The organism is Ensifer sp. ZNC0028 (assembly GCF_000799055.1).
In the GTDB taxonomy this organism is placed as follows: Bacteria; Pseudomonadota; Alphaproteobacteria; order Rhizobiales; family Rhizobiaceae; genus Ensifer.
Genome location: NZ_JTLA01000095.1, coordinates 1 through 56218, shown reverse-complemented (window position 1 = coordinate 56218; position 56218 = coordinate 1). Strand labels below are relative to the sequence as shown.

Here is a 56218-nt window from a genome sequence, read left to right as displayed (position 1 = left end):
CGAAAGACAAGGCAGTTCCAGCAAAAGTGCTTAAGCGGTTTTGCGTTCGGGATTGCCGAGTACAATCGGAACAGTTCCGGCTGGAACTGTCGCTGCCGGATGCGGCAGAGAACGAATTATGAGCGCAGACGCCTTGTTGGCAGCGGCGCTCCAAGCGGAAACGGATAGATCCATGAGCTTCACCGTCGCCATCGTCGGGCGTCCCAATGTCGGCAAGTCCACCTTGTTCAACCGTCTGGTCGGCAAGAAGCTGGCGCTCGTCGACGACACGCCGGGTGTCACCCGCGACCGTCGCCCGGGCGATGCCAAGCTGATCGATCTGCGCTTCCGCATCATCGATACGGCCGGTCTCGAGCAATCCGGACCCGACACGCTGCAGGGGCGCATGTGGGCGCAGACCGAGGCCGCGATCGACGAAGCCGATCTTTCGCTGTTCCTGGTGGACGCCAAGGGCGGCCTGACGCCGGCCGACGAGACGCTTGCCGAAATGCTCCGCCGCCGCGGCAAGCCGGTGGTGCTGGTCGCCAACAAATCGGAAGCGCGCGGCTCGGACGGCGGCTTCTACGATGCCTTCACGCTCGGCCTTGGCGAGCCTTGCCCGATTTCGGCCGAGCACGGCCAGGGCATGCTCGATCTGCGCGACGCGATCGTCGCTGCGATCGGCGAAGACCGGGCCTACCCGCCGGAAGACGACGTGGCCGAAACCGATATCGATCTGCGCCCGACGTTCAAGGACGAAGATGGTGAAGAGGAAGAGGCGGAGACTGCCTATGACGAGACCAAGCCGCTGCGCGTGGCGATCGTCGGCCGTCCGAATGCCGGCAAGTCGACGCTGATCAACCGCTTCCTCGGCGAAGACCGCCTGTTGACCGGCCCGGAAGCCGGCATCACCCGCGATTCCATCTCGGTCGAATGGGACTGGCGCGGTCGCACCATCAAGATGTTCGACACCGCTGGCATGCGCCGCAAGGCCAAGGTGCAGGAGAAGCTCGAAAAGCTCTCGGTCGCCGACGCGCTGCGCGCCATTCGCTTTGCCGAAACGGTGGTCATTGTCTTCGACGCCACCATTCCCTTCGAGAAGCAGGACCTGCAGATCGTCGACCTCGTCCTGCGCGAAGGCCGGGCGGCGGTGCTCGCTTTCAACAAATGGGACCTGGTCGAGGACTGGCAGACGGTGCTTGCCGATCTTCGCGAAAAGACTGAGCGGCTGCTGCCGCAGGCGCGCGGCATCCGCGCCGTGCCGATCTCCGGCCACACCGGCTACGGTCTCGACCGGCTGATGCAGGCGATCATCGAGACCGACAAGACCTGGAACCGCCGCATCTCGACCGCGCGACTCAACCGTTGGCTGGAATCGCAGACGATCCAGCATCCGCCACCGGCCGTCTCCGGCCGCCGCCTGAAATTGAAGTATATGACCCAGGTGAAGGCCCGTCCGCCGGGCTTCATGATCTCCTGCACCCGCCCCGACGCGCTGCCGGAATCCTATGTCCGCTACCTGATCAATGGCCTGCGCAACGATTTCGACCTGCCGGGCGTGCCGATCCGCATGCATTTCCGCTCGGGCGACAACCCGTACGAATCCAAGGCGAAGAAGCGCCGCTGAGAGAAATCGACCATGCCGCTCAGGCGGCAGGAAGACTGCCTGCAAACCTTGAATAAGGCTAAGGTTCTCTAGCGGGAGGGTAACCTCATTCTCCCTCATCCTCGCCCTTGTGGCGGTGATCCAGCGACCGGACGTCCATCGGGTCAGAAAAGCCTTTCAGCCCAAGGACTTGGGCTGGCTAGATTCCTGTGACAGGCACAGGAATGACGGAGATTTTGGCGGGCGCAAAGCTCTTTTCGGAAAACGCGGCGTCACTTAAGCCGCAGGCAGCTTTTCCCTGGGGACCAGCGCACCGTGATGGCGGATGACGCCGGCAGCGACGCTTGCCGCAAAGGCGGCGGCTTGGGCTGGTTTGTCACCTGCCACCAGGCGGGAGACGAAAGCGCCGTTGAAGCTGTCCCCGGCGCTGGTGGTATCGACGACGCGTTCGACCGGGGTTGCCGGCACATGCTCAACCGCGGCATCGCCAAAGGCGAGCGTCACACCCTTTTCGCCATCCTTGACCACCACGTTGGCGGCGCCGAGGCTCTTGTAGCGCGCGATCGTCGCCTCGATCGAAGCATCGCCGAAATGGGTAATCTCGTCGTCGAAGCTCGGCATCACCAGGGTGGCGGCGCGGGCACCGTCGGTGAGCGTCCGGCGCATGCGCTCGGCATCGTCCCAGAGACGCGGGCGAATGTTCGGGTCGAAGACCACCGTTTTGCCCGAGGCCTTGGCGCGGCGCAGTTCCGACAGCAGCGTTTCCACCGCATCGGGTGCAAGGATCGCCAGCGTGATGCCGGAGAAGAGGATGAGGTCGGAGCTTTCGATCGCGCGTCTGAGGTGCTCGGCATCGTCGGCAAGCAGCTTGGCTGCCGAGTGCGAGCGCCAGTAGGAGAAGCTGCGCTCGCCGTCCTTCAGATGGATCATGTAGAGGCCAGCCGAGCGGTTCTCGATGCGGCGCACGGCCGACGTGTCGATCTGCTTTTCGGCCATGAAGGCCAGCATCTCGTCGGAGACCGTGTCGGTGCCGACGGCGGAGCAATAGCCGACTGTCCAATCCGAGGGCATGAAGAGCCGTGCATAATAGGCGGCGTTGAAGGTATCGCCGGCGTAACCTTTGCGCAGCAGCCCGCCTTCTGCCTGCATGAGTTCGACCATGCATTCCCCGATCGCAAGCATCTTTCCGGCCAACGATTTTCCTCCTCACAAGATTTCGCCTGAGACGGGATAAGGGTCTCGACCGTTCTCGGCAAGAGATAGTTTCTGGTCGATTTGGCGGCGACCGGCGCGTGGCGGCGAACAGCGTTTACTCCGACGCCGGGCAACGCTACACCTTTGCGCGACAGACCGTCTTCAGGGGGCTTACATGGCGTCTCGGCAGGTATCGGGTGACGATTGGTGGCGCGGTGCGGTGATCTATCAGGTCTATCCGCGCTCGTTCCAGGATACCGACGACGACGGCATCGGCGATCTCAAGGGCGTCGCCCACAGGCTGCCGCATATAGCCTCGCTCGGCGTCGATGCGATCTGGCTGTCGCCGTTCTTCACCTCGCCGCAAGCCGACATGGGCTATGACGTCTCGGACTACTGCGACGTCGATCCGATGTTCGGAACACTCGCCGATTTCGACGAGATGCTTGGCGCGGCCCATCGCCTTGGCCTGAAAGTGATCATCGACCAGGTGATCTCGCACACGGCCGATCGCCATCCCTGGTTTATCGAAAGCCGCTCCAGCCGAACCAACGCGAAAGCGGACTGGTATGTTTGGGCCGATCCGAAGCCGGACGGCACGGCGCCCAACAACTGGCTGTCGATCTTCGGCGGGCCGGCCTGGGAGTGGGACGGCGTGCGCAAGCAATACTACATGCACAACTTCCTGGGCTCGCAGCCGGACCTCAACTTTCACAATCCCGAAGTTCAGGACGCGGTGCTCGATGCTGCCCGCTTCTGGCTCGATCGCGGGGTCGACGGCTTCCGTCTCGACACGGTCAACTTCTACTTCCACGACAAGCACCTGCGGGACAACCCGCCGCTCGTGCCGGATCCGGATGCCACCAGCAACGATGCGCCCGACGTGAACCCCTACGGCATGCAGGACCATCTCCACGACAAGAGCCAACCGGAAAACATCGCCTTCCTCGCGCGGTTCCGGGCGTTGCTCGATCGCTACGAAGGCCGCATGACCGTCGGCGAGGTGGGCGACGGCGCCCGCTCGCTGAAGACCGTGGCCGCCTATACCAGCGGCGGCGACAAGCTCAACATGTGCTACACCTTTGACCTCCTGGGCCCGGACTTCACCGCGGCCCATATCCGCCGCTGCGTCGAGAATTTCCAGAAGGCGGTGACCGACGGCTGGGTCTGCTGGGCCTTCTCCAACCACGACGTGACGCGCCATGTCAGCCGCTTTGCCCGCAACGAAGCGGAGAGGGAGAGGGTGGCGCGGCTGGCGATCACGCTGCTTTCCGCCTTGCGCGGCTCGATCTGCCTTTACCAGGGCGAGGAACTGGGACTGCCGGAGGCGGAGCTTGCCTTCGAGGACTTGCGCGATCCCTATGGCATCCGCTTCTGGCCCTCCTACAAGGGCCGCGACGGATGCCGCACACCGATGGTTTGGGAAGAGAACGCTGTGAATGCCGGTTTCACCGGCGGCAAGCCGTGGCTGCCGGTGCCCGAGGACCATCGGCGCCTGTCGGTCGACGCCCAGCAAGCCGGTGACACGGTGCTCGACCATTATAGGGCGACGCTCGCCTTCCGCCGATCGCAGCCAGCGCTCAGCGATGGCACGATGCGGTTCCTCGACACCAACAGCGACCTGCTCGCCTTTGTACGCGAGAAGGCCGGCGAACGGCTGCTCTTCGTCTTCAACCTCACCCGGGAACCCCTGGAGTTTCCGGCGCCCGCTGCGGTCGAGCCCCTGGAATTGCCCGGATATCCGGCGCGGCTGGAAGCCGGTAGCATCAGGGTTGCCGGATTGTCGGCCTTCGCAGGGAAATACTGATGCGCGTATTGTTGATGGATGACGAGGCCATCGGCCGCTGGGTCGAGATGCGCGCGGCGCTCTGGCCGGATACGCCGGAAGCGGAGCACCGCGCCGAGGTTGAATCCGCCCTTGCCGAGAGCGACCGCTACGCGTCGTTTCTGTGCGAGGACGAAGCGGGCGTCGCTGCCGGCTTTGCCGAGGCGTCAATCCGTCAGGACTATGTCAACGGCTGCGAGACATCGCCTGTGGCCTTTCTTGAGGGCATCTATGTGCTGCCCGCCTATAGGCGACGCGGCGTGGCGCGGGCGTTGGTCATTGCCGTCGAACGCTGGGCGACGAGCCAGGGATGCCAGGAACTCGCCTCGGATACGGCGGCCGACAATCTGAGGAGCCAGAGCCTGCATATGGCGCTTGGCTTTGAAGAGACTGAAAGGGTCGTCTATTTCCGCAAGGAACTATCGCCCGCTGTGGCGGACAATTGAGGCCCCGCGGGCAAGGGTGAGACTCAGCCGATCAGCATGAATTTGTCGACGTCGACCAGGCCGCGGTCGGAGATCTTCAGGTGCGGGATGACTGGCAGCGGCAAGAATGCGAGCTGTAGGAAGGGCTCTTCCAGCGTCGCGCCGAGCGCGAAGGCGGCCTGCCTCAGGTGGTGTAGCGTGTCGCGGACGGCCTCATAGGGTTCAAGGCTCATGAGGCCCGCGACCGGAAGTGCTATCTCGCCCGTCACCTTGCCGTCTTCGACGACGACGAAGCCGCCCTTGATCTCGCCGAGCCGGTTGGCGGCGATCGCCATGTCCTCGTCATTGACGCCAACGACGCAGATGTTGTGGCTGTCGTGGCCGACGGTCGAGGCGATGGCGCCCTTCTTCAGCCCGAAGCCTTGCACAAATCCGTTGGCATGGTTGCCGTTGACGCCGTGGCGCTCGATCACCGCGACCTTGATGATGTCGCGGTCGAGATCGACACCGGTCTGGTTGCCGACGGCCGGTAGCCGGTAACGGCGATGCTCGGTGATGATCTTGCCGGGCAGCACGCCGATGACCGAGCTGTCGCCATCGGTGACGGGGATGCCGAAGGCACTGGCATGGACCTGGCCGGCCTTCACACTGTCGAGCCCGACAGCTGCTACCGGCTTACGGGTGGCAAACAGCGCATCGGTCACGCGGCGACCGCCGGAAAACACCGTCTCGGCCTTGCAGTTTTCCAGGCTGTCGATGACCACGAGATCGGCTCGCCAGCCGGGGGCGACGAGGCCACGGTCGCGCAGGCCGAAGGCACGGGCGGCCGAAATCGAGGCGGCGCGGTAGATCGCCAGCGGCTCGACGCCGGCCGAGATCGCCGTGCGGATCATGTGGTCGAGATGGCCCTGTTCGGCGATATCGAGCGGATTGCGATCATCGGTGCAGAGCGCCAGATGCGACGACAGACGCTCGGTGATGATGGGCATCAGCGCATGCAGGTCCTTGGAGACCGAGCCCTCGCGCACGAGAATGTGCATGCCCTTGCGGATCTTCTCCATCGCTTCTTCAGCGCTGGTGCATTCATGGTCGGTGCGGATGCCGGCTGCGAGATAGCCGTTCAGGTCCTTGCCCGACAGCAGCGGCGCGTGGCCGTCGATATGCGCGCCCTGGAAGGCCTCGAGCTTGGCAAGGCAGACCGGATCCTTGTGAACCACGCCGGGGAAGTTCATGAACTCGGCAAGGCCGATGACTTTCGGATGGTGGCGGAAGGGCAGGAGCCTTTCGATCGGCAGGTCGGCGCCCGACGTTTCCAGATGTGTCGCCGGCACGCAGGAGGAAAGCTGGACGCGGATGTCCATGATCGTTTCGAGCGCCGAATCCAGGAAATACTCGATGCCCTCGGTGCCGAGCACGTTGGCGATCTCGTGCGGGTCGCAGACGACGGTGGTGATGCCGAGCGGCAGGACGCAACGGTCGAACTCGTGCGGCGTGACCAGCGAGGATTCGATGTGCAGATGGGTGTCGATGAAGCCGGGCACGACGATGCGGCCGGTGATGTCGATTTCCTCGCGCCCCTCGTAGTTGCCGAAGGTGCCGACGATGCGGTCGCCCGAGATCGCGATGTCGGAGGCGACGAGTTCGCCGGTGACGAGATCGAAGAACTGCCCGCCCTTCAGGACGATGTCTGCGGGCTCGCGTCCGACGCCCTGATCGATATAGCGTTCCAGCGCTTCGGACATGAGGCAACTCCATTTCTTATACGCGCCCCGAATGCTCTCGGCGGGACGGCGCCTGGTTTCATTGTTGCAGATAAGAGTAACCCTTCCCCCGTTGCCGGGGAAAGGGTTCTGATGGTCTCGGTGAGGCCCGCTTAGATATTGCTGTTGAGAACCGCGCGCAGCTTGCCGAAGAGCTCGTCGATCTCGGCCTTGGAGATGATCAGCGGCGGCGACAGCGCGATGATGTCGCCGGTGGTGCGGATCAACAGACCGCTCTCATAGGCCTTGAGGAAGGCGGAGAAGGCGCGCTTGGTCGGCTCGCCGGCGATCGGCTGCAACTCGATCGCGCCGATCAGGCCGAGATTGCGGATGTCGATGACATGCGGGCAGTCCCTCAGCGAGTGCAGGCCTTCCTCCCAATAGGGCGCGAGTTCGGCAGCGCGGGTGAGCAGGCCTTCTTCCTTGTAGGTGTCGAGCGTGCCAAGGGCGGCTGCCGACGCGATGGGGTTGCCGGAATAGGTGTAGCCGTGGAAGAACTCGATCATGTGCTCCGGGCCGTTCATGAACGCGTCATGGATCTCGGAGGTGACAAAGACCGCGCCCATCGGGATGACGCCGTTGGTCAGGCCCTTGGCGGTGGTGATGATGTCGGGCTTGACGTCGAAATACTGCGCGGCAAACGGCGTTCCAAGGCGGCCGAAACCGGTGATGACTTCGTCGAAAATCAGCAGGATGCCGTGCTTGGTGCAGATCTCGCGCAGTTTCTGCAGGTAGCCCTTCGGCGGGATCAGCACGCCGGTCGAGCCGGCCACAGGCTCGACGATCACGGCGGCGATGGTGGAGGCGTCATGCAGCGTGACGATGCGCTCGAGCTCGGTGGCGATATCGCCGCCATGCTCCGGCTCGCCGCGGGTAAAGCCATTCTGGGCCGGCAGATGCGTATGCGGCATGTGGTCGACGCCGGTCAGAAGCGTGCCGAACATCTTGCGGTTGGAGACGATGCCGCCAACCGAGATTCCGCCGAAATTGACGCCGTGATAGCCGCGCTCGCGACCGATCAGGCGGAAGCGCGAGCCGTCACCCTTGGCGCGGTGATAGGCGAGTGCCACCTTCAGCGCCGTATCCACCGATTCCGAGCCGGAGTTGGTGTAGAGAACGTGGTTCATGCCCTCGGGCGCTATGTCGACCAGGCGGTTTGCCAGTTCGAAGGCCTTCGGGTGGCCGAGCTGGAAGGCCGGCGCATAGTCGAGTTCGCCCGCCTGCGCACGGATCGCCTCGGTGATCTTCGGGCGACAATGGCCGGCGTTCACGCACCACAGACCCGCCGTGCCGTCCAATACCGTGCGGCCGTCATGGGTCGTGTAGTGCATGTCCTTGGCGCCGACGAACATCCGCGGCTCCTTCTTGAACTGCCGGTTCGCAGTGAACGGCATCCAGAAGGCGCGCAGGTCGTTCGGCGTGTTAAGGCGGTTCGACATTCCAGTTCTCCTCGGTCTCTCTTGTCGTCCGGGCGGTGTTGCCGCCCATATTTTTACCCTTTGGTCAAACTATCAGGGCACCGGGGCGCGTCAAGCCTCGCGCCGGTCCGGCCGACGGGTCTTGGACGGGGCTTGGCAACAGCGAAATTTCGCCGCGCCGCCGGATCTTTTCTCAAGCTTAACTTGTTTGCGGCAACGCTCTGCTGCCATGGCTTGTCGGCTCCGTGGCACCTTTTGGATGACCGGCGAGTTCGGAGTTGGAAACGTGTCGAGGTTCGGGATAGCACACGCGGCGATTGCCGTGCTCTTCCTGCCGGGCCTGGCAAGGGGCGCCGAACTGATTGCTGACGGCGACTTTGACAAGGGACAGGACACGTTCTGGGCAAGCGACGGGCTAACGCTTGCGCGCGAAAGGGGCCGGCTTTGCGTTGAGGTTGCGCGGGGTGGCGAAGCCTGGAGCCAGCTCATCGGCACCAACGGCTTGACGCTCGAGCCCGGTCGGATCTACCGCCTGTCGATGAAGGTGCTCGCCGACCCTGCGCGCAGCGTCCAGGCGAGGGTGCAGCGCGCTGCCGATCCCTGGACCACGGTGGACGAATTCACGATGGAAGGCACGCCGGAGGGCAGCCTTTTTTCGGCGGAATTCGCAGGCCAGGAACCGGACGAAGCGCAGCTCGTGTTTCCGCTTGGCGGCGGCGAGAGCGGCCGCGTCTGCCTCGACGACATCTCGCTGGTGGCGACCGGGGCCCGTTCGCCGGCGGCGCGACGGGCGACCGAAGGACCGGCCATTCGTGTCAACCAGCTCGGCTATCTGACGGATGGCCCGAAGCGGGCGACCTTCGTCGCCGATGCGAAGCACCCCATCGATTTTCAGTTGCTGGATTCTGCGGACAGGATGGTCGGCAAGGGCAAGACGCAGCCCCATGGTTTTGATCCGACGGCCGCCGTCGAGACGCAGGTTGCGGACTTCTCGGCGTTCAAGACGCCGGGGGACGGCTATCGTCTCGTGTCCGGCGACTGGGCGAGCGACCGCTTCTCGATCGGCGAGGATCTCTATACGCGGCTGCGGGTCGATGCGCTGTCCTGGTTCTACCCGCAAAGAAGCGGGATCGAGATCAAGGGCGCGATCGCCGGCAAGGCCTATGCGCGGCCGGCCGGTCATGTCGGCGTCGCGCCCAACCAGGGCGACAAGGCGGTTCCGTGTCTTGGCGGCGCGCAGGCCGACGCGCTCTATGGCGGCTGGTCCTGTTCCTACCAACTGGACGTTACCGGCGGCTGGTATGACGCCGGCGACCACGGCAAATATGCGGTGACCGGCGCGCTGGCTGCCGCCCAACTGCTTGCCACCTATGAACGCGGCCTGACCTTTGCGCCGAAATCGGCGGTGACCCGCGACGGGCTCTCGCGCATTCCGGAAAACGGCAATGGTCTTCCGGACATTCTGGACGAGGCGCGTTGGGAGCTGGAATTCCTGCTGCGGATGATGGTCCCGGATGGGGAGCCGCTCGCCGGCATGGTGCACCACAAGATCCATGATACGGCCTGGACCGCCGCACCGATGCTGCCGGCCGACGACCCGCAGCCGCGCGCGCTTTACCGTCCCTCGACGGCGGCGACGCTCGATGTCGCGGCGGTGGCTGCCCAGGGCGCGCGGCTTTTTGCCGAGCACAACCCGACATTTTCCGCCCGGCTGCTTTCGGCTGCGCGCAAAGCGTGGGTGGCGGCCAATGCCAATCCCGCACTCCTTGCGCCAAAGTCCGACGGGTTCGGCGGCGGTGGCGACTACGACGACGACAGCATTTCCGACGAGCTCTTCTGGGCGGCGACCGAACTTTATCTGACGACCGGCAACGGCGAATATCTCAAGACCCTGCGGGCCTCGCCGCTCTGGGAGGCGGATGTGTTTTCGCCCGGCGGCGCCTTCAACTGGCGCGACGTCGCCGGCTTCGCGCGGATACAACTCGCCCTTTATGGCAAAGCCTTGCCGGCGGCGGACCGCGAAGCGATCGGCAGTTCGGTGGTGTCGGCGGCGCAGCGCCTCTTGTCCGAGCAGCAGGCCGAGAGCTTCGGCATTGTCTACCGACCGGAAAACAGGCGCTACGACTGGGGATCGAACCAGCTGATGCTGCAGAACATCGTCGTGCTGTCGGCCGCCTATGATCTCTCCGGCGACAGGGTCTTTCTCGATGGCGCGCGCGAGGGCATGGACTACATCCTCGGGCGCAACGCGATGGGGCTTTCCTACATAACCGGCTATGGCAGCCGCTCGCCGCAGAACCAGCACAGCCGCTGGTACGCCCGCCAGCGCGATCCGAAGCTGCCAAACCCGCCGGTCGGCTCGCTTGCCGGCGGCCCGAACTCGACCTTTGTCGACGACATCGCCAGGGAGCGGCTGCGCGGCTGCGCGCCGCAGACCTGTTATGTCGACGATATCGAAGCCTATGGGTCCAACGAAATCGCCATCAACTGGAATGCGCCGCTCGTTTATGTCGCGTCGTTCCTGGCCGACGCGCGATAGGAGACTGAAAGCGTGACCGGGATTGCCTTTGTCGGAACCGGCTTCGTCGCCGACTATTACATGACGACGCTTGCCAACCATCCGGAGCTGCGGCTCGCCGGCGTCTGGGACCGCGATGCCGAGCGTCTCGACGCGTTTGCGCGCTACTGGAAGGTTTCGCCCTATGGCTCGCTCGACGCCGTGCTTTCCGATCCGGCGGTGTCGATCGTCGTCAATCTGACCACTCCGGAGAGCCACTATACCGTAAATTGCAGAGCGCTTTCGGCCGGAAAGCACGTCTATTGCGAGAAGCCGCTGGCGATGACGGTGGAGGAGGCGAGCGAACTCGTCGACCTGGCAAAGGCCAAGGGGCTGCTGCTTGCCGGTGCGCCGGCCAATGGCCTCAGCGACGCGCAGGCGCTCTGCGCCCGTCTGCTTGCGGACGGCGCCATCGGCACGCCGCGGCTTGTCTATGCCGAGATGGAAGATGGCCCGGTGTTCAAGGCCAACTGGCGCGCCTGGCGCAGCCGCTCGGGCGCCCGCTGGCCCGGCGTCCATGAATTCGAGGTCGGATGCACGCTCGAGCATGCCGGCTATGCTGCAAGCTGGCTGGTCTCGCTGTTCGGCCCGGTCGCCGAAGTCAGCGCCGTCTCGGCGCTCACCTTTCCCGACAAGGGGCCGGGAACCGAGACGTTGGCGCTCGGGCCCGATTTTTCCGTGGGTTGCCTGACGTTCCGTTCCGGTGTGACGGCGCGGGTCACCTGTGGCCTGGCGGCGCCGCGCGACCGCTCGCTGACGATCATCGGCGACAAGGGCATGATCTCCGTTCGCGATCTCTGGGACAATCGTTCGCCGATCCATCTGGAGACCTTCGGGGCGAAGCGGCCGCTTCTTCATCGCGGACTCGACTGGCTGGAATGGAAACTTGGTCGAAAGCTGCCGCTTCGGCTCTATCCTGGAACGAAGATCCGCTATCCGACGGGGCCGGCCACAAGGGCGCTTCCGGCCTTTCCGTCGCAGATCGATTTCGTGCGCGGCATAGCGGTGCAGGCGCAGGCGATCGAGCGCGGCGAGACACCGTTCTTCTCCGGCGCAACGGCACGACATCTGACGGAGGTGGTGTTGGCGCTCAACGGCGGCTGGCGGGACTACCGCCCGCTCGATCTCTAAGCGGCGCAGCGCCGGCACTGCTTCCGTTCCGTTTCGGCGCAGGCTTATTCGGCGTCAGGCGTCTTTGCGCGGATCGTCTCGATGATTTCCAGGGCCTTTATGCTGGCCGATAGCGGCATCGACGGATGTTCGCCGCGACCCTCGAGAATGGCTGCGCTTGCCGCCTCGATCTCGAACTGCAGGCCGCTTCCGGGGAAGTGATGGTCGTGGCTGGTGAGGCCGGGCAGGGGGAGATGCCGGGCCAGCCGGTAGGCCGCTTTTCCGTTGAAAGCCAGCAGCTTGCGCGCCAGTCCGCCGGTGGAAACGAAGAGGCGGCTTGCCTTCAGAAACGGGGCGTCGATCACCAGCGTGCCGCGCCCGCCCTCGATGACGAAGCGATTGTGGCCGTTTCGATCGAAGCCGCAGCCGAGCGCGGCGTCAAAGCCGTCATAGGCCAGCTTGACCTTGGCCGAAGTGTCGACGCCGGTCGGCGCGCGCTTCCACGCGCCGTCGACGGACGTGGGGTCGCCGAACAGATTGAGGCAAAGGGCAATCGGATAAATCCCGAGGTCGAGCAGCGACCCACCGCCGAGCGCCGGATCGAAGAACCGGCTGCCGGCGTCGAACGGTTTCTCATAGGCGAGTTCCGCCCGGACATGGCGGATCGTGCCGAGCGTTCCGACAGCGAGCAAGTCGCGAACCCTGGATATCGCCGGAAGAAAACAGGTCCAGAGCGCCTCCATGGCAAAGGTGCCGCCGGCGGCGGTTGCGAGCGCGCGCGCGTCGGCCGACGACGTCGTCAGCGGCTTTTCGACCAGCACCGCCTTGCCGGCGGCGAGCGCCAGGGTGGCCTGTTGAAGGTGCTCAGCATTGGGTGAGGCGATATAGATCGCGTCGATATCGGGAGCGGCGGCCAGTGCCTCGATACCCTGATAGCTGCGCAGGCCGCCGAAACGCGCAGCGAAGCTCTCGGCCTTCTGCGCGCTGCGGGATGAGACGGCGACAAGGCTCGCATGGGGTGCGAAGCGGAAGTCTGCGGCAAAACTGTTTGCGATCGTGCCGGTTCCGGCGATGCCCCAGCGGATCTTGTCACGCATATCCCGATGTCCGCTTTCCGGCTTTTCCTGTCGCGGCGCATCGTGCCCCGGAAGTCTCAAGGCTCGGTAAATGCCGGCGAGCGCCGGCACCTTTCACGTGCAAATCGGGAAGACTATCCGTCAAAGAATAAGCCCCGCGCGATTTCTCGTGTGGGGCTGTTCGAACGGGTCCGCAGATGCGGACCGAGTATCAGGCCGATTTGCGGACCGGAGTCTTTTCTGCAGTGGCGATCTGGTCGTCACCGTAGATTTGATTGAGCGTGCCTAGAATCCGCATGACCGCGTCGGATGAGCTAGAATAGTAAATCGTCTGCGCATCGCGACGGGTGCTGACGAGATTCTGAGCACGGAGCTTAGAAAGATGCTGGGAGAGAGCCGATTGGCTCAGCCCAACCTTGTTGGCCAATGCGCCGACCGCCATCTCTTCCTTGACGAGGGAATCGAGGATGAGTAGGCGCTTAGGGTTTGCCATGGCCGAGAGGAAACCGGCTGCTACCTCGGCTTCATCGTGTTTTTCAGGCGAAAGTGGCTGCATTGCGTGCTCCATGCGAAAATTACATCACACGTAGTTATGGTTGACGAAGCACGATAATTAGTCGTGATGCATAAAAGGGCAACCACCCACTGCAAGAAATGGGGGTACTTCTCCCGCGATTAACCGTTAAGTTCACGCAAAATTGCCCGTAAATTGGAACTTTCTTCGATAGGTGTCGGGAACTCAAGGCGTTTTAGCTGATCGCCATCTGCAAGATCGAGCCCTGCGGCGTCGATACCCACCACTTTCCAGTTGCCTTCCGGTGCTTTGCAAAGCGTCACCGCATAGCGCTGAACTGCGTCAGAATGATCCGTATTCATATGATCGATCGCGTTCGCTTCCATCGCGGCGAGCGAAGCGACGGCGGGCGTGTCGATGAGCAGGTCCCCGGCGGTCAGAACATAGGCGCGGCCGAAGCCGCCGTTGAGGCTGGCACGCAGCGGCGACAGCCGGAAGAAGCCGAAATCGGGAAAATCGACATAAAGCTTCGACTTGGGGTGGCGGCGAACGAATCGCTCGCGGATTCGGACATGCGCCTCGCTGTCGCGCGCCACCTGTTCGGCCGTGCATTGTACGGTCAGACGAGGATGGGCGAGCGGATCGCCCTTGCCGGGCTCGCCCGTCAACAGTGAAGCCCTGGCGTCGGCCAGCAGCGCCTGGGTGTGGGTCGACAGTTTCGAGATCAGGATGACAGGCACCCCGTCGACATCCATGCCGACGAGCACGCGGCTGACGAAGGGGAAGCCGCCGCTGTCCGGCTCGATCGCCGCAAGCGATGCGCTGCGCGCGCCGCGCAGAAGCGTGCGGGCCAGCGTGCGGGCTTCGTCGTCGGTGTCGCGCAAAACGTTCGGCTTGTCGCTCATGGTCTTTCCCTTTTCCTGCCATGCGGTCGTCGCCGGGACGAAAAAGCCCGGAACGACGCTCCGGGCTTTATTGGCTTGTTGAGGGGCGCCGTCAACTTTTGTTGCGGTGGCGCGTCAGCCCTTGCACGATATCCTGGGCGTCGATGGTGCCGACGACGGAACCGTTGTCGACGACCCCGATGCTGCCCGGCTGGCGGGACATGGCGTCGAGAATGTCGACGAGCGGTGTCGTCGGCTTGGCTGTCGCTGTCACGCCGGCAACCGTCACTCCGCGCTGGACGCCGGTCTGCATCACGTCTTTCGCCGTCAGCATCGTGATCGGGTTCATGTGCTGGACGAAATCGGCGACGTACTGGTTCGCCGGATTCTTGACGATATCCTGCGGCGTGCCGCACTGAATGATGCGCCCGCCCTCCATGATGGCGATGCGGTTGCCGATGCGAAAGGCCTCGTCGAGATCGTGACTGACGAAGATGATCGTTTTCTTCAGCCGCCGCTGGAACTCCAGCAACTCGTCCTGCAGGCGGGTGCGGATCAGGGGGTCGAGGGCCGAGAACGGCTCGTCCATCAGAAGGATCGGTGCGCCGGTCGCAAAGGCGCGGGCAAGGCCGACCCGCTGCTGCATGCCGCCTGAGAGCTCATTGACCTTTCGGCCTGCCCATTTCGAGAGGTTGACGAGTTCGAGCTGCTCGCCGACGCGCGCTTTGCGCTCGGCATCCGGCATGCCGGCAAGCTCAAGCCCGAAGCCGACATTGTCGGCGACGGTGCGCCACGGCAGGAGTGCGAACTGCTGGAACACCATCGAGACCGTGTGCATGCGGAAGTCGCGCAGCGACTTCGCATTGGTTCGATAAGGGTTGAGCGGCCCGTTCGCAGTCTTGACCTCGACGTCGCCGCGAACGACGGGTGCGAGGCCGTTGACGGCGCGAAGCAGCGTCGACTTGCCCGACCCCGAAAGGCCCATCAGCACAAGGATCTCGCCCTCGGTGATTTCGAGCGAGGCGCCGGCGACGCCGAGCACGAGGCCGGTCGCAGCGCCGATCTCGTCGCGGGTCTTGCCCTGGTCGACCATCTGCAGCGCCGTCTGCGGGTTGTTGCCGAAGATGATGTCGACGTTCTTGAATACGACGGCGTTGGTCATGCGCCTTCTCCTTCGTCGGACGAGCGGAAAAGGCGGTCGAGAATGATCGCCAGGATGACGATGCAAAGGCCGGCTTCAAAGCCCTTGGCGATGTTGACCGTGTTCAAGGCTCTCACGACCGGAACGCCGAGGCCGCTGGCGCCGACGAGCGCGGCGATGACCACCATCGATAGCGACAGCATGATGGTCTGGGTCAGGCCAGCCATGATCTGCGGCATGGCAAAGGGCAGCTCCACTTTGCGCAGCACTTGGCCGGGCGTCGCGCCAAAGGCCTGTGCGGCTTCCACCAGCGACGGCGGCGTCGATATGATGCCGAGGCGTGTCAGCCGGATCGGTGCGGGGATGGCGAAGATGACCGTGGCGATCAGGCCCGGAACCATGCCGAGACCAAACAGGATCAGCGCTGGGATGAGGTAGACGAAGGTCGGGATCGTCTGCATCAGGTCGAGGATCGGTCGCATGACGGCATAGACCCAGGGGCGACGGGCGGCGGCGATGCCGAGCGGCACCCCGACGGCCATGCTCACGGCGGTGGCGGCGAGCACAAGCGCCAGCGTTTCCGTCGTTTCCTTCCAGTAGCCCTGGTTGATGATCAGGAGCAGGCCAAGGCCGGTGAACAGCGTTATGCCGATCGAGCGGCGGAACCACCAGGCGAGCCCGGTGATGACGGCCACGACGATCAGCGGGTGGGGGGCGTAAAGGACCCAAAGCAGCGTATCGGCGACGGCCTGAAGGAAGCGGGCGAGCTGGTCGAAGAAGAAATCGAAATTCGTCGTCAGCCAGTCGACGAACGCCTTGGCCCAGCCCCCGATGGGGATGCGGTTCTCGGTCAGATATTCCACGAAGGTAAATCCGTCTCGTCAGGTCAAAAAGGGGCGCATGACGCGGTGAAAAAAGGCGGGGATTTCCCCCGCCTTGATGCCGATCAGAGGCCGAGTGCGGCCTTGACTGCGGCCAGGCCGTCGCCGCCATCCTTGGCGGTCACGCCGGCAAGCCACGGATCGACGGCGGTCGGGTTGGCCTTCAGCCATTCCTCGGCCGCCTTGTCCGGCTCCTGGCCGTCATTCAGGATCTTGCCCATGATCTCGTTTTCCATCTGGAGCGAGAACTTGAGGTTCGTCAAAAGCTTGCCGACGTTCGGGCATTCGGTGGTGTAGCCGGCGCGCACGTTGGTGAAGACTTCCGCGCCGCCGAAGTTGGCGCCGAAGATGTCGTCGCCACCCGAGAGGTAGGTGAGCTTGAAGTTGGCGTTCATCGGATGCGGTTCCCAGCCGAGGAAGACGACCGGCGCTCCGTCCTTTTCGGCACGGGCGACCTGCGCCAGCATGCCCTGTTCGGAGGATTCGACAACCTCGAAGCCCTTGAGGCCGAAGGTGTCCTTGTCGACCATGTCGATGATCAGGCGGTTGCCGTCATTGCCTGGCTCGATGCCATAGATCTTGCTGTCGAGTTCGGTCTTCTTGGCGGCGATGTCCTTGAAGTCCTTGATGCCGAGCTCGGCGCCCTTGGCGTTGGTCGCGAGCGTATATTTGGCACCGACCAGGTTCGGCCCGAAGGATTCGACCGACTTGTCGTCGAGGAAGGGACGTACATCGTTTTCCTGGGTCGGCATCCAGTTGCCGAGGAAGACGTCGATGTCCTTGTTCTTGAGCGAGGTGTAGGTGACCGGAACCGAGAGAACCTTGATGTCCGTCTGGTAGCCGAGGCCCTTGAGAACGGTGGAAACAGTGGCTGTGGTCGCGGTGATATCCGTCCATCCGACGTCGGAGAAACGGACGGTGCCACAGCTTTCCGGCTCGGCAGCTGCAGCCTGCTGAGCGGTGATGGCGACGACCGAAACGGCGCCTGCCAGCATCAGTTTGAGAGAGAGTCGTTTTTTCATCGTTGTCGTTCCCCTGCCTCGATTATTGTTTTAGCCAAACACCATTGGATAGCGAATTCAAGCGCTTTGATGTCGAAGGAAGTGTATTGCGTCAATATGCTGGCGGGGTGCACGATGCGACGCGCGATGTCGCAATGTCCACGAAATGGTCTAGTCCGCCGAAAAACTGTGGGTGCTGCAAACGGGCTCTGGCCTTCCCGGCCAAGCCTCGTCATTACCCGGAAAACGGAAAAACCGGACGCGGTGACAATGGCCAAACTCTATTTCAGCTATGCGACGATGAATGCGGGCAAGAGCACGATGCTGCTGCAGGCCTCCTACAACTACCAGGAGCGCGGCATGCGCGTGGTGATGCTGATCGCCGCCCATGACGACCGGGGAGGGGTCGGCCGCATTTCTTCGCGCATCGGTCTCGGCGCGGACGCCATTCCCTTTCACGGCGACGATGATCTCTTCGGGCTGATCAACCGGCTGCACCGGGATGGTGAAGGCGAGATCGCCTGTGTCTTCGTCGACGAGGCGCAGTTCCTCAACGAAGGGCAGGTCTGGCAGCTTGCCCGCGTCGCCGACCGCATTGGCATTCCGGTCATGGCCTATGGCCTGCGCACGGACTTCCAGGGCAAGCTCTTTCCGGGCTCGATGGCGCTGCTGGCGATTGCCGACGAACTGCGCGAGGTGCGCACCATCTGCCATTGCGGCCGCAAGGCGACGATGGTCGTGCGCCTGGACGGGCAGGGCAAGGTCGTGCGCGAAGGCGCCCAGGTCGAAGTTGGCGGCAACGAGAAATATGTCTCCTATTGCCGGCGGCATTGGGACGACCTGATGCGCTGCGAGTGAGTGCGGCGTCGTGGCGGCTTGAAACCGCCACATGCGCGATGCCATTGTTCGCCCCTATCGCACGCCAGGGGTCTTCGATGTTGCGTCTTTTCACCAGCCTTTCCATCACGCTCTGTCTTGGCACGTTCTCTCTCGGCGCAACGGTCGCCCATGCCGGTGGCGACGCCACGGCCGGCGCCGCCGTCTTTCGCAAATGCGCCGCCTGTCACACCGCAAGCGAACCGACAAACCGCGTCGGCCCGAGCCTGATGGGCGTCGTCGGACGCCCGGCCGCATCCGTTACCGATTACAATTACTCCGACGCGATGAAGGCCTTCGGCGCCGAGGGTCATGTCTGGGACGAGGCGACGCTCAGCGAGTATCTGCTGAGCCCCAAGGCAATGGTCGGTGCCACCAAGATGGCTTTTGTGGGTTTGAAAAAGCCGCAGGACATTGCCGACGTGATTGCCTACCTGAAGGCGCCGCCGGCTGCCAAATAGGGACGACGCAGGTTCCGCACGGAAAACCGTTTCCCGCTTTTCCTCGGCTTGCGTGCGGCAATGCCGTCGATATCTCAAGCACTTCGCTGTGGTGGCTGATCAAAAAGCTGCCGGGAAAGGCTTGTTCTCTTTCGGTAAACACCCTTTATATAACTGCAATCGAAGGCTGAATAATTCAGCCGGGCTGGCGGATATCGCCACGGGGGACCGAGGGGCAGGACATGGCGACTCTTCAGAATTTTGACGCGGAGATCGAAAAGACGAAGGGCGTTGTCGAACAGATGCGCGGCAAGCTCGAACAATCCGGCGTCGTGCTCGAGCAATTCGCCAAGGCCGAAACCAAGCTCGGCGACGTCAATTTCGACATTGAGAACGCCCGGATCCAGGACGTGATCAACCAGCAGAAGGTGATGGAAGCCAACATCGCCGACCTGATCATCGGCCTTGAGGATGCGACCAATGTCTTCGGCTCCGAATTCGAGAGTATGAAGAACTATACGGGCTACGAGAAATTCATCGGCATCTTCTCCAAGCAGAAGATGCAGCGCATGCGCACCGACCGCGTGCGCAACATGTCGCTTGCCGGCAACCTGCAGGAACTGTTGGCGAAGTCCGACATGATCGTCGGCATCCTCAAGGAACAGAAGTCGATCCTCGACCAGCGTTACAAGACTTCTGAGCAGAGCCTCATCCAGGTGATCGAGCGCCGCAAGGGCACGATGGCGAACCTTGAAGCGGTGCAGAAGCGCATCGAGGAGCTGAACCCGCTGCTGCTCGACATCGAAAACCGCATCGCCGCCTCGACCGAGCAGAAGGTGCGCACCGAGCTCGAGGGCGAGCGCTCGGCGCTGGCGACCGAATATAACGAGAAGCAGGCCAAGGAGCAGGAACTGCTCGCCGAGAGCCAGACGCTCGAGCGCTACACCTCGATGTTCCAGACCTTCGTCGATTCGCTCAACAACCAGATCGCTGCGCAGAACACGCTGATCAACAAGCTGACGATCGATACCGAGCAGCGCATCGTGCTCTACAAGGCGCTGGAAGACTCGCTGAAGACGGCGGCCCAGCAGGACGTCGCCCACAAGATCAACACGCTCGGCAGCCAGGTCGACACGGCGGCCGAGGAAACGATGGCCGGCATCGGTGCCGCGGCCCAGCGCCACATCGGCGATCTCCTGGAAATGCATGAAAAGAACATGCTTTCGACGCAGGATATCCAGCGCCGCAAGAAGCTCGCCGACGATGCTTTCGCCCGCCGCTTCCAGGCTGTCATGGACAAGCACAACACTGCCAACTACGTGAAGCAGTGATCGGACGGCGCATGATCCGAACCGAGTTTGCCTTTCGGCGCGCGCCACGGGGATTTGCATGAAGGTCGCGGCTTCATCCGCTGTCGCACAGTATTTTGCGTCGATCCATGCGGCGCTCGCCGGGCTTGAGCTCTTTCTCGGCGATCGCAACTCGCCGCTCTATCGCAACACTGTCGTCGGCGAAGTGATCGTTCCCTATCTTGGCCGGCTGAAGGCCTCGATCGACTGCTGGGAGAACCGGATCGGCTTCGTCGACCAGTTCCGGATTTCGCGCGCCGAAAGCGGCTTTCCCGTCTTTCAGAACGTGCTCGAACTGGAGAACGATCGCCAGACGGCGACGAAGCGCCTGGCCGATATCCCCTCGGCCGATGCGCTGCGCGACGAGATGGTCGATTTCATCCTGAGGCAGAAGGCCTTCCCCGAAGCGTTGCAGACGCGCATGGCCGAGCGGCTCTATCTGGAGCAGATCGGCAAGGGCGAGATTTTTTCGCCGTTCATTCTGCCCGAGACCATCCGTGTTGCCGTCAATTCCAAGACGATGCGGCCCTATTATGTGGTGAGTTGGGGCGCCTTCGACGGGGCGAACACCCTGCCGATGGTCTATATGGCGACGATCGAGGATTCCTCGGAGAAGATCGTCGACATGCTGGTGACTGCCGATGGCAAGCTCAACCCGCAGGTGGAGATCCCGCTGCCGGTCGGAGGCCTGCTCAATCCGGATCTCGCCAGCCGTTTCGACGATTTTGCCTCGAAGAACAGCAGCTACTCACTGACGCCGGTGACGATCGCCACCAATCTCGACAAGGATTTCGAGGAACTACACCCGAAGCAGTTGCGCCGCATCGTGCTCGGGCCGTTCTATTCGGCCGGGATCACCGAGAACAATGCGCGCATCAACGACATCCTTTCCAAGGTACGCAAGACCGAGAATGCCTGGCTTTTGACCTGGACGGTTCAGGAGGTCTTCTCGAAATCGGAGCGACCGGCCAAGCGCGGCTTCTGGTCGTCGACCCCGGCGCAGGAGGAATTCCACATCGATACCGCCAATCTGGAAGCGACGCGCATGGGGGTCTCCTCCTACGAGAAACACGCGCTGGTGCCGCATGACGCCTATCAGGCGCTCTATGCCGCCGGTGAGGCGGAACAGGTGTTCGGCGACTACAAGGTCCACGTCATTTCCGGCAACCAGGTCGTGAGCGAGGTTTGACGATGACACTCAATACGGGGCTGACGACGCTGCACGAGGACGACATCGCCAAGCATCAGGCGGTGGCGCAAGGGTTGGTGACCAAGCTGATCATCCTGGAGCGGGAAGATACCGCCGCCGGCACCTCGCTTGCCGGCACCGGCCGTCGCTTCGTGTCGACGGTTTCGACCGGCGGCCAGCGGCGCACGCGCGAGGTAGAGCTGACGAAGACGATCCAGGCGGTGCGCCAGGGCGACCCGATGTTTTCGCCGGCCCAACACGCCGTGCTCTATCGCACGCGCCGCGGCATCCAGGTGGCGCTGGCCGTCGCCGACGTCTTTGCCCGCCAGACGAGCCTCGAACAGCTGCAGGCGAAGAACGTGACGTCGCCGCTCGCGGGTGAAGAAGCTAACCAGTTCAAGGCGCTGCTGTCGGCCTCGGCTTACGTCGCGGCCTTCACGCTTGCCGCCTATCTCGGCGCGACCTTGGCAGGCGAGGGCGAGCCGGTCGACGACGCCATCGAGCCCGACTTCCTGTTCGACACGCCGCAGGACGCGCTGAAGAGCCTGATCTCGGCGCTCGATCGCGGCCTTGCCGGGGCGCCGGACGATCTGGCGCTGACCGCCCGGGCGCGCGCCTTCTCGCGGGTGGCGATCGAGGGGCTGATCGCCCGCAAGGCGCGCTTTACCGGGCTGCAGAGCTTCGAGAACGTGCATATCCGCCTCGACCAGGACGATTTTACGCTCAACGGTTTCGATGTGGCACCCGGCCAGAAGCGCAAGCCGCTGGTCATGACCTTCAAGAAGCCCGAGGAGATCATCGGCAACCACATCGCCAAGTATCAGGCGCTGAAGCTTGCGAAGATGCTGATGGCCTACGACTTCGACCGGCAGATGAACCCGTTCGTCGAGCTTGGCGGCTTTCTCTTCACCTTCATCGGCGACGGCATGCCGGGCACCGGCAAGACCATCCTGATCCAGATGCTTGCCGGCATGCTCAACGATTACTGCGAGATCGCCGGTTACGCCTTCCATTACGAGAATTTCGGCGTCGACCAGATCTCCTCCTATCAGGGCAAGTCCGGCCAGAACTGCAAGGAATTCGTCAACAACGTCATCAATCCGCGGGCGATCGGCTTCGGCACGATCGACGATGTCGACCAGGTGGCGGCGAAGCGCTCCGACGATCGCGCCTCTGCCGGTCAGCACGAGGTGACGGCGGTGCTGATGGAGAGCTTTGCCGGCGCCTCGACGGTGGTGCGCGGCAATTGCACCTTCGGCATGTTCTCCAATTACCCGGAGAATGTCGACGATGCGCTGCGCCAGCGCGCCGGCGCCCGCTGGCTGGTCGACGGGCCGCAGACCGAGGACGACTATATCGACATCTTCGCGCTGCTGGTCGGCAAGAACCACAAGATCCCGCTCGGAGAGCACCAGCTGTTCGAGGGGCAGGAGATCAAGCGCGCCGTCGCCCAGTCCTATGCCGAGCATGCGCGACCGAAGGAGGATGGTCTCGTCGCCGTCTGGGAGCGCTACGAGAAGGAAAAGGGCGCGATCGGCTCGCTTGCCGATGTCGGCGCCTATCTGCACATGATCAAGGAGGCCGAGCCGCGCTTCACCGGCCGGGCGATCAAGAACATCACCGACGCGATCAAGCTCAGAGCCATGGACGTGGAACTGCCAGATGACTGGTTCAAGGACGCCGGCTCCTTCATGCACAAGGGCTATGATGAAAAGAAAGCGATGATCGAGGCGCTGCGTGGCCCGATCACCATCGACATGGTGCTGCAGGAGATCAACCGCTACGCCGACAGCGAGTTCCGCTACACCGACAAGTCGGACGATGCCGCCGTCACCGACATCATCCGCCGCGAGCGTCAGCGCGAAAAGGCGATCCGCGAGATCGAGGCGATGAAACGCGACGGCCGGTGGCAGGGGTGATGCTAGGAAAAACTGACAGATGAACCGCCTGCTTGAAGCTGAACTGATCTATGGACGGTTGCTCGATATTTCCGAGCCGCATCTGATCGCGCGCTACAACAAGGCGCTCGAAGGCTTCGGCCTGCGTCCAACGGCGCTGCCGCAGTTCAGCATCGACATGACCGGGTTTTCGCCCGAGATCGCCGAGGAGCTGGGGGATCGTGACTATCTCGATCCGAACCGGGTCAACCGTCGTTTCATCATCATGACGCCGGAACAGGCGGAGCTGCCGTGCGTGCACACGAGCTTCTCCAATACCGCCGCGCTGATGCACGAGTTCTTCAACGCCAACAGCCGTGCGATCAACGCCATCACCATCAAGGATGCGCTCTATGGCGAGATCGAGGATTCGGTCTCGGTCGTAAACGACATTGACGATCTCTTGTCGATCAACGAGGTGCGCTTCCGGGTGCTGTCGGCCGAGGACATGCTCGGCAAGGCGGCCGAACTGCGCGGGCTCGTCGACCGCTTGAAGAAGGTGCCGACGGCCTGGGCCGACGACGAGATGCTGACGCGCATGGTCGAGCTTGCCAAGCAGACCGGCGACATCCGACAGAACGCGCTGGTGCCGGATCAGCTCGTCTTCCGCCATGAGGCGTTCTGGGCCAACCATTTCGGCGGCGTCTACATCTTCCTTGACCACAAGACGACGACGGTCATCTGCGACCCTTCCGTGCCGGGCTTCCGCCGTTCGCGCCCTTGGCAGGTGAGCTACATCGCCATCAACGATCACGCCCGGATCTACGACTTCCTCGCCTCAACCAAGCGGCTGCAACTGCCGCAGGCGTCCTGGGTCGAGGAGTCAGGGCTTTATCAGCACCGCGCCGACATGGTGGTGCGTGGGCTGATCAACGAGAGCGATCCGACGGCCGATCTTGCCAGTGCCGACCGGATCTGGCTGCAGACCTGGATGCACCGGTATGCCGCCGCGGTCGCGAAAGACGGCGCCTATCCGTTCCTGCAGGAGATGATCCGCACGGTCGCTGCGACCGGCACGATCAAGATGCAGGACGTGGCGCCGGCAAACCGCTTCATGCTGGTGCGCGCCGCACCGGCCCATCCGGACCAGTGGCTGGTCAACCGGCTGATATCCCAGCTCGTGCCTCGCGATTTCGTATCGCGTTTCGTTTTCGACAAGCAGGGCTTCTACGACGCCTACGAGCGTTATAGCGAAAGCTTCAAGGCCTATGTTGTGGCGACGCTGACCGGCACATATCTGAAAGACAAGGCGGCTTTCCGCCACAAGCTTTACGGCCTCAGAGAGGAATAGGACATGTTCGACCCGATCGTTGCGTTTTTCCAGCGTGTCTTTACCGCGATCGGCCGCGGCATCGGGCTCGCCGTCGCCTGGCTGCTCTGGCCATTTATCGCGGTCGGCAACTGGTATCGTCAGCGCAGCTGGATCATCAAGGGACCGATCGGCATCGTCCTGCTCGGCCTGATCCTGTTCTACGGTTACTTCATCTGGCAGACCCAGGCCTGGACGAACTTCAACGAAGACTATGTCGATCGCTACAAGCTGGCCGAACGCAAGGTGCCCGCCGGCTCGCCGATGAGCGGCCCCGGTACCACTTCGACAGGCCAGTCGGCGACCGGCGGCGCCAGCAATCTTGCGGGCGTGGCCAAGCAGCCGGTGGAATCGACGCCCGAGGCGCTGGCCGCCGTGCAGCTGCCGGCAGGCACCGTCTGCCAGACCTCGGCGATCGTTGATGTCACGGCTGACTTGATCGACTTCAACGTCAACGAGAATGCCTGGATCTCGTCGATGCTGCTCTACAAGCTCGGCTTCTTCGGTCTCGATTGGGATGACACGCCCTGGCTCGACAACAAGGCGTCGTTCCAGCGCGGGGTCAACCAGGCGATCCGCCGCACCTCGGTGGAGCTCGTCGATTCGCTCGGTCGCATGCGTGGCACCTCGGGCATCAACAACGCCCTGCAGAGCGCGCGCGGCAACATGCAGTTCGATGAAGAGACCTGGTATTTCGGCATCAATCCGTTCGGCCCGAAGACGCCGACGCCGAGCTTCTACCGGGCGGCGATGAAGGATCTGAGATCGTTCAACACGACGCTCAGCAAGTGCGAGGCGATCTTTGACGGCCGCTCGGATAACCTCGTCGAATTCCTCGACCGTGTCGCCAACGACCTCGGCAACACCTCGGCGATCCTGCGCGAGCGCTCCGAAAACCACAATGGCGGCTGGTTCGACACGCGCGCCGACGATCGCTTCTGGTTCGCCTATGGCCAGCTCTACGGTTACTACGGCATCCTTTCGGCTGCCGGTGCCGACTTCGACAATGTGGTTGCCCAGCGCGGCCTGCTGCCGATCTGGACGGAAACGATTAAGCAACTGCGCGCGGCGCTGCGCATCCAGCCCTGGATCATTTCCAACGGTGAGGAAGCCGGGTGGATCATGCCGACGCATCTGGCGACCATGGGCTTCTATACGTTGCGGGTGCGCTCCAACATCGTGGAAATGCGCGACATTCTCGCCCGATAAGGCAGACGACGAGGTGGCCGGCCGCCAAAGGGCGGCCGCCGCCGATCTTGAGTTAGCGGGATGTGGCGGAAGCCGCAGACACGTCTTCTCCTCCCGCTTACTGCATGTGTCCTTTGATCGTGTTCGATCAAAGGACACATGCAGCAAATCAAAGTGCTACAGCGACCTTTGAGCGTCTGATGAGACGCGCGGCGCTGTAGGCATTGCGAACCGCGCTTTGGAAGGCGTGGACGAAAACGAGACCCTGGGGAGGGGACATGTCATGACGGAGGTCAAGTCCGATATCGAGATTGCGCGCGCGGCGAAGAAGAAGCCGATCCTGGAGATCGGCGCGACGCTCGGCATACCGGCGGAAGATCTGCTGCCCTACGGCCACGACAAGGCGAAGATCGGCGCGGATTTCATCGCAAGGCAGCGCGAAAAGAAGAACGGCCATCTGATCCTGGTGACGGCGATCAACCCGACGCCGGCGGGCGAAGGCAAGACGACGACGACTGTCGGCCTCGGCGACGGGCTCAACCGCATCGGCAAGAAGGCGATCGTCTGCATCCGCGAGGCCTCGCTCGGACCCTGCTTCGGCGTCAAGGGCGGTGCTGCCGGCGGCGGCTATGCGCAGGTGGTGCCGATGGAGGATATGAACCTCCACTTCACCGGCGACTTCCACGCGATCACCTCGGCGCACAATCTGCTGGCGGCGCTGATCGACAACCACATCTACTGGGGCAACGAGCAGAACATCGACATCCGCCGCATCGCCTGGCGACGGGTGATGGACATGAACGACCGGGCGCTGCGCAGCATCGTCGGCTCGCTCGGCGGGGTTGCCAACGGCTATCCGCGCGAAACCGGTTTCGACATCACCGTCGCCTCCGAGGTCATGGCGATCCTGTGCCTGTCGCGGGATTTGAAGGATCTGGAGCAGCGGCTCGGCAACATCATCATCGCATACCGCCGCGACAAGAGCCCGGTGTTTGCGCGCGACATCAAGGCCGATGGCGCAATGACCGTGCTGCTCAAGGACGCGATGCAGCCGAACCTGGTACAAACGCTCGAAAACAATCCTGCCTTCGTGCATGGCGGTCCCTTCGCCAACATCGCTCATGGCTGCAACTCGGTGGTCGCGACGACGACGGCGCTGAAGCTAGCCGATTTCGTCGTGACCGAAGCGGGGTTCGGCGCCGATCTCGGGGCGGAAAAATTCTTCGACATCAAGTGCCGGAAGGCCGGGCTGAAGCCCGATGCCGCGGTGCTGGTTGCGACCGTTCGCGCGATCAAGATGAACGGCGGCGTCAAGAAGGACGACCTCGGCCGGGAAAACCTGGAGGCGCTGCGCAAGGGCTGCGCCAATCTCGGCCGGCATGTGCAGAACGTCAAGAAATTCGGCGTTCCCGTCATCGTCGCGATCAACCACTTCACCTCCGATACCGAGGCCGAAGTGCAGGCGATCAAGGACTATGTGGCGACGCTCGGTGCCGAAGCCGTGCTTTGCCGCCATTGGGCCGAAGGCTCGGCCGGCATCGAGGAACTCGCGGTGAAGGTGGCGGCACTTGCCGAGGGCGGACACTCGCAGTTCTCGCCGCTTTATCCCGACGACATGTCGCTCTTTCACAAGATCGAGACGATCGCCAAGGACATCTACCATGCGAGCGAAGTGATCGCCGACAAGTCGGTGCGCGACCAACTGCGCAGTTGGGAGGATCAGGGCTACGGCCATCTGCCGATCTGCATGGCAAAGACGCAGTATTCCTTCTCGACCGATCCGAACCTGCGCGGTGCGCCGACAGGCCATGCGGTGCCGATCCGCGAAGTGCGGCTGGCCGCCGGCGCCGGCTTCATCGTGGTGATCACCGGCGAGATCATGACGATGCCCGGCCTGCCGAAGGTGCCCTCGTCGGAAAAGATCTTCCTCAACGAGCAGGGCTACATCGAGGGGCTGTTCTAGAGCATGTCGCGTAAAAGTGCGCAGCGGTTTTGCGATTACGACATGCAACAAATCAATAACTTAAAACGCTTCCTGCCTGCCTGAAAAACAACGCCGCGCATCCGGGTGTATGCGCGGCGTTGCTGTGTCCGGGTTTTATCGCGGCGGAAGCTAGGCGGTGAGGCTGAGGAAGTCCGCCTTGCCGACCCGGACGCCGTTGTGGCGCAGGATGTCGTAGGCGGTCGTCAGGTGGAAGTAGAAGTTCGGCAGCACGAATTTCTGCAGGTATTCCTCACCCGTGAGCGTCACTTTCAGCGTCGGGAAATTGAGCACGACCTCGCGGCTGTCGCTGTCTTCGAGATCATCAGGGCTGACCGTTTCGAGGAAGGCAACGGTCTTGGCGATGCGCTGGCGCAGCTCGTCCAGGGTCTTTTCCTCGTCGGCAAAGCGGGGCACTTCGATCGACGTCAGTCGGCCGACGAGACCCTTGCTCGTGTCGCTGACACGCTGCACCTGACCGGCAAGTGTCAGCATATCGGGCGCCAGCCGGGCGTTGACGAGATCATCCGTGGAGATGCCTTTTTCCCGGGCGAAAGCCTCTGCCTTGTCGAGCAGCCTGGTAAGGACACCAAGGCCGCGAACGAGTGCGGGAATGGAGAGCTGGTACATCGTCAATGCCATGACAGATTTCCTTGAGAAGGGGCGCAAAACGGGTGGATTTTCCTCGCGCCGTATTTGGGAGCAGGGGCGGGCTCCTGCAAGGCGCGCGGCCCGGTATCTTTTGGGCTATGGGATGCTTGCGGGAGACGTTAGGACGCAGGCGCCTGTCTCTCGCCAGGACACGGTGGTCTCGTGCATTGATCGGCGCAGGAACGCATCAAGGACGCCACGATGACGCCAGAGGAACTTCAGGCCTATCTTCATAACCACATCCCGCTGTCGGCGGCGATGCAGGTACGGGTGGATACGGTGAGTGACGATCATGTGCTGCTCTCCGCACCGCTTGCGCCCAACATCAACCACCGCGAAACGGTGTTCGGCGGCAGCGCCTCGGCGCTCGCGATCCTGTCGGCCTGGTCGCTTCTGCATGTGCGCTTGCGCCAAAGCGGGGTGGCGGCGCGGTTGGTGATCCAGAGCAACCGGATGGATTATCTGAAGCCGGTGGTCGGTGCCTTCTCCGCACGCTCGTCGCTGGCGGACGCCGGGCAATGGCCGGGCTTTCTGCGATTGCTCGAACGTCGAGGCAAGGCGCGGGCCGTGGTCGTTGCCGACCTCCTCGATGGCGACACCTTGGCCGGTCGCTTCGAGGGCGAGTTTGTCGCCCTTGGCTACGGAAACGCCTGACCGCGTCAGCGCAAGGAGACTCATTCCTAGCGGCAGTAGCGGTAGTCGTTGCGGCGTTCGATGACGTCGAGATGCAGGTGCGTCTCGTGGGCGGCGTCGCTGCCGGGGTCGAGCACGGTCTTGAAGTAGAGGCAGGCGGACGCGGTGACCGCGCGCTGGAACGCGCCGTCCATGGTGCCGTCCTCGTCGCGCGGCTGGATGGCGATCGTCGTGCCGTTGCTCAATGTGAAGGAGGCGATGTCGACGGCGTTGCCGTGCGCATGCTCGGAGATCTTGCCCGTCGTCGCATTGTTGCGCAGACGGCAGATATAGGTCGATGCCTGGTTCAGGGCCTTGATTTTGATGGTTTTGTCGAAGGCGACTTCTGCGGCCGGCTGGGCGGTCTCCTTGGTCCAGCGCGCCAGCGCCAGCGCGGTTTCGCAGCGCATCAGCCCCTTGGGTGCGAGCGTGACGTCGGGCAGAATGCTGGTGACCTCCAGCGGCTTGTCGATGCCGCAGCCCTTGCCGTCGTCGATGCGCTTGGCTTCGTCGAAGGTCGCGCCGATTGCTTTCAGATCGGCGACGCATTTTGCATAGTCGGCGGCATTCTCCGCCTCTACCGGCGGATAGACGATCGGCGCGGGTTTTTCTTCTTTCTTCTCGTCGGCGGGCTGGCCCTTTCCGTCCGTGCCTGGCTTTTGATCCCCGGCCGCTCCACCACTCCCGTCCTTGGGCTTTGGCTGTGGCACGGGCTGTTCGTCGCCAGCCGGCACCTCTGGCTTATCGGCCTTGCCACCGACCGTGGGCGTCGCCGGTTTCTCTTCGGGTGTTGGAGCAGCCTCTTTTTCTCCCGCCTCGCTTGGCGGCTTTTTTAGCGGGATCGGTCCGGATTTCGGCAGGCTGGCGCCGGTGAGGATCAGGAGTGACAGCAGGATCAAGGGAAAAGAGCGACGCATCCGGTTCCTTTCTCGTGCCCCCGCAGCGGGGCCTGGAAGGAAGGGAACGCACGGAACAGGATCTGGTTTCATCCGGCCTTCGGCGAAAGCGTTGCAGTTTGGCAACGCCTCGAATTGGCACGACCCCATAAATTGTGGGGACTGCCTTTGTATGTTGACAAGAACACTCATGTTTTTTATGCGGCATAAATGAGGCGACGACATGTCGCGCCGCTCTAGAATCTACCGCCCAGCCAGCCCCTTGAGTTCGCCGCTCAACAGCAAGCCCGGCCTCCGAAAATCAAAGGATTGGTCCATGCTCACCCGGCATCGTCGCCTGGCTCTCTTGGCTTGCACGACAACATTTGCACTTTCCGCGGCAACCCTCGCATTCGCGCAGAGCGCGACAACCCAGGCCAAGCCGGAAGAGAAAAAGGCCGAGGAGACCAAGGCCGGCGAAACCTACCTCTCTCCGATCGTGGCGAAGGGCTCGCGCACGAGCGATCCTTATGCCAAGGCCGGCCCGGTTAGCGTCGTCACCTCGGACCAGATCGATCTGCAGTCGGGCCAGGAAACCGACGACCTTCTGCGCGGCGTTCCGGGAACGTCGACGGCGAACAATCCACAGAACCCGGGTGTTGCTGTCAACATTCGTGGCTTTGAAGGGTCCGGCCGCGTCAACATGATGATCGACGGCGTTCGTCAGAACTTCCGGTTCACCGGTCACGAAGCCCAGGGCTTTGCCTATTTCGATCCGGCGTTCCTGTCCGAAATTGACGTGACGCGCGGCGCCGTCACCGGGGTCGGCGGTGGCGCGCTCGCCGGTTCCGTCAATTTCAAGACCTATGACGTCGAGGACCTGATCCAGGACGGCAAGAACTATGGCGGTATCGCATCGGCAACCTATGGCACGAACGGCGCCGGATGGTCGGAGTCGCTGATCGGCGCCTATCGTTTCAACGATGTCTTCTCGGTGCTTGGCGGTATCAGCAAGGCCGATCCCGGCAACTACGACAACGGCAACGGCGTCGAGGTTCCCTTCACCGAGGAGGATCTTCTCTCGGGCCTCTTGAAGTTTGAAGTGACGCCGGACAAGGACCACACGTTCAAGCTTACCGGCGTCACCTACGACAACGACTTCTTCGCGAACTCCTATTTCCAGAACGTGAAGAACCAGACGGTTTCGGCCAGCTACGCCTACACGCCGGACAACGAACTCATCGACTTCCGTGCCAATGCCTATTGGAACCGGCTGAAGATGAAGTACGACACCGACATTCGCGGCGGCGGCACGGCGGCCGGTCGTCGCATCACTGACACCGGCAAGGGCTTTGACATCTCGAACACCTCGCTGTTCGATCTTGGCGACGTTGCCGTGAAGGCGAACTACGGCGTCGAGTACTTCCGCGACGATTACGATGTCATCAACAGCACGGCCCGGCCGGGCGCAGGCGTCAACGGTAGCGGCACCAATGCCACCACCGGCGTCTTCAGCAACACGACTTTCACCTATGGCATGTTGGATCTGACGGCTGGCCTCAGGTGGGATCACTTCAGCCTCGATGGCTCCGGCGCCGTCGTTGCCGGCAACCCGATCGGCCTTCCGGCCGGGCCCTACACGGTCGACAAGTCCGATGGCCGCCTCAACCCGAGCGTCACGGTCGCGCTCAATCCGACGGACTGGTTCCAGCCCTACGTGACCTACGCGGAAACCTCGCGTTCGCCGACGGTCAACGAGACCTTTGCCGGCGGCACCCATCCGGGTCCTTCGGGCCAGTCGTTCTTCCCCAATCCGTTCCTCGAGCCGGAAACGTCCAAGGGCTGGGAAATCGGTGCGAACTTCGCCTTCGACGGCCTGCTCGACTCGAGCGACAGCCTGCGGGTGAAGGCCAACTACTTCCATAACCGCATCGACAACTACATCACCGCCGTCCTGCTCAACGGTGGTCGCCAGATCTTCTTCGCCAACACCCCGGGCACGTCGACCGTCCAGGGCTTCGAACTACAGGCGGCCTACGATGCCGGCTACGTCTTCGGTGACCTTGCCTATACCTACACCGACAGCAAGCTGCCGAGCCAGGTCAACGGCTTCGGCGTCCAGAGCTACCTGCCTGAAAACATCATCAGCGCAACGCTCGGCGCCCGTTTCCTCGAGGACCAGCGCCTTTCGGTCGGTACGCGTCTCTATGCCGTTTCGAACGCCTATGTCGGCGAAATCAATCGCACGCCGCCGAACGTGCCTGGCTACGGTCTGGTGGACCTTTTCGCCAACTACAAGTTCGAAAACGGCTTCGAAGTCACGGCGCAGGTCACGAACCTGTTCGACAAGACCTACACGCCGTCGTCGAGCACGATCGCCGGCAGCACGATCGATACCGGCCGCGGCCGCACGTTCCTGGTGACGGCTAAGGCGAAGTTCTGATAGGGTCAGATCAATTCCAGTCGGGCGGCTCTTCGGAGCCGCCTCTTTTTTTTGGCGCAACCGTGACGATGGGCGCCGCTTTCCCGCTTGCGCACGGCGGCAACCCAAGCTAACACTTTCGCCCATGGAAAACGCACGCAACATTTCGATCTGGTGGTGGGCTCGCTGAAGCGGCCTTGACCAGTCATGCGTGATTGAGAGATGAAGCCGCCCGGAGATTTCGAGGCGGCTTTTTTGTATCCAGGCCGCTCAAGGACCGGGCTTTTACGGAGCGAGGCGAATGGCAACGGTAATTCTCGAGGACGGCTCGGAGAGCTATACTACCAAGGGCGGCATCACGGTGACGCGCCGCCGGCGGGAGGCGTCCTATGGCCAGGCGATCGCGAGCTATGTGGACAAGCTCGACGAGCGCCGCGGCGCAGTGTTCTCCTCCAACTACGAATATCCCGGCCGTTACACCCGGTGGGACACGGCCGTCGTCGATCCGCCGCTCGGCATTTCCTCCTTCGGTCGTTCGCTCTGGATCGAGGCCTATAACGGCCGCGGCGAAGTGCTGCTTGCGATCATCGCCGAGCACCTGAAGACCGTCGCCGACATCACGCTCGGTGCTTCGACCAGCCGCCGCCTGGATCTGACGATCAACGCACCGGATCGCGTCTTCACCGAAGAAGAGCGCTCGAAGATGCCGACGGTGTTCAGCGTCTTGCGCGCCGTCACCAACCTCTTCCATTCGGCCGAGGATGCGAGCCTCGGGCTCTACGGCGCTTTCGGCTACGACCTTGCCTTCCAGTTCGATGCGATCGACCTGAAGCTCAAGCGTCCCGACGACCAGCGCGACATGGTGCTGTTCCTGCCGGACGAGATCCTCGTCGTCGACCATTATGCGGCGAAGGCCTGGATCGACCGCTACGATTTCGCCAAGGACGGCAAGACCACCGAGGGCAGGGCGGAAGAGATCGCCAGCGAGCCCTTCAAGACCGTCGACACCATCCCGCCGCATGGCGACCATCATCCGGGCGAATATGCCGAACTCGTCGTCAAGGCGAAGGAGAGCTTCCGCCGCGGCGACCTGTTCGAAGTCGTGCCCGGCCAGAAATTCTACGAGCGCTGCGAAAGCAAGCCGTCGGAGATTTCCAACCGGCTGAAGGCGATCAATCCGTCGCCCTATTCCTTCTTCATCAATCTCGGAAATCAGGAGTATCTCGTCGGCGCGTCGCCGGAAATGTTCGTGCGCGTTTCGGGCCGCCGCATCGAGACCTGCCCGATCTCCGGCACGATCAAGCGCGGCGACGATCCGATTGCCGACAGCGAGCAGATCCTGAAGCTGCTCAATTCGAAGAAGGACGAGTCCGAACTCACCATGTGCTCGGACGTCGACCGCAACGACAAGAGCCGCGTCTGCGTGCCTGGCTCGGTCAAAGTCATCGGCCGCCGCCAGATCGAGATGTATTCGCGCCTGATCCACACCGTTGATCATATTGAAGGGCGCCTGCGCGACGACATGGACGCCTTCGACGGCTTCCTCAGCCACGCCTGGGCCGTCACCGTCACCGGTGCGCCAAAACTCTGGGCCATGCGCTTCATCGAAAGCCATGAGAAGAGCCCGCGCGCATGGTATGGTGGCGCCATCGGCATGGTCGGCTTCAACGGCGACATGAACACCGGCCTGACGCTGCGCACGATCCGCATCAAGGATGGTATCGCCGAGGTCAGGGCAGGGGCGACGCTGCTGTACGATTCAAACCCGGAAGAAGAAGAAGCCGAAACCGAACTGAAGGCCTCCGCCATGATCGCTGCCATTCGCGATGCGAGATCCGCCAATGCCGGCAAGGCCGGTCGCGACGTTGCCGCGGTCGGCGCCGGCGTCAACATCCTGCTGGTCGATCATGAGGACAGCTTCGTTCATACGCTCGCAAACTATTTCCGCCAGACGGGGGCGACCGTCACAACGGTGCGCACGCCGGTGGCCGAAGAGATCTTCGATCGGGTGAAGCCGGACCTGGTCGTGCTTTCGCCCGGACCGGGCAACCCCAAGGATTTCGACTGCAAGGCGACGATCAAGAAGGCGCGGGCGCGCGACCTGCCGATCTTCGGTGTCTGCCTCGGCCTGCAGGCGCTGGCCGAAGCATATGGCGGCGATCTGCGCCAACTGGCGATCCCGATGCACGGCAAGCCGTCGCGCATCCGGGTGCTGGAGCCGGGCATCGTCTTTTCCGGTCTCGGCAAGGAGGTGACGGTCGGCCGCTACCATTCGATCTTTGCCGATCCGGCAAGCCTGCCTTCCGACTTCATGATCACCGCCGAAAGCGAAGACGGCACGATCATGGGCATTGAGCACACCAAGGAACCGGTGGCGGCGGTGCAATTCCACCCGGAATCGATCATGACGCTCGGCGGCGACGCCGGCATGCGGATGATCGAGAACGTCGTGGCGCATCTCGCCAAGCGCGCCAAGGTCAAGGCCGCCTGATATTCCAGACCACGGAAGCGGTGCGTCGGCGCTGCTTCCGGTCGCGCGGCCGTTTGCTGGAGGTCCCATGACGGGAAAGGACGGCATGGCAGACGATACGCCCTTGAGCGGAGGCGGCCGCACGGCCGTCAGCCGCAGGGGCTCCATCGTGCTTCGGGAAACCGGGACGTGGGCGCCTTCCGTGCACGCGCTGCTGCGGCATTTCGAGGCCACCGGCTTTGACGGTGCGCCGCGCGTCGTCGGCTCCGGCTTCGACGACCATGGCCGCGAAATGCTGACCTATGTCGAGGGCGACATCCTCAATCCCGCACCCTGGTCGGACGCGGCGATCTTCGCGCTCGGGCGGCTGACGCGGAAGATGCATGACGCCGCCGCATCCTTTCAGGTTCCGGCGCAGGCGAACTGGCGCCCCTGGTTCGGGCGCACGGTCGGCACGGCCGATATCGCCGGCCATTGCGATGCGGCCCCGTGGAACATCGTTTCGCGCGACGGTCTTCCGGCCGCGTTCATCGACTGGGAGGCGGCCGGGCCCGTCGATCGCCTGACCGAGCTTGCGATGGTCGCCTGGAACAATGCCCAGCTTTATGACGACGGCGTTGCCGAGATGAACGGCCTGGCCGATGCTGCCTCAAGGATGCGGCAGGTGCGTCTCTTTGCCGACGGCTACGGCCTTGATGCGGGCGAGCGCCGCCGCCTTGCGGATCGGATCATCGTCTTTGCCGCCGAGAGCGCGGCCAACGAGGCCTTCGAACTCGATATCCGCCCGGAAAGCGAACACGTGCCGCGCGTCTGGGGCATCGCCTGGCAGGCCCGCAGCGTTGCGTGGATTTTGCGCAACCGCGCGATGCTCGACGCTGCCCTTTCCTGACCTACGGCGCCGTCTGTGTGGCCGGCATGCGCTCACATTGATTGGCGAACAGGCGTTCGCTCAGGAAATCGACGAAGACGCGGACCTTCGGCGAGAGATGCCGGTTTGACGGCCAGAGCAGGTGGAACTGCCCGGGGGTGTCGAGGTAGGCGTCGAGCACGGTGCGCAGCCGGCCGTCGCTGAGCGGCTGGCGCGCGAGGAAATCGGGCAGGCAGCCGATGCCGAGACCGCTGAGGACGGCACCGCTCAACGCCTCCATGTTGTTGCAGTTGAGGATGGTCCTGATCTGCGGTTCGGGTCCGCCCGGCGGCATGGCGATCGGCCATTCCTGCAGCTTGCGGCTGTTGGGAAAACGGAAGTGGATCGCGTCGTGGCCATCAAGATCGCGCGGGCATTCGGGCGTGCCGTGTCGGTCGAGATAGGCAGGCGACGCGCAAAGCAGAAGCTGGAAAGGCCTGAGCGCCCGGGTCATCAGCCGCGAATCGGGCAGCACGCCGCTGCGGATGGCGACATCCACTTCCTCGTCGATCAGATCGACGATGCGGTCGTTGAAGTCGAGATCGAGTTCGACCTCGGGGTAGCGCCGCACGAAGTCCGGCAGCACCGGCAGCAATAGATGGTAGCTGACGATCGGCACGCTGACGCGCAGCCGTCCGCGCGGCACGGCCACTGCTTCGGCCAACGATGCCTCGGCGTCGTCGAGATCGTCGAGGATGCGGCGGCAGCGCTCATGAAAGAGCCGGCCTTCCTCGGTCAACCTTATGCTTCTGGTCGAGCGCTGCAGCAGGCGGACGCCGAGCTCTCGTTCGAGATTGGTGACGGCCTTGCCGACCGCTGAAGCGGACAGGCCAAGCACGCGCCCGGCGGCGACGAAGCTGCCGAGATCGGCGGTGCGGACGAAGGCGGTCAAGCCGCTCAGGCGATCCATTGCTTCTCCATTCGAGCGCTTTATTCCGGTATAAATGGCATAACGGTGTGATTTTCATCCGATTATGTCGAAACTATCCTGCATTCGTCAATCGATACCCGGCAACTGCCGACATCAAGACGGAGGTCCGGCGGGCCTGCGCGGGTATCCCCTTTGCTCGAACGGATGGAACGGGGAATGAGAACCGAAATTCGAGAATCACGCGGGCGCCGTCTCGTGCTCCTTGCGGTCTGTTGCGCCGCCGCGGCAATGCCGCTCACCTTTACCGGACCGGCGGTGGCGCTGCCGTCGATCAGTCGCAGCCTCGGCGCCGATCCGGTTGCCCTCAACTGGGTCACCAACGCCTTCATGCTGACCTTCGGCAGCTCGCTGATGGCGGCAGGCGCACTTGCCGACAGCTTCGGCCGCAAGCGTGTTTTCCTCAGCGGTCTTGCGGCCTTCCTACTGTTTTCGGTCGGGCTCGCCTTTGCTCGCAATATCCTTTGGTTCGATATCCTGCGCGCCCTTCAGGGCATAGGGGCAGCCGCCGCTTTTTCCGGCGGCATGGCGTCCCTTGCGCAGGAGTTCGACGAGAGCGAGCGGCTGCGCGCCTTCAGCCTGGTCGGCGCCAGCTTCGGTGTCGGCCTTGCCTTCGGGCCGATCGCGTCGGGCCTGATGGTCGAGGCCTTCGGCTGGCCGGCGATCTTCGGTCTTGTGGCCGTTCTCGCCAGCCTGTCCCTGGCGCTCGGCGGGGTCTTCCTGCGGGAGACGCGCGATCCGGATGCCTCCGGGCTCGACTGGAAGGGAGCGGCAAGCTTCACCGCGGCGCTCACAACGCTCACGTCAGGCATCCTGCAGGGTCCGGAAAGCGGCTGGAGCCATCCGCTGGTGATCGCGATGCTTGCGGCATCGGCGCTCTTCTTTCTGGCCTTCTGGCGGGTCGAGCGTTCTGTCGCGCGGCCGATGCTGGATCTGACGCTTTTTCGCTATCCGCGTTTCATCGGCGTGCAGTTGCTGGCGGCAGCCCCTGCCTATGGCTTCGTGGTGCTGCTCATCCTGCTTCCGGTCCGCTTCATCGGTATTGAAGGCATGAGCGCCGTTGAGGGCGGACGGATGATGATCGCCATGTCCGCGCCGCTTTTGATCCTGCCGATCGTAGCCGGGTTTCTGACGCGCTGGTTCACGCCGGCGGTCATTTGCGGCGTGGGCTTGCTGCTCTCGGCGGCCGGGCTCTTCTGGCTCAGCCTGTTTCCGGCGGGGGCCGGGCCGGACACACTGCTTGCACCGCTGCTGCTGATCGGCCTTGGCATCAGCCTGCCCTGGGGGCTGATGGACGGACTTGCCGTCAGCGTCGTGCCGAAGGAGCGCGCCGGCATGGCAACGGGGATCTTCAGCACGACGCGCGTGGCCGGGGAGGGCATTGCCCTTGCGATCGTGACCGCCATCCTTTCCGCGCTCACGGCCTGGAATCTGGGGCCGGAGGCCGGCGCCAATGCCGCTCCGATGGCGCAGCGCATCGTCACCGGCAACCTCGCGGCGGCGACGCTCCTTGCACCGGAGACATCGCATGCCGCGCTGCTGCAGGCCTATGGCGATGCGTTCAGCGTCCTGCTTTTGGTTTTGACCGGCATCACCGTCGCAACCGCGGCCGTCGTATTCTTCTTCATCGGCCGGGGCGACAGGGCTCTCGGCGACGCGGAGATCGAAGCCGGCGCGCTGCCTTTCGACGCGATTGCCTGCGGAGAAACCGGAACCGGCCGATCCAATCTTTGACAAGCGCCGCTTAATCCAGCATATGCTTGTCCATCGACCGCCTGCGCGAAAATTCGCGCGGGCGGTTTTGCGTTTGAATGGGCTTGCGTTTGCAACTCGTTTGCATCTGCACGAGGAATGACAATGACATCTGGAACCGAAAACCGCACCGTGCTCCGCCTTGCTTTCTGGGGCATACCGCTCTCGCTCGCTGTGCTCGGCCTGAAGCTGCTTGCCTGGTGGCTGACAGGCTCGATCGCGCTTCTCTCCGACGGGCTGGAGTCGACCGTCAACGTGATCGCGGCGGTCATCGCCTATCTGATGATCGGCTATGCCTCCAAGCCGGCCGACGCCGGTCATCCCTTCGGTCACCACAAGGCGGAGTATTTCTCGGCCGTCATCGAAGGCGTCCTGATCGTCGTTGCGGCATTGCTCATTGTCTGGGAGGCGGTGCCGGCAATGATGGCGCCGGTGTTGATGGAAGCCCCGGCCCTGGGCCTTGCGATCAACTTCGTGGCCGGCGTTATCAACGCCATCTGGGCCTATGTGCTGATCACCGCCGGCCGCAAGCACCGCTCGCCGGCGCTGAGCGCCGACGGCCACCACATCCTGTCGGATGTCGTCACCTCGATCGGCGTTCTCATCGGTCTCGTTCTCGCGATTGCCACCGGCTATGCGATCCTCGATCCCTTGCTTGCCGTCATCGTCGCCTGCAACATCCTCTATCAGGGGTGGATGGTGATCTCGCGCTCGATCGACGGTCTGATGGACCGGGCTGTGCCGGCCGAGGAGGAGGAGGCGATCAAGCAGGCGATCGCCGCCAACGCCGCAGGTTCGCTGGGCGTGCATGATCTCAAGACCCGCCAGGCCGGGCCGGCTATCTTCGTGGACTTCCACATGGTTGTGCCGGAGCTGATGCCGGTCGGCGAGGCGCATGATATCTGCGACCGCATCGAAGACGCGATCCGTGCCGTGCATCCCGGCGCCAAGATCGCGATCCATGTGGAGCCCGAAGGCGAGAAGGCCCACGGCGTGCGCGTGAAGACGACAGTCGGGCGCCACTGATTCACGGTCGATGGCGCTTCAACCGTGACGAGGTTTCCTTCTTGAGGCAGTTCTGATTTAACGGCCGCAAACGGAGCGGGCCGGCGAGGGCAGAGGCCAGCGTCGACCGCATCCACGCGCGGATGTTCTCATGGAGCAACAGGCAAATGAGCAAGACTGACGTATCCGGCCTTTCGCAACTGGGCGCAAAGGTCGACCTGCCGCAGAGCCCGGAAGACGCTGTTCTGGAGCGGGTGCCGAGCGGCAACAAGGGCAAGGATTATCTGGTCCGCTTCACCGCGCCGGAATTCACCTCGCTCTGCCCGATGACCGGCCAGCCGGATTTCGCCCATATCGTCATCGACTATGTGCCCGACGAATGGCTGGTGGAATCGAAGTCGCTGAAGCTGTTCCTGCATTCCTTCCGCAACCACGGCGCCTTCCACGAGGACTGCACCATCGAGATCGCCCAACGGCTGGTGTCGTTGCTTCAGCCACGCTGGCTTCGCATCGGTGCCTATTGGTATCCGCGCGGCGGCATCCCGATCGACGTCTTCTGGCAGACCGGCAAGCCGCCCGAGGGCCTGTGGCTGCCCGACCAGGGCGTGCCGACCTATCGCGGTCGCGGCTAAGGACCAAGTTCGGCGCTACGCCGTGAATGACTGGCGCTTGAGCCATGCGTCGACGATGCGCGCGACGACCTCGCCGGTTGGGTCGCGCGTGTCCACTTCGAGGTCGTAGGCGCAATAGTCATGCGTCTTCAGGTGAAAGCGGGCTTCGCCGATGGTGCGATCGCCGCGCTCGCGCTCGCGTCGTTCGAGGTCTTCGATAGGTGCATGCACGCCGACCCAGAAGACATCGAGATGCGCAGTTCGCGTCCTCAGATCCTCGGCCCAGCTCTTCTCCTCGACGATGTGCTCGACGATCAGATCGTTTCCGGCCTCGGCAAAGGCCGCGATCGACCGATGAAACCCGTCGAAGAACCGATTGCGCTCGCCGCGCATGCCATGATGCATGCCGCGTTTGAGGACGCGAAATCCGGCGTCTGCAAGCTGATCAGACGCGTAATAGCAGAAGGGCTCCGGGAGGGTTTCCCGGAGCGCCTTTGCCAGCGTTGACTTTCCGGCACTCGATGTGCCGTTCAAAAAGATAATTCGTCCGTGCTGCACGCGTGTTTGATCTCAGCTGAAGATGAGGGCTGCGCCGACCAGAGCCGTCACACCGCCGAGGATCCGCGCCAGCAGCCCGCCGCCGGAGAGGCGCTGAAGGGTGACGCCGAGGCCGATGCCGGCTACGTGAAGTGCTGCGGTGGCGAGGATGAAACCGACTGAGAAGGCGAGCGCCCCGGCGCTGCCAAGCTCGGCGCCATGGGCATGGCCGTGGAAGAGCGCGAAGACGCCGACGATCGCAGCGGACGCAGCCGTGTCGAGCCGCACCGCCATGGCAACGAGCAGGCCGAGTGCGACCACCGAGGCGAGGATCGCCGGCTCGACGAAGGGCAGGCCGACACCGGCTACCGCGAGCGCGAAGCCCACCGCCATCATCGAGACAAAGGCCGTCGGCACGACCCACAGCGCCCGGCCGCCGATCTGCGCCGCCCAGAGGCCGACGGCGATCATGACGAGGATATGGTCGATCCCGAACAGCGGATGCGAGAAGCCGGCGGCAAACGAGCCGTGCTCTGCCGGGTTGAGATGGGCGAAGGCGGGTGCGGCGGAGGCGATCAGCGCCGCAGCGGCGATCAGGATGCGTCTGTTCATGCGTGTCCCCATGGATCGGCGGGACCTGGGAGGTCGGCCCCACTCTTGAGTGTTTGACGCTGACGATCTTATTGGGCGTTGCGGGCCTGTCTATACGGCATTTGGCGGTAGGTGTTTTTACCATAAGCGTAGTCGACCTTGCCGCTTTGTCGCCGCTTCGGTTTGTTGCATTGTCTTCGGGGTCGAGTCGCATTATCTGACTTTGACTGAAGACTTCATGAGACGCCGGAGAAAAACGGATGATGAACGACGACGAGGACGACAAGAAGACCGAATTGCCGCTCGGCAAGGAAACGGAGGCGAACCTTTTCAAGTCGCGTTCGATTTTCATCTACGGCTCTATCAATCAGGAACTGGCGCAGAAGGTCTGCTCGCAGCTCGTGGCTCTTGCCGCCGCCAGCGACGAAGACATCCGCATCTTCGTCAATTCCCCGGGCGGCCATGTCGAGTCGGGTGACAGCATCCACGACATGATCAAGTTCGTGAAGCCGAAGGTCTGGACCATCGGTACCGGCTGGGTCGCCTCCGCCGGCGCACTGATCTTTGTCGGCGCGCCGAAGGAGCGCCGCATTTGCCTGCCGAACACCCGCTTCCTGCTTCACCAACCGTCGGGCGGCACCCGCGGCATGGCTTCGGACATCGAGATCCAGGCACGCGAAATCATCAAGATGAACGATCGCCTGAACAAGATCTTCGCTGACGCAACCGGCCAGCCGGTGGAGAAGATCGCCAAGGACACGGACCGCGACTACTGGCTTTCTGCCGAGGAAGCGAAGTCCTACGGTCTCGTTTCGCGGATCATCTCGTCTGCTGCGGACATCTGAGTTCGCACGCAAGCCAAGGTTTTGGAGGGCATCGGCAGTTCGCCGGTGCCCTTTTCTTTTGCGGTGATCCTCGTCATCGCGCGGCTTGCTCCGCTCCGGCAAGCCGTGTATAGGCTTTGGTCATGACCAAGGCTGACGCATATCGGATCGCCTCGATCCCCGCCGGACACGACACCAATCGTGCGCCGTCGCGCGCCTTCGCCTCGCTTCTTCTTCTCGGCCTTACTCGCGGTTGCCGGGTTCGCTGAGGAGCGCCCGGCGGCCGAAAAGCCACGCCGGCGGATGCTCCTCGACCCCATCAAGTGTTTTAGAATAAAGGCGCGTTCGGCGCGGCATTAGCCATCGCAATCCGATCCCCGATCGGCTATGGCAAGGCGGCCAGGACGTCCAGTGATGAAGAGAAGCTGCAATGATCCAGAAATCCCATCCCGTTAAGATTGGCATGCCGGAAGCGGCGGTGAAGTACCAGGCCTATCCGCAGATTGCGCTCACCGACCGCACCTGGCCGTCGAAGACGATCACCAAGGCGCCGATCTGGTGCTCGGTCGACCTGCGCGACGGCAACCAGTCGCTGGTCGATCCGATGGGCCACGACCGCAAGGCCCGCATGTTCCAGCTGCTGCTCGACATGGGCTTCAAGGAAATCGAGATCGGCTTCCCCTCGGCTTCGCAGACCGACTTCGATTTTGCCCGCTGGTGCATCGAGGAAGGCAATGTCGCCAAGGACGTGTCGCTGCAGGTGCTGGTTCAGTGCCGGCCGGAGCTGATCACCCGCACCTTCGAGGCCCTGGAAGGCGCGCACCAGCCGATCGTGCATTTCTACAATTCCACCAGTGAGTTGCAGCGCCGCGTGGTGTTTGCCAAGGATGTGCGTGGCATCAAGCAGATCGCGACCGACGCCGCCAAGATGATCACCGACATGGCGGCCAAGGCCGGCGGCGGCTACCGTTTCGAATATTCGCCGGAAAGCTTTACCGGTACCGAACTCGAAGTGGCGCTGGAGATCTGCAACGCGGTCACCGAGATCGTCAAGCCGACGCCGGACAACAAGCTGATCCTGAACCTGCCCTCGACCGTCGAGATGGCGACGCCCAACATCTATGCCGACCAGATCGAATGGATGTGCCGCAACCTCGACAACCGCGAGAGCCTGATCATTTCGCTGCACCCGCACAACGACCGCGGCACCGGCATTGCCGCCACCGAGTTGGGCCTGATGGCAGGTGCTGACCGCGTCGAAGGCACGCTGTTCGGCAATGGCGAGCGCACCGGCAACGTCGACGTCGTGACGCTGGCGCTGAACATGTTCACGCAGGGTGTCGATCCGCAGCTCGACTGCTCGGACATCGAGCGGATCAAGGAAGTCTACGAATACTCCAACCAGATGGTGATCCCCGAGCGCCATCCCTACGTCGGCGAACTGGTCTACACGGCCTTCTCCGGCTCGCACCAGGACGCGATCAACAAGGGCATGAAGGCGATCAAGACCGCCAACAAGCCGCTCTGGGAAGTGCCGTATCTGCCGATCGACCCGCGCGATGTCGGCCGCTCCTATGAGGCGATCATCCGCATCAATTCGCAGTCGGGCAAGGGCGGCATCGCCTACATCCTCCAGGAAGACTACGGCATCAACCTGCCGCGCAACCTCCAGGTGGAGTTCCGCGAGGATATCCAGCGCATCACCGACGAAGAGGGCAAGGAGCTTCCCTCGAAGAAGATCTACGAGCGCTTCATCGAGCGTTATGTCGAGCAGCCGGGCGCGCGCATCAAGTTCGTCGACCACCACACCTATCCGGTGGGCGAGCACAAGGGCGTGCGCGTGGTGGCTGCTGAGATCACCGACAATGGCGAGGTCAAGCGCATCGAAGGCAAGGGCACCGGCCCGATCGACGGCTTCATCAACGCGCTGTCGATCTATCTCGGCATCGACCTCTCGGTCGCCGACTATTCCGAGCACTCGCTGCAGCACGGCTCGAACGCAGCCGCGATCGCCTATGTCGAGATGGAGCATCCCGGCGGCAAGCTGTTCGGCGCCGGCATCAACACCAACATCGTGGCCGCTTCCCTTGAAGCCATTGTTTCGGCGGCCAACCGTGTGCTCGAGATGCAGCGCGGCTGATACGCTCACCGTGACGAAATTCGGCCGCGTCGGGGAAACCCGGCGCGGCCTTTTCGTTTCACGGACAGGGTCGTTATAGGGGAAGGGGACTGCCGCCGATCTCAGATCGTCGCGGCGGCGGCTTCGGCGATGTCCTGCATGCCGACATGGGAAGACGGGCCGACGAGCACGAACGAGGCGCCGCCTCGCTGCCAGGAGACCATGCCGAGATCGTCACGGATGCTTTCGTCGAACTGGTCCGCCTGCGGGCCGGTGGTGCTCTTGAGGAAACAGATCGCGAAGATCTCGCCTTCGGCGCTGCGGTAGACGAGCTGTGCCACGGGCTTGCCGTTGGCGACGAGCAGCCGGGCACCCTCGAAGGTCAGGCCCTTGCCGGAAAGCTGCGGGATCTTGAAGGGAACGCCGACGCTAGAGGCAAGCCAGGTCTCGATCTTCGGCGCTTCCGTCGCCGGGACCTCGACCAGATGCTCCTTCTGCCGCGAATAGATGCGGTGATAGTCGGCGATGTCGTCGAGCCAGCCACGGGCTGCGGCGAGCTTGGTCGGCTCGCTGCCGGTGTTTGCCGTTCCGACGATGAAGCCGGCGCCGGCGCCGAGCAGCAACAGGGCTACAGATGCGGCAACCATGCGTGGCCAGACCCGCGCGTGCCGGACAGTGGTCGTCGTTGCGGCAATCCGCTCGGTCTTCGGATTGCTCCCGGGACCCTGCTTGATTTGCCGGACGAGAGCGAGCGGCACGGGATCGTGCAGGAAATCCTCGAAGGCGGTATCGCCAAAGCTGCTGCCGGCCTTCAGCCTCTCGAACAATGCCTTGGCGTCCTCGTCGCGGGCAAGAATCGCGTCGAGTTCGGTTCGTTCAGCTTCGCCGATCTCGCCGTCGATATAGGCGGAAAGGCGCACTTCGAGCGCTTGACCCCTTGTCTGTTGCAACGGTCAGGCCCTCCTTTCGGTATTCTCTGAGATCATCGCCGCGAGCCTGAGGCGCGCGGTCGACAGTCTACTCATGACGGTGCCGATCGGAATGCCCAGGATATCGGCGGTCTCGCGATAGCTGTGGCCTTCGACATTGACCAGCAGGAACACGCTCGCCAGCCCCTCGGGCATCGACAGGATCATCTTCTGCAACTGATTGGCGTAGACGGCTTTTTCGGCCGACGGCTCGATGCTGAGCTCGTCATGTCCGAGCGCATCGACGGTGCCGCTGCCGGTGCGGACCTTGCGCTTGCGGATTTCGTCGACCCAGAGGTTGCGCGTCATCGCGTAGACCCAGCTTTCCAGCCGGCCCTCTCCGTTCCAGAGGTGGCTGCGGGTGATCGCGCGCTCGCAGGCTTCCTGGACGAGGTCGTCGGCGTCATTGGCATTGCGCGTCAGCGTCATCGCGAAACGGCGCAATTTGGGCAGCAGGCTGACCAAGTCGCGTCTGAAGTCCTTCGTTTCTGCCGCTGGACGCATTTCTCTTCCAATGAAACGTGCCGGATCATGCATTTATTCGCCGTGCTGGGCACGAGCGGATGATATGAAACATTTGCTCCTTAGTCTGCAAGGGAAGTCCCGGAACGGAAAGCAAATTCTGCTGCTTCATCGCGCCTTTTCCCAAAAAGCTTTCGCTCACCCGCAGCCGTTAATCACGCGCTTCGTTACCGTTAACTGCAACGGTGGCCGGAGATCGCGTCAAAGTTCGGCCCGAATCTGACCGGACCTCATGCACAACTGCAGGTCGATGTCGGGGACACGCCAATGAACGCAAAGCATCGCAATGGCATGAGTATTGTCAGGTTTGTCGGGAGACATTGTGGCCGACGCCGCATTCGGGGAGGTGCGGTCGTCATTCGCACGGCTGCGCTGGTGCCGCTGTTTGCGGGGCTTGCCGCCTGCCAGAGCGCCCAGGTCATGGAAACGGGGTCGCTATCCTCCTACAAGGATTTCGTTGCCAGCGACGGGATGGTGACCAAGACGAAGTATCGGGTGGATTCCGCCGCCACCAAGAACGTCAAGACCGTGCATGTGATCCCGACGACCTTTGCCGCCACTGCGGATCTCGACAAGCTCGGGGATCCGCAAAAGAAGCTGGTGGCAACCGCGATCGACCGCTCGCTCTGCGAAGCCCTGAGCGCGCAATTCGACGTCGTGCCAATCTCCAAGCCCGCCGACATGGCGGTACGCTCCGTGATCAGCAAGGTCAAATCGACCAATGCCGTCGTCGCCGGCGTGTCGACCGTCACCTCGGCCGTTTCTCCGATCCCGGTTCCGCGCATTCCGATCGGCCTTGGAAGCCTCGCGGTCGAGGCGGAGGCCTTCGACCCGCAGGGCAAGCAGATCGCCGGCCTTGCATGGGCGCGTGGCGCCAACATCCTCACCAACGGCTCCCGCGCCTCGACGGCGGCAGACGCCTTCGAGCTTGCAGGCGATTTCTCGAGCGACTTCAGCGCGCTGCTCGAAAAATCGGGCGACCCGATGAAGTCCGATTTCGAGCTGCCGTCGATGAAGAACGTCAAGAACAGCGTCGCCTATGCGGTCACCGGTAAACCGACCGATCCGGATTGCGCCGTGTTCGGCAAGGGATCCGGCCTTGGCGGTATCGCCGGCGGCGCGCTCGGCCTGCCGCCGGAATGGTCGGAAAAGAAGAACGAGGCAAAGTCGATTGCCGACGGCACGACGGGAAGCGGTGCCCCGGCAGGCACGACGCCGGGAAGTGCGGCGCAGGGAAGTACAGCCAAGGGAACCGAGCCCAAGAAGGGCGGGGCGACGGCAAGCGGGTCGAAGAAAACCTGACGTCCCGGCTCATGTCCGTGGCACGTCGGATCGGGGCGGCGCCTGGCGCCGCCCGTCCAGTTTGTCGCCCGGTCAGTACTGACGGACGCCACCCAGCGACTGAAGCAGGGCGCGGTATGCCCAGGTGTTTTCGCCGCCGCGGTCGCGGATCTCGACCAGTTGCACCCGCGCTTCCTCGACGCGGCCCTGTTCGATCAGCGCCTGGCCCATGTAGGAGCGGGCGAGGATGTAGTTCTCGTCGGCCTGCAGCGCGCGCTTGTAGTACTGCATGCCGAGTTCCATGCGCCCGGCCTTGCGGTTGGCATAGCCGAGATAGTTGAGCACCCGGGCGCTCTGCTGGTCCTTGACGGCCCCGAGCACACTGATCGAATTCTCATACTGGCCCGCATAGGCGAGTTCGCGGGCAGCCTGGAACAGGATGTCGTCGCCAAGCTCGCTCTTCTTGGCATCGACGCAGGCTTTCTTCTTGGCGTCCCAGACCTTGCCGTCGGTGCATTCGCTGGTGGTCTTGGTTTTCTTCGGCGGTTCGCTCGTATCCTCGCCGGCGGCCATCACCGCATGCGCCATGAAGCTGGTTGCCCCGGCGGCGAACAGGGCGAAAACGAGGTTCTTGTGGTTCATCATGCCATCTCCCATTGCTGGCGCATGACCGCGAAAGCCTCGCGCTGTTTCAAACGACTGCGTGTCCTGCATTCGCGCAGAGGCGGGCGCGCTGCCATGCGGCGGCGGACCGGGGTATGACGCAGCAGGGCCGGAGTTTATTCGCCGGGCGATGAATTTTCTGCGGAGGGAGCCGGCGTTTGGCTAGAAGCGCGTGGTTTCGGCGAGCGACACTGTGGTCGCATCGTCGTTCAGCGCGTAGCGCTCGCGCGTCAGGTGCCAGTTTCCCGCTTCACCGGCGACCGTGAACAGGTTGTAGGCAGCCGGTGGCTTGTGCCCGCCCGGTCCTTGCGAGGCGGACGCGATGCCGACGACCGGGACGGGGGCATGCTGGCCCTTCAGCCAATAAACGGTGTTGAGGTGGGTGTGGCCGTGGATCACAAGCTCCGCGCCGCCCGACGAGATCGTCGCGGCAAAGCGGCGAATGCCGATCATGCGCTTGTGCATCGAGGTCGCGCCGCGGATCGGCGGATGGTGGATCATGACGATGCGGAAGAGCCCGGCCTCGCCGGCTTGCCTTAGCAGGTTGACGGTGGCGCGCGCCTGGCGCTGGCCGAAATAGCCGCTGGCAGCAAAGGGCGGGGTTGCAACCGCGGTCGAGCAGCCGATCAGCGCCACCGGACCGCGCACGCGCATGTAGGGAAAGCAATGGTGCCGGTCATGCCAATGCGCCGGCGCATCGTCGCCGCGCATGTAGGGATACCAGGCGCGGGTGGTCTTCTCGTAGGCGCCCGGCACATAAGCGTCGTGGTTGCCCGGAACGACGGAGATGTTTTCCGGCTTGCCCGCATCCTCCAGCCACTCGGTGACCGCCTTGATCTCGAGGGAGGAGGCGAGATTGACGAGATCGCCCGTCATCGCCAGATGGTCCGGATCCTTCTTCTCGATGTCGGCCAAAAGGGTGTCGAGCGTACCGGTAAAGAGATGGCGGCTGCGGTTGCGGTGCCAGTTGACGAAACCGGTGATGCGCTTGGAGGCGAGTTCCCTGAGGGATAGCTCGGGCAGCGGCCCGAGATGAACATCGGAGATATGGGCAAGTTTGAACATCGCCCCCGTCTAGCGCATATTCCGGCCGAGGGGAATCAGGTCGCCCGATGAATCGCGCGTGGCCGGGACGAGGAAGGAAAAAACGCCTGGAACAGGATCGGCCACCGGAGATGCGGCGCTGGTATCTTCGGCTCCTGATGTGGCTTGCACATGGCTACTACGCTGTGGCGCGCGGCATGACGATGGGTGTGCGGGCGGCCTGTTTCGATGGCGAGGGCCGCGTTTTCCTCGTCCGCCACTCCTACCTGCCGGGCTGGCACCTGCCGGGCGGGGGCCTCGACCGCGACGAAGCCTCGATCGACGGATTGTTGCGGGAGTTGCGCGAGGAGGGGAACCTTGAGGTTTCGGCGCCGCCGGTGCTCGTCCAGGTCTATTACAACAGGCGTACCAGCCGCCGCGACCATGTCGTCTTCTACCGCTGCGATGGCGTCAGCCAGACCGCGCCGAAAACGCCCGATCTCGAAATTGCCGAAAGCGGCTTCTTCGCCCTGGACGCGCTGCCGGACGACACCACGCCGGCAACACGCCGCCGGCTTGCGGAACTTGCCGGCGACGCCGCAATCGACCGCTATTGGTAGCGATCGATTGTCCGTTTCAGTGCGGGCTTACAGCGCCTCACGGCCGTGCGGGGCGGTGAGGTCGAGTACCGGGCCCACCGGCACGACGCCCGTCGGGTTGATGGTCGTGTGGCTGCGGTAGTAGTGCTCCTTGATGTGGCGCATGTCGACGGTCTCGGCCACGCCCGGCACCTGATAGAGTTCCCGCAGATACCCTTGCAGGTTCGGATAGTCGGCGATGCGGCGGACGTTGCACTTGAAGTGGCCGACATAGACGGGGTCGAAGCGCACCAGCGTCGTGAACAGCCGCCAGTCGGCCTCGGTGAGACGGCTGCCGGTGAGGTAACGGTGCGAGCCGAGGCGCTCTTCAATCTTGTCCAGGCGGGCAAAGAGTGCGCTCACACTTTCCTCGTAGGCGGCTTGCGTGGTGGCAAAGCCGGCCTTGTAGACGCCGTTGTTGACGTCGTTGTAGACGGCGGTGTTCATCGCATCGATCTCGCCGCGCAGCTCTTCCGGGTAGAAATCGAGCGTCGAGCCGGTCAGGCCATCGAAGGCGGAATTGAACATCCGGATGATCTCGGAGGATTCATTCGAGACGATCGTGTTCTGCTTCTTGTCCCAGAGGACGGGCACGGTCACGCGGCCGGAATAGTTGGCGTCGGCGCGGGTGTAGAGCTGCCACAGCGCCTTCGAACCGAAGAGATGGTCGCCGCTGCCGATGCCGCCGTCCTTGAACTCCCAGCCTTGAGCGAGCATCAGCGGATCGACCACCGAAACCGAGATCAGGTCCTCGAGCTTCTTCAGCTTGCGGAAGATCAGCGTGCGGTGCGCCCAGGGACAGGCGAGCGAAACATAGAGATGGTAGCGATCGGCCTCGGCCTTGAAGCCGGCGTCGCCGCTCGGGCCGGCCGATCCGTCCGCCGTCACCCAGTTGCGGAACTGCGAAGCGCTGCGCTTGAAGTGACCGTTCGTTGCCACCGTGTCGTACCAGACGTCCTGCCAGACGCCATCCACCAACCTGCCCATCGGACAAACTCCTTCGTGATCGTTGCCTCAATAGATAACGTTTCCAGCGCCATTCGATAGGTAGCGAAATCGGAACAGTGCGTTTTAGGCTTTGACAGAGGGCAAATTTCTGCTATCGGCGATTTCACAACTTTTTTCGTGTCTGGAAGAATCCACACAGATGATGTTCTCGGGAAACCTGCGACGACGCTGATGCTGCCAACGCCCTCATCGGGCGAAGCCATCCCTATGTCTGTTCGCATGCCTGGGTTCTCGATCTCATGAAAAAGCACGATCTCGTCTATCTGACCGAAGACGCGTCCCACGACGCAGCCATCGAAATCATCAATGAAGAAGCTTTCGGCCCGGGCCGGTTCGCACGCGCTGCTGCGCGCATTCGCGAGCAGGGGGCGCATGACCGGTCGCTTTCCTTCATCTGCGCCGACAACGGCGAGACGATCGCATCGGTCCGGATGACGCCCGTCATGGCAGGCTCGATCAAGGGCCATCTGCTCGGGCCGCTCGCCGTCCGGCCGTCGCACAAGAACCAGGGCATCGGCCGGGAACTGGTGCGCATCGCGGTCGAGGCGGCACGGCGGAAGGGCTCGCACGCGGTGATCCTCGTCGGCGATCCGCCCTATTATCAGCCGCTCGGTTTCGAGAAGGTGCGCTACGCGGCACTCGAGTTCCCGGGGCCGGTCGATCCGGCGCGGGTGCTTGTCGTGCCGATGGCCGAGGGCGTGCATGCCGGACTTTCCGGCGTCATTGCCTGGCGGGATGACAAGCTGGTTCAGGTGCAGCCGATCGCGTTGCCGCTGGCCGGCTGACGCTGACCTTATCGCGTCACGAGCGACTTCTTCAGAAACACCCGGGTTCGGCCAACAGGGAAATCCGGCAGTTCACCGAAGGCCTCATAGCCCTGACGTTCGTAGGCGCGCAGGGCCTGCGGGTTGAAGGTGTCGATCCAGGCGCTGTGGCAGCCGCGACTGCGCGCTTCGTCCTCGGCCGCCTGCAGCAACTTGCCGGCAAGCCCCTGGCCGCGAAGATCTTCCGGCAGCCACAGCCACTGCACGAACAGCCAACCCCAGCCGGTGTAACCGTTCAAGCCACCGCGTCGTCCCTTTGCTTCGGGACCACCGACAAGCACGGCGAGGGGGCGGCGCTCCGACGGGCCGATGTCGGCGGCGTTGAAGGCGGTCAGGCCGTTGCCGATGGCTTCGATCGCTTCGGGCGGTGCGGCGTCGGTGACGACGAACATCAGTCCTTACCTTTCGACACGGCGCATGCTGAAAACATCCAGACGGTCCTCGCCGACATCCGTCTCGTCGAGTTGCCAGCCGAGGCGCTCGTAGAAGGCGCGCTTGCCCGAGAGGGCGCAGAGATGCACGGCTTCGGCGCCCGTATCGAGCGCCGCCTGCGCTGCCTTCAGCACGATGTCGCCGCCGACGCCTGCGCCGCGGAACTGTGGATCGACCCAGACGGCAGCGACCCAGGGGGTGAGATCCGGCCGCTCCTCAAGATCGGAAGCGATGACCGAGGCGGTGCCGACGAAATCGTCGCCGGCATGGGCCACCAGACACAGCTGCTCGGTATCGGCGGCAAGGCTCTCCTGAAGCAGGCCGGTGATGTGCTCCAGCGGAAAGCCATGGGGCTCCCACCAGGCGCGCCAGATGCGGTCTGCCACGGCATCGAAGAAATGCGGCGCTTCGCGGAGGTCGCTGACGATCATGGTGCGCTCGCTCATCGTCCCTCGCGATACCAGGTGGCGGAAATCAGCAGCAGCAGCGCCGCAAGACCAAGGAAGCCGGTAAACAGCGGCACGGAATTGACGCCCTTCAGCACGGTTTCGTCGGTCATGCGGATCGAGAGCCGCTGGTCGTCTGCTGCACGCACCGAGCCCCTGACCGGCAGAACCGTGGGCAGGTCGAGCGGTCCATCGGCACTGGCAAGGCGCCGCACGAGGCCCTTGGTCTTGTCCGCCCAGGGACGCAGCTTGTCCTCGGTCGAGATCGCCGCCTTGAATTCCGGGGCGTTGGGGTCGCCGACATGGGCAAGGGCCGTGAGTTCGCCGTTCGACATCTCGAACAGCCCGGTTTCGGTGGTGGCGACTTCGGCCGAGTAGAGGCCCGGCTGGCGTTCGGTCAGCTTGACGTCCTGCTTCTCGCCGGAAGGCGAGGTCAGCGTCACCGGACCCGGATCGCCATCGATCGTCTGGCGGGTGATTTCCAGCGTGCGGCCGCGTGCGCGCGCGGTCAGCGCCTCTTCTTCGAGCGAAGGCTCCTGCATCAGCCAATGGGCGGTGCGGCGATAGAGCGACACGTGCGGGCCGCCGCCTTCGAAGCCGCGCGCCCAGAGCCAGCCTTGGTCGGAGAGCAGCATAGCGACGCGGCCCTTGCCGACGCGGTTGAGCACCAGCAGCGGTTTGCCGTCGGCAGCTTCCATGACCGTATGGCCCTGCGGCCGGTTGACGTCGACCGTGCGGAACCAGCGGCCCCAGTGCGGCGGCTCGCTGTCGGAGCCTTCGAGACCGCGGGTCACCGGATGCTTCTTTCCTTCCTCCGACAGGCGGGGGAAGAAGGCCTTTTCGTTCATCACGCCCGTGGGTGCTGCCGGCAGCACGGCCTCAAGCGGTGTTGCCGCAATCGAATCGTCGCCGGCATGTTCGGGGCCGGCCGCAATCAGCAGCGCGCCACCGTTCTCCACATATTGCGCGATGTTGTCGTAGTAGAGGATCGGCAGCAAGCCGCGGTGCTGGTAGCGGTCGAGGATGATCAGGTCGAACTCGTTGATCTTGTCGACGAAGAGTTCGCGCGTTGGGAAGGCGATCAGCGACAACTCGTTGATCGGCGTGCCGTCCTGCTTTTCCTGCGGCCGCAGAATGGTGAAATGCACGAGATCGACGGCCGCGTCGGATTTCAAGAGGTTGCGCCAGGCGCGCTCGCCGGCATGCGGTTCGCCGGAGACCAAGAGCACACGCAGGTTCTCGCGGATGCCGTCGAGCACGTGGACCGCGCGGTTGTTGGCCGTCGTCACTTCGCCCGGAACAGCATCGACGGCAAATTCGAGCACGTTGTTGCCGCCGCGCGGAACGTTGAAGGCGAAGGGAACGTCGGTGCCGGGCTCGGCGCGCTCGCGGGCGATCTCGTTGCCGTTGAGGCGGATCGTGACTTCGGCGCTGCCGCCGGGGGCAGCGCCATCGTCGACCACCCGGAACGAGAGCTTCTGCTCCTCGCCCACGATGCCGAAGCGCGGCGGATTGATCAGTTCCACACGCCGGTCGAATTCATCGGGCTTGCCGGTGATCAGCCCGTGCACGGGCGCGTCGAAGCCGAGCGTGCGACCGACGTCGGGAATGTCATGGATCTGGCCGTCGGTGACGAAAATCGCGCCGCCGATGCGCGCCGGCGGAACGTCAGACAGCGAGGAGGCGAGCGCGGAGAAGAGACTGGTCGATGGCGAGACATCTGCCGGGTCGGTGTTTGCCTCGATGATGCGCGGTTCAATCAGCGGTATGGCCGCCAGCCGCTCCTTCAGGCCTTCGACGGCGCGATCGGTCTGCGCGGTGCGGTCGCCGTTCTGCTGGCTCTGGCTGCGGTCGACGACGACGGCGACGATGGTCGAGAGCGGATCGCGCAGTTCCACGAAAATCGAGGGATTGGCGATCGCAAGCCCCAGTGCCGCGAGTGCCGCCAGGCGCAGCCAGGCGCCGCGCACCTTCTGCCAGAGGCCATAGGCGATGAGCAGCGCCGCGACTGCTAGCAGCGGGACGAAGTAGATCCACGGGATCAGCGGGGCAAAGCCATAGGTCATCGATCGGCCCTCACTGTCCAAGCCTTTGCAGAAGGTCCGGCACGTGAACCTGATCGGCCTTGTAGTTGCCCGTCAGCATGTACATCATGATGTTGACGCCGGCGCGGTAGGCATATTCACGCTGCATTTCGTCCGGCGGCACCGTCGGCAGGAGCGGCGCGCCGTTGACATCAACCGCCCAGGCACCGGCAAAATCGTTGCCGGTGATCATGATCGGCGTGACGCCGTCGCCGCCGCGCACGGGGCGATTGCTGCGGTCTTCGTCGCCATTGGGGGCGGCCTCGACCCAGAGCTGGCTTTCCGCATAGCGCCCGGGGAAGTTCGAAAGCAGGTAGAAGGCCTTCGTCAGCACGTGATCGGAGGGCACTGGTTCCAGCGGCGGAATGTCGAGCCCGCTCAGCATCGCCTGCAGGCGCTGCACGTTGGGGCTGTCGCCGGCATCCGACGGTGTCAGCGAGGAAAACTGGTCGCGCGTGTCGAAGAGCACGGTGCCGCCGTTGCGCATATAGGCGTCGATCCGGCTCATCACCCGGCTGCTCGGCATCGGGGCGGTGGCCGAAACCGGCCAGTAGATGATCGGATAGAAGGCCAGCTCGTCCTGCTCGAGATCGACGCCGACGGGTGCGCCCGGTTCCAGCGCCGTGCGGTAGGTCAGATAGTTGCTGAGGCCGATGAGGCCCTGTTCGGAGAGGCGGTCGACCTCCTGCTCGCCGGTGATGACATAGGCGAGATGGGTCGTGTCCAGCCGCTGCAGCGTCTGCTCGTCGCTCGGCTGGCTGTCCTGCGCATGGGCGATCGCCGGGGCGAGCGCGACTGCAAGGCCGAGCGTTGCAAGGCCGAGCGTTGCGACCAGTGCCGCGGCCGCGGCGCCACGGCCTGCGCGCCGGCGCATCCCGGCGAGACCGCCGGCCATGTAGAGCACGATCAGCGTGTCGAGGACGAAAAGCGCCAGCGCCAGGCCGAAGAGATAGGGCCGGATCGAGAAAGGCCGGGCGCCCTCCAGTCCTTCGGCCCGTGCCCCGACGAGATTGCCGGCAATCGGGGTGAGCTTACCGCCGTCAGGCAGCAGATTGTTGGCGACGAAACCTTCTTCCGAGCCGTAGAGTCCCGGGGGCGTGTCGGCGGAAACGGTGGGCGCGACGCCGGGTGCGATTTCGAGCGGGCGGGCGCTGCCTGTATCGCCGGTCAGTTCGCCGCGGGCGCTTACCAGGCGGTACGGCGGCAATGTCTGGGCCTTGCTTGGCTGGTCGCCGGCAACGCCGCCAGCGCGCGACAGCTGGATCGACCGGCGCAGCATGTCGACGAACGAGCCTGAGATCGGCAGGTTCGACCAGTTCGGATCGGCGCTCACATGGAAGAGCACGATGCGGCCGCGGCCGCGCTCTGCGGTCGTAACCAGCGGCGTGCCGTCGGCGAGGTTGGCCCAGGTCCGCTCCGTCAGATCGGGTGTCGGTTGCGCCAGCACCTGACGCTTCACCAGCACGTCACGCGGGCGCTCCAGTCCGGCAAAGGGGCTTGTGGGCGGGTAGTCGGCAAGCGGCTGTGGCTCCGACCAGGAAAGCGCGCCATCGAGCGTGCGCTCGCCTTGGCGAAGCACGACCGGAACGAGCGGGTCGTCGGCGGGAGCGCCGGCGAGCCTCGGGCCGGCGAAGCGCACCAGCATGCCGCCATTTTCCAGCCAGCGCGTGACCAGCGGGTAGCTTTCATCCGGCAGGCGGCCGACGTCGGCCATGACGAGGATCGACGGATTTTGCGCCAGGAGCTCGGCGATGGCCTTGCCGACCGCCTCCTCGCGGGGCTCGATCAGGTCGGCATGCGGCTCGAGCGCGCGCTTGATGTAATAGAGCGGCGAAAGCAGCGGCTGCGACTGATGGACCTCGCCGCTGAGAAGAGCGACCCGGCGGCGGCGGTTGCCGTCATCCAAGAGGTGGATGGCGCCGGCCGTCGCCTGGCCTTCGATCGTCAGGCGCGTGAAGTCGTTGCGCAGCTCGAAGGGCGCTTTCAACAAGGTGTCCGCCGTGGTGGCGCCGGTCGCGAAACGAAGCTCGCCTTCGGCGATCGCGGTGCCCCTGATGTCACGGGCGAGCACGTAATAGGCGCGTGGTTCGCCGAGCGGCAGGCGCGAGGCGGTAACCCGCATTCCGTCGTTTTCGTTGGTTGCGGCGGTCAGCGCGATGGCGCTTTCCGCATTGCCTTCGACCCGGCGGACATTGGCAGCGCCGAGCTCTGCGATCTGCTCCATCGTTCCGCCATTCGACGCTTCGATGCCGTCGCTGAGGAAGGCGAGGGTTCCGGGCGGAGTACCGGCAAATGCGGTCTTCATGGCGGCAAGCGCCCACGGCA

49 protein-coding genes are annotated in these 56218 nt (G+C 63.6%); 26 read left to right on the top strand and 23 right to left on the bottom strand.

Annotated features, from left to right (window positions below; translation table 11 throughout):
- The first annotated feature begins 172 nt into the window (after positions 1–172).
- Positions 173–1606 (top strand): ribosome biogenesis GTPase Der, encoded by a 1434-nt coding sequence (der, locus tag L981_RS22145; RefSeq protein WP_043621138.1) that lies wholly within the window; start codon positions 173–175, stop codon positions 1604–1606.
- 255 nt (positions 1607–1861) lie between these two features.
- Here the strand turns inward: der and L981_RS22140 are convergent, their stop codons facing one another.
- Entirely contained in the window at positions 1862–2779 is a 918-nt protein-coding gene (locus L981_RS22140; protein WP_043621135.1) for a sugar kinase, read from the bottom strand.
- A gap of 175 nt (positions 2780–2954) precedes the next feature.
- On the opposite strand from L981_RS22140, the gene L981_RS22135 reads away from it, so the two are divergent.
- Positions 2955–4586, top strand: coding sequence for an alpha-glucosidase family protein (locus L981_RS22135; protein ID WP_043621132.1), 1632 nt, complete (start codon positions 2955–2957; stop codon positions 4584–4586).
- Positions 4586–5050, top strand: a complete 465-nt coding sequence (gene aac(6'), locus L981_RS22130) for an aminoglycoside 6'-N-acetyltransferase (RefSeq protein ID WP_043621129.1) — start codon at positions 4586–4588, stop codon at positions 5048–5050. Before L981_RS22135 ends, aac(6') begins: the two co-directional genes overlap by 1 nt.
- Before the next feature lie 23 nt (positions 5051–5073).
- On the opposite strand, the gene ade is transcribed toward aac(6'), so the two are convergent.
- Both ade and L981_RS22120 read right to left on the bottom strand, forming a co-directional pair.
- Positions 5074–6771 (bottom strand): adenine deaminase, encoded by a 1698-nt coding sequence (gene ade, locus L981_RS22125; RefSeq protein WP_043621126.1) that lies wholly within the window; start codon positions 6769–6771, stop codon positions 5074–5076.
- A gap of 131 nt (positions 6772–6902) precedes the next feature.
- Complete coding sequence (locus L981_RS22120; RefSeq protein WP_043621123.1) at positions 6903–8228, bottom strand: aspartate aminotransferase family protein; 1326 nt, start codon at positions 8226–8228, stop codon at positions 6903–6905.
- 265 nt (positions 8229–8493) lie between these two features.
- Between L981_RS22120 and L981_RS22115 the strand changes: the two genes are divergently transcribed.
- Positions 8494–10746: a glycoside hydrolase family 9 protein gene (locus L981_RS22115; RefSeq protein ID WP_043621153.1), complete on the top strand. Its 2253-nt coding sequence runs from the start codon at positions 8494–8496 to the stop codon at positions 10744–10746.
- A gap of 60 nt (positions 10747–10806) precedes the next feature.
- Entirely contained in the window at positions 10807–11895 is a 1089-nt protein-coding gene (locus L981_RS22110; protein ID WP_052201948.1) for a Gfo/Idh/MocA family protein, read from the top strand.
- A 44-nt stretch (positions 11896–11939) separates the two neighbouring features.
- Here the strand turns inward: L981_RS22110 and L981_RS22105 are convergent, their stop codons facing one another.
- From L981_RS22105 to L981_RS22080, 6 genes are all read right to left on the bottom strand, one after another.
- Positions 11940–12971, bottom strand: coding sequence for a Gfo/Idh/MocA family protein (locus tag L981_RS22105; RefSeq protein WP_043621117.1), 1032 nt, complete (start codon positions 12969–12971; stop codon positions 11940–11942).
- Between the two features lie 190 nt (positions 12972–13161).
- Complete coding sequence (locus L981_RS22100) at positions 13162–13506, bottom strand: helix-turn-helix transcriptional regulator (RefSeq protein WP_043621113.1); 345 nt, start codon at positions 13504–13506, stop codon at positions 13162–13164.
- Between the two features lie 119 nt (positions 13507–13625).
- Positions 13626–14369, bottom strand: coding sequence for a HugZ family protein (locus L981_RS22095; RefSeq protein ID WP_043621110.1), 744 nt, complete (start codon positions 14367–14369; stop codon positions 13626–13628).
- A 91-nt stretch (positions 14370–14460) separates the two neighbouring features.
- On the bottom strand, positions 14461–15510 hold the full coding sequence (gene choV / locus L981_RS22090; protein WP_043621108.1) for a choline ABC transporter ATP-binding protein: 1050 nt from the start codon (positions 15508–15510) through the stop codon (positions 14461–14463).
- A complete protein-coding gene (gene choW, locus L981_RS22085) occupies positions 15507–16352 on the bottom strand; it encodes a choline ABC transporter permease subunit (protein WP_043621105.1) in 846 nt (281 codons plus the stop codon). The genes choV and choW overlap by 4 nt, the downstream gene beginning before the upstream one ends.
- A gap of 83 nt (positions 16353–16435) precedes the next feature.
- The gene (locus tag L981_RS22080; protein WP_043621102.1) at positions 16436–17392 is read right to left on the bottom strand and encodes a choline ABC transporter substrate-binding protein; all 957 of its coding nucleotides are present in this window, start codon (positions 17390–17392) and stop codon (positions 16436–16438) included.
- 249 nt (positions 17393–17641) lie between these two features.
- Between L981_RS22080 and L981_RS22075 the strand changes: the two genes are divergently transcribed.
- The 8 genes from L981_RS22075 to L981_RS22040 all read left to right on the top strand — a co-directional run bounded on the left by L981_RS22075 (position 17642) and on the right by L981_RS22040 (position 27622).
- Positions 17642–18229: a thymidine kinase gene (locus L981_RS22075; protein ID WP_043621099.1), complete on the top strand. Its 588-nt coding sequence runs from the start codon at positions 17642–17644 to the stop codon at positions 18227–18229.
- A 77-nt stretch (positions 18230–18306) separates the two neighbouring features.
- A complete protein-coding gene (locus L981_RS22070) occupies positions 18307–18708 on the top strand; it encodes a cytochrome c family protein (RefSeq protein ID WP_043621096.1) in 402 nt (133 codons plus the stop codon).
- Positions 18709–18929: 221 nt separating this feature from the next.
- Complete coding sequence (locus L981_RS22065; protein WP_043621093.1) at positions 18930–20018, top strand: hypothetical protein; 1089 nt, start codon at positions 18930–18932, stop codon at positions 20016–20018.
- A gap of 58 nt (positions 20019–20076) precedes the next feature.
- A complete protein-coding gene (locus tag L981_RS22060) occupies positions 20077–21225 on the top strand; it encodes a hypothetical protein (RefSeq protein ID WP_043621091.1) in 1149 nt (382 codons plus the stop codon).
- 2 nt (positions 21226–21227) lie between these two features.
- Entirely contained in the window at positions 21228–23144 is a 1917-nt protein-coding gene (locus L981_RS22055; protein WP_043621088.1) for an AAA family ATPase, read from the top strand.
- A 19-nt stretch (positions 23145–23163) separates the two neighbouring features.
- The gene (locus tag L981_RS22050; RefSeq protein ID WP_043621086.1) at positions 23164–24453 is read left to right on the top strand and encodes a DUF6638 family protein; all 1290 of its coding nucleotides are present in this window, start codon (positions 23164–23166) and stop codon (positions 24451–24453) included.
- 3 nt (positions 24454–24456) lie between these two features.
- Positions 24457–25680, top strand: a complete 1224-nt coding sequence (locus tag L981_RS22045) for a DUF2333 family protein (protein ID WP_043621083.1) — start codon at positions 24457–24459, stop codon at positions 25678–25680.
- A gap of 262 nt (positions 25681–25942) precedes the next feature.
- Positions 25943–27622: a formate--tetrahydrofolate ligase gene (locus L981_RS22040; protein ID WP_043621079.1), complete on the top strand. Its 1680-nt coding sequence runs from the start codon at positions 25943–25945 to the stop codon at positions 27620–27622.
- Positions 27623–27772: 150 nt separating this feature from the next.
- On the opposite strand, the gene L981_RS22035 is transcribed toward L981_RS22040, so the two are convergent.
- Positions 27773–28282 (bottom strand): DUF1993 family protein, encoded by a 510-nt coding sequence (locus L981_RS22035; RefSeq protein ID WP_043621076.1) that lies wholly within the window; start codon positions 28280–28282, stop codon positions 27773–27775.
- Between the two features lie 210 nt (positions 28283–28492).
- Between L981_RS22035 and L981_RS22030 the strand changes: the two genes are divergently transcribed.
- On the top strand, positions 28493–28945 hold the full coding sequence (locus L981_RS22030) for a thioesterase domain-containing protein (protein ID WP_043621073.1): 453 nt from the start codon (positions 28493–28495) through the stop codon (positions 28943–28945).
- Between the two features lie 26 nt (positions 28946–28971).
- Here the strand turns inward: L981_RS22030 and L981_RS22025 are convergent, their stop codons facing one another.
- Positions 28972–29880 (bottom strand): extensin family protein, encoded by a 909-nt coding sequence (locus L981_RS22025; protein WP_043621070.1) that lies wholly within the window; start codon positions 29878–29880, stop codon positions 28972–28974.
- 295 nt (positions 29881–30175) lie between these two features.
- Between L981_RS22025 and L981_RS22020 the strand changes: the two genes are divergently transcribed.
- The 4 genes from L981_RS22020 to L981_RS22010 all read left to right on the top strand — a co-directional run bounded on the left by L981_RS22020 (position 30176) and on the right by L981_RS22010 (position 35619).
- Positions 30176–32281, top strand: a complete 2106-nt coding sequence (locus L981_RS22020) for a TonB-dependent receptor domain-containing protein (RefSeq protein WP_043621067.1) — start codon at positions 30176–30178, stop codon at positions 32279–32281.
- A 124-nt stretch (positions 32282–32405) separates the two neighbouring features.
- Positions 32406–32450, top strand: coding sequence for a trpE operon leader peptide TrpLE (gene trpLE / locus L981_RS35205; RefSeq protein WP_178385070.1), 45 nt, complete (start codon positions 32406–32408; stop codon positions 32448–32450).
- Positions 32451–32561: 111 nt separating this feature from the next.
- Positions 32562–34751: an anthranilate synthase gene (locus L981_RS22015; protein WP_043621065.1), complete on the top strand. Its 2190-nt coding sequence runs from the start codon at positions 32562–32564 to the stop codon at positions 34749–34751.
- Positions 34752–34818: 67 nt separating this feature from the next.
- Positions 34819–35619 (top strand): phosphotransferase, encoded by an 801-nt coding sequence (locus L981_RS22010; protein ID WP_245281685.1) that lies wholly within the window; start codon positions 34819–34821, stop codon positions 35617–35619.
- A 1-nt stretch (position 35620) separates the two neighbouring features.
- Here L981_RS22010 and L981_RS22005 read toward each other — a convergent pair whose 3' ends face one another.
- Positions 35621–36547, bottom strand: coding sequence for a LysR substrate-binding domain-containing protein (locus L981_RS22005; protein ID WP_043621062.1), 927 nt, complete (start codon positions 36545–36547; stop codon positions 35621–35623).
- Between the two features lie 177 nt (positions 36548–36724).
- Here L981_RS22005 and L981_RS22000 point away from each other — a divergent pair, with 177 nt between their 5' ends.
- From L981_RS22000 to queF, 3 genes are all read left to right on the top strand, one after another.
- Positions 36725–38299 (top strand): MFS transporter, encoded by a 1575-nt coding sequence (locus L981_RS22000; protein ID WP_052201945.1) that lies wholly within the window; start codon positions 36725–36727, stop codon positions 38297–38299.
- Positions 38300–38416: 117 nt separating this feature from the next.
- Entirely contained in the window at positions 38417–39343 is a 927-nt protein-coding gene (locus tag L981_RS21995; protein ID WP_043621059.1) for a cation diffusion facilitator family transporter, read from the top strand.
- Positions 39344–39489: 146 nt separating this feature from the next.
- The gene (gene queF / locus L981_RS21990) at positions 39490–39954 is read left to right on the top strand and encodes a preQ(1) synthase (protein ID WP_034788869.1); all 465 of its coding nucleotides are present in this window, start codon (positions 39490–39492) and stop codon (positions 39952–39954) included.
- 15 nt (positions 39955–39969) lie between these two features.
- Here queF and L981_RS21985 read toward each other — a convergent pair whose 3' ends face one another.
- Positions 39970–40491: a chloramphenicol phosphotransferase CPT family protein gene (locus L981_RS21985; protein WP_052201944.1), complete on the bottom strand. Its 522-nt coding sequence runs from the start codon at positions 40489–40491 to the stop codon at positions 39970–39972.
- Between the two features lie 12 nt (positions 40492–40503).
- Complete coding sequence (locus L981_RS21980; protein ID WP_043621056.1) at positions 40504–41082, bottom strand: HupE/UreJ family protein; 579 nt, start codon at positions 41080–41082, stop codon at positions 40504–40506.
- Positions 41083–41321: 239 nt separating this feature from the next.
- On the opposite strand from L981_RS21980, the gene L981_RS21975 reads away from it, so the two are divergent.
- Positions 41322–41906, top strand: a complete 585-nt coding sequence (locus L981_RS21975; protein ID WP_034788862.1) for an ATP-dependent Clp protease proteolytic subunit — start codon at positions 41322–41324, stop codon at positions 41904–41906.
- Positions 41907–42315: 409 nt separating this feature from the next.
- On the top strand, positions 42316–44025 hold the full coding sequence (gene leuA, locus L981_RS21970; RefSeq protein WP_043621053.1) for a 2-isopropylmalate synthase: 1710 nt from the start codon (positions 42316–42318) through the stop codon (positions 44023–44025).
- Positions 44026–44126: 101 nt separating this feature from the next.
- Here leuA and L981_RS21965 read toward each other — a convergent pair whose 3' ends face one another.
- Positions 44127–44954, bottom strand: coding sequence for an anti-sigma factor (locus L981_RS21965; RefSeq protein WP_043621050.1), 828 nt, complete (start codon positions 44952–44954; stop codon positions 44127–44129).
- 3 nt (positions 44955–44957) lie between these two features.
- Entirely contained in the window at positions 44958–45476 is a 519-nt protein-coding gene (locus tag L981_RS21960) for an RNA polymerase sigma factor (RefSeq protein ID WP_034788854.1), read from the bottom strand.
- Positions 45477–45761: 285 nt separating this feature from the next.
- Between L981_RS21960 and L981_RS21955 the strand changes: the two genes are divergently transcribed.
- Entirely contained in the window at positions 45762–46796 is a 1035-nt protein-coding gene (locus tag L981_RS21955; RefSeq protein ID WP_082006118.1) for a DUF3313 domain-containing protein, read from the top strand.
- Between the two features lie 72 nt (positions 46797–46868).
- Here L981_RS21955 and L981_RS21950 read toward each other — a convergent pair whose 3' ends face one another.
- Entirely contained in the window at positions 46869–47417 is a 549-nt protein-coding gene (locus tag L981_RS21950; RefSeq protein WP_082006121.1) for a tetratricopeptide repeat protein, read from the bottom strand.
- Positions 47418–47600: 183 nt separating this feature from the next.
- The gene (locus L981_RS21945; protein ID WP_043621043.1) at positions 47601–48503 is read right to left on the bottom strand and encodes a metallophosphoesterase; all 903 of its coding nucleotides are present in this window, start codon (positions 48501–48503) and stop codon (positions 47601–47603) included.
- A 110-nt stretch (positions 48504–48613) separates the two neighbouring features.
- Between L981_RS21945 and L981_RS21940 the strand changes: the two genes are divergently transcribed.
- Positions 48614–49081 (top strand): NUDIX domain-containing protein, encoded by a 468-nt coding sequence (locus tag L981_RS21940; protein ID WP_043621040.1) that lies wholly within the window; start codon positions 48614–48616, stop codon positions 49079–49081.
- Positions 49082–49108: 27 nt separating this feature from the next.
- Here the strand turns inward: L981_RS21940 and L981_RS21935 are convergent, their stop codons facing one another.
- Positions 49109–50086 carry a glutathione S-transferase family protein gene (locus L981_RS21935; RefSeq protein ID WP_043621038.1) on the bottom strand — a complete coding sequence of 326 codons (978 nt, stop codon included), beginning with the start codon at positions 50084–50086 and terminating at the stop codon, positions 49109–49111.
- A gap of 260 nt (positions 50087–50346) precedes the next feature.
- Here L981_RS21935 and L981_RS21930 point away from each other — a divergent pair, with 260 nt between their 5' ends.
- Positions 50347–50892 (top strand): GNAT family N-acetyltransferase, encoded by a 546-nt coding sequence (locus L981_RS21930; protein WP_043621035.1) that lies wholly within the window; start codon positions 50347–50349, stop codon positions 50890–50892.
- 8 nt (positions 50893–50900) lie between these two features.
- Here L981_RS21930 and L981_RS21925 read toward each other — a convergent pair whose 3' ends face one another.
- The 4 genes from L981_RS21925 to L981_RS21910 all read right to left on the bottom strand — a co-directional run.
- Positions 50901–51323 (bottom strand): N-acetyltransferase, encoded by a 423-nt coding sequence (locus tag L981_RS21925; RefSeq protein WP_043621031.1) that lies wholly within the window; start codon positions 51321–51323, stop codon positions 50901–50903.
- A gap of 6 nt (positions 51324–51329) precedes the next feature.
- Entirely contained in the window at positions 51330–51809 is a 480-nt protein-coding gene (locus L981_RS21920) for a GNAT family N-acetyltransferase (RefSeq protein WP_043621028.1), read from the bottom strand.
- On the bottom strand, positions 51806–53875 hold the full coding sequence (locus L981_RS21915; RefSeq protein ID WP_043621026.1) for a membrane protein: 2070 nt from the start codon (positions 53873–53875) through the stop codon (positions 51806–51808). The genes L981_RS21920 and L981_RS21915 overlap by 4 nt, the downstream gene beginning before the upstream one ends.
- Before the next feature lie 10 nt (positions 53876–53885).
- Positions 53886–56218, bottom strand: a 2333-nt coding sequence (locus tag L981_RS21910) for a DUF4159 domain-containing protein (RefSeq protein ID WP_043621024.1), incomplete at its 5' end; no start/stop codon positions are given.

Excerpts from the sequence above, each read along its gene's own strand:
- L981_RS21955 (WP_082006118.1), top strand. The coding sequence starts at position 45,762 with ATGAACGCAAAGCATCGCAATGGCATGAGTATTGTCAGGTTTGTCGGG.
- L981_RS22055 (WP_043621088.1), top strand. The coding sequence starts at position 21,228 with ATGACACTCAATACGGGGCTGACGACGCTGCACGAGGACGACATCGCC.
- L981_RS22105 (WP_043621117.1), bottom strand. The coding sequence starts at position 12,971 with ATGCGTGACAAGATCCGCTGGGGCATCGCCGGAACCGGCACGATCGCA.
- ade (WP_043621126.1), bottom strand. The coding sequence starts at position 6,771 with ATGTCCGAAGCGCTGGAACGCTATATCGATCAGGGCGTCGGACGCGAG.
- L981_RS22050 (WP_043621086.1), top strand. The coding sequence starts at position 23,164 with ATGAACCGCCTGCTTGAAGCTGAACTGATCTATGGACGGTTGCTCGAT.
- L981_RS22060 (WP_043621091.1), top strand. The coding sequence starts at position 20,077 with ATGAAGGTCGCGGCTTCATCCGCTGTCGCACAGTATTTTGCGTCGATC.
- L981_RS21940 (WP_043621040.1), top strand. The coding sequence starts at position 48,614 with ATGCGGCGCTGGTATCTTCGGCTCCTGATGTGGCTTGCACATGGCTAC.
- L981_RS22010 (WP_245281685.1), top strand. The coding sequence starts at position 34,819 with ATGACGGGAAAGGACGGCATGGCAGACGATACGCCCTTGAGCGGAGGC.
- L981_RS22095 (WP_043621110.1), bottom strand. The coding sequence starts at position 14,369 with ATGAGCGACAAGCCGAACGTTTTGCGCGACACCGACGACGAAGCCCGC.
- L981_RS21980 (WP_043621056.1), bottom strand. The coding sequence starts at position 41,082 with ATGAACAGACGCATCCTGATCGCCGCTGCGGCGCTGATCGCCTCCGCC.
- L981_RS21935 (WP_043621038.1), bottom strand. The coding sequence starts at position 50,086 with ATGGGCAGGTTGGTGGATGGCGTCTGGCAGGACGTCTGGTACGACACG.
- L981_RS22080 (WP_043621102.1), bottom strand. The coding sequence starts at position 17,392 with ATGAAAAAACGACTCTCTCTCAAACTGATGCTGGCAGGCGCCGTTTCG.
- L981_RS22075 (WP_043621099.1), top strand. The coding sequence starts at position 17,642 with ATGGCCAAACTCTATTTCAGCTATGCGACGATGAATGCGGGCAAGAGC.
- L981_RS22045 (WP_043621083.1), top strand. The coding sequence starts at position 24,457 with ATGTTCGACCCGATCGTTGCGTTTTTCCAGCGTGTCTTTACCGCGATC.
- L981_RS21945 (WP_043621043.1), bottom strand. The coding sequence starts at position 48,503 with ATGTTCAAACTTGCCCATATCTCCGATGTTCATCTCGGGCCGCTGCCC.
- L981_RS21995 (WP_043621059.1), top strand. The coding sequence starts at position 38,417 with ATGACAATGACATCTGGAACCGAAAACCGCACCGTGCTCCGCCTTGCT.
- L981_RS22020 (WP_043621067.1), top strand. The coding sequence starts at position 30,176 with ATGCTCACCCGGCATCGTCGCCTGGCTCTCTTGGCTTGCACGACAACA.
- L981_RS22100 (WP_043621113.1), bottom strand. The coding sequence starts at position 13,506 with ATGCAGCCACTTTCGCCTGAAAAACACGATGAAGCCGAGGTAGCAGCC.
- L981_RS22065 (WP_043621093.1), top strand. The coding sequence starts at position 18,930 with ATGGCGACTCTTCAGAATTTTGACGCGGAGATCGAAAAGACGAAGGGC.
- L981_RS22015 (WP_043621065.1), top strand. The coding sequence starts at position 32,562 with ATGGCAACGGTAATTCTCGAGGACGGCTCGGAGAGCTATACTACCAAG.
- L981_RS22005 (WP_043621062.1), bottom strand. The coding sequence starts at position 36,547 with ATGGATCGCCTGAGCGGCTTGACCGCCTTCGTCCGCACCGCCGATCTC.
- L981_RS22000 (WP_052201945.1), top strand. The coding sequence starts at position 36,725 with ATGAGAACCGAAATTCGAGAATCACGCGGGCGCCGTCTCGTGCTCCTT.
- L981_RS22040 (WP_043621079.1), top strand. The coding sequence starts at position 25,943 with ATGACGGAGGTCAAGTCCGATATCGAGATTGCGCGCGCGGCGAAGAAG.
- leuA (WP_043621053.1), top strand. The coding sequence starts at position 42,316 with ATGATCCAGAAATCCCATCCCGTTAAGATTGGCATGCCGGAAGCGGCG.
- L981_RS22110 (WP_052201948.1), top strand. The coding sequence starts at position 10,807 with ATGACGACGCTTGCCAACCATCCGGAGCTGCGGCTCGCCGGCGTCTGG.
- L981_RS21960 (WP_034788854.1), bottom strand. The coding sequence starts at position 45,476 with ATGCGTCCAGCGGCAGAAACGAAGGACTTCAGACGCGACTTGGTCAGC.
- L981_RS22025 (WP_043621070.1), bottom strand. The coding sequence starts at position 29,880 with ATGCGTCGCTCTTTTCCCTTGATCCTGCTGTCACTCCTGATCCTCACC.
- L981_RS21975 (WP_034788862.1), top strand. The coding sequence starts at position 41,322 with ATGATGAACGACGACGAGGACGACAAGAAGACCGAATTGCCGCTCGGC.
- choV (WP_043621108.1), bottom strand. The coding sequence starts at position 15,510 with ATGACCAACGCCGTCGTATTCAAGAACGTCGACATCATCTTCGGCAAC.
- L981_RS21920 (WP_043621028.1), bottom strand. The coding sequence starts at position 51,809 with ATGAGCGAGCGCACCATGATCGTCAGCGACCTCCGCGAAGCGCCGCAT.
- L981_RS22070 (WP_043621096.1), top strand. The coding sequence starts at position 18,307 with ATGTTGCGTCTTTTCACCAGCCTTTCCATCACGCTCTGTCTTGGCACG.
- queF (WP_034788869.1), top strand. The coding sequence starts at position 39,490 with ATGAGCAAGACTGACGTATCCGGCCTTTCGCAACTGGGCGCAAAGGTC.
- L981_RS22035 (WP_043621076.1), bottom strand. The coding sequence starts at position 28,282 with ATGGCATTGACGATGTACCAGCTCTCCATTCCCGCACTCGTTCGCGGC.
- L981_RS22135 (WP_043621132.1), top strand. The coding sequence starts at position 2,955 with ATGGCGTCTCGGCAGGTATCGGGTGACGATTGGTGGCGCGGTGCGGTG.
- L981_RS21925 (WP_043621031.1), bottom strand. The coding sequence starts at position 51,323 with ATGTTCGTCGTCACCGACGCCGCACCGCCCGAAGCGATCGAAGCCATC.
- L981_RS22030 (WP_043621073.1), top strand. The coding sequence starts at position 28,493 with ATGACGCCAGAGGAACTTCAGGCCTATCTTCATAACCACATCCCGCTG.
- L981_RS22120 (WP_043621123.1), bottom strand. The coding sequence starts at position 8,228 with ATGTCGAACCGCCTTAACACGCCGAACGACCTGCGCGCCTTCTGGATG.
- L981_RS21950 (WP_082006121.1), bottom strand. The coding sequence starts at position 47,417 with ATGAACCACAAGAACCTCGTTTTCGCCCTGTTCGCCGCCGGGGCAACC.
- der (WP_043621138.1), top strand. The coding sequence starts at position 173 with ATGAGCTTCACCGTCGCCATCGTCGGGCGTCCCAATGTCGGCAAGTCC.
- L981_RS21915 (WP_043621026.1), bottom strand. The coding sequence starts at position 53,875 with ATGACCTATGGCTTTGCCCCGCTGATCCCGTGGATCTACTTCGTCCCG.
- L981_RS21930 (WP_043621035.1), top strand. The coding sequence starts at position 50,347 with ATGAAAAAGCACGATCTCGTCTATCTGACCGAAGACGCGTCCCACGAC.